At 69.5% G+C, this 57,671-nt stretch carries 50 protein-coding genes (2 of these 50 cut by a window edge); 23 read left to right on the top strand and 27 right to left on the bottom strand.

Features of this window, described 5'->3' with window-relative positions:
* From ACL02T_RS10640 to ACL02T_RS10585, 12 genes are all read right to left on the bottom strand, one after another.
* Window positions 1-1,272, bottom strand: the 5' portion of a protein-coding gene (locus ACL02T_RS10640; protein WP_412830473.1) for an FAD-dependent monooxygenase. 30 nt of this gene lie to the left of the window's left edge; only the first 1,272 of its 1,302 coding nucleotides appear in the window; the start codon lies at window positions 1,270-1,272; its stop codon lies off the left edge, out of view.
* Window positions 1,269-3,176, bottom strand: coding sequence for an ABC transporter ATP-binding protein (locus tag ACL02T_RS10635; RefSeq protein ID WP_412830472.1), 1,908 nt, complete (start codon window positions 3,174-3,176; stop codon window positions 1,269-1,271). Before ACL02T_RS10635 ends, ACL02T_RS10640 begins: the two co-directional genes overlap by 4 nt.
* Before the next feature lie 94 nt (window positions 3,177-3,270).
* Window positions 3,271-3,444 (bottom strand): hypothetical protein, encoded by a 174-nt coding sequence (locus tag ACL02T_RS10630; RefSeq protein WP_412830471.1) that lies wholly within the window; start codon window positions 3,442-3,444, stop codon window positions 3,271-3,273.
* 452 nt (window positions 3,445-3,896) lie between these two features.
* Window positions 3,897-5,042, bottom strand: coding sequence for a Nickel transporter NicT (nicT, locus tag ACL02T_RS10625; protein WP_503129086.1), 1,146 nt, complete (start codon window positions 5,040-5,042; stop codon window positions 3,897-3,899).
* 166 nt (window positions 5,043-5,208) lie between these two features.
* Window positions 5,209-6,654 (bottom strand): NADH-quinone oxidoreductase subunit N, encoded by a 1,446-nt coding sequence (locus ACL02T_RS10620; protein WP_412830469.1) that lies wholly within the window; start codon window positions 6,652-6,654, stop codon window positions 5,209-5,211.
* Between the two features lie 88 nt (window positions 6,655-6,742).
* Entirely contained in the window at window positions 6,743-8,287 is a 1,545-nt protein-coding gene (locus tag ACL02T_RS10615) for a complex I subunit 4 family protein (protein WP_412830468.1), read from the bottom strand.
* A gap of 13 nt (window positions 8,288-8,300) precedes the next feature.
* Entirely contained in the window at window positions 8,301-10,226 is a 1,926-nt protein-coding gene (locus ACL02T_RS10610) for a proton-conducting transporter transmembrane domain-containing protein (RefSeq protein WP_412830467.1), read from the bottom strand.
* A 7-nt stretch (window positions 10,227-10,233) separates the two neighbouring features.
* A complete protein-coding gene (locus ACL02T_RS10605) occupies window positions 10,234-10,539 on the bottom strand; it encodes an NADH-quinone oxidoreductase subunit NuoK (RefSeq protein WP_412830466.1) in 306 nt (101 codons plus the stop codon).
* The gene (locus tag ACL02T_RS10600) at window positions 10,536-11,093 is read right to left on the bottom strand and encodes an NADH-quinone oxidoreductase subunit J (protein ID WP_412830465.1); all 558 of its coding nucleotides are present in this window, start codon (window positions 11,091-11,093) and stop codon (window positions 10,536-10,538) included. The genes ACL02T_RS10605 and ACL02T_RS10600 overlap by 4 nt, the downstream gene beginning before the upstream one ends.
* Window positions 11,094-12,032, bottom strand: coding sequence for an NADH-quinone oxidoreductase subunit H (locus ACL02T_RS10595; RefSeq protein ID WP_412830464.1), 939 nt, complete (start codon window positions 12,030-12,032; stop codon window positions 11,094-11,096).
* A 10-nt stretch (window positions 12,033-12,042) separates the two neighbouring features.
* Window positions 12,043-13,662, bottom strand: coding sequence for a hypothetical protein (locus ACL02T_RS10590; RefSeq protein WP_412830463.1), 1,620 nt, complete (start codon window positions 13,660-13,662; stop codon window positions 12,043-12,045).
* Entirely contained in the window at window positions 13,653-14,003 is a 351-nt protein-coding gene (locus tag ACL02T_RS10585; protein ID WP_412830462.1) for an NADH-quinone oxidoreductase subunit A, read from the bottom strand. Before ACL02T_RS10585 ends, ACL02T_RS10590 begins: the two co-directional genes overlap by 10 nt.
* 389 nt (window positions 14,004-14,392) lie before the next feature.
* Here ACL02T_RS10585 and ACL02T_RS10580 point away from each other — a divergent pair, with 389 nt between their 5' ends.
* From ACL02T_RS10580 to ACL02T_RS10565, 4 genes are all read left to right on the top strand, one after another.
* On the top strand, window positions 14,393-14,674 hold the full coding sequence (locus ACL02T_RS10580; protein WP_412830461.1) for a metal-sensitive transcriptional regulator: 282 nt from the start codon (window positions 14,393-14,395) through the stop codon (window positions 14,672-14,674).
* 191 nt (window positions 14,675-14,865) lie between these two features.
* Window positions 14,866-15,075: a heavy-metal-associated domain-containing protein gene (locus ACL02T_RS10575; RefSeq protein WP_412830460.1), complete on the top strand. Its 210-nt coding sequence runs from the start codon at window positions 14,866-14,868 to the stop codon at window positions 15,073-15,075.
* Window positions 15,076-15,132: 57 nt separating this feature from the next.
* Entirely contained in the window at window positions 15,133-16,146 is a 1,014-nt protein-coding gene (locus ACL02T_RS10570; RefSeq protein WP_412830459.1) for a DUF8832 domain-containing protein, read from the top strand.
* A gap of 110 nt (window positions 16,147-16,256) precedes the next feature.
* Window positions 16,257-18,506, top strand: coding sequence for a heavy metal translocating P-type ATPase (locus ACL02T_RS10565; protein ID WP_412830558.1), 2,250 nt, complete (start codon window positions 16,257-16,259; stop codon window positions 18,504-18,506).
* A 210-nt stretch (window positions 18,507-18,716) separates the two neighbouring features.
* Here ACL02T_RS10565 and ACL02T_RS10560 read toward each other — a convergent pair whose 3' ends face one another.
* The gene (locus ACL02T_RS10560) at window positions 18,717-19,277 is read right to left on the bottom strand and encodes a DUF2269 domain-containing protein (RefSeq protein WP_412830458.1); all 561 of its coding nucleotides are present in this window, start codon (window positions 19,275-19,277) and stop codon (window positions 18,717-18,719) included.
* 48 nt (window positions 19,278-19,325) lie between these two features.
* Window positions 19,326-19,592: a hypothetical protein gene (locus tag ACL02T_RS10555; RefSeq protein ID WP_412830457.1), complete on the bottom strand. Its 267-nt coding sequence runs from the start codon at window positions 19,590-19,592 to the stop codon at window positions 19,326-19,328.
* Window positions 19,593-19,676: 84 nt separating this feature from the next.
* On the opposite strand from ACL02T_RS10555, the gene ACL02T_RS10550 reads away from it, so the two are divergent.
* From ACL02T_RS10550 to ACL02T_RS10535, 4 genes are all read left to right on the top strand, one after another.
* Window positions 19,677-20,306: a TetR/AcrR family transcriptional regulator gene (locus tag ACL02T_RS10550; protein ID WP_412830456.1), complete on the top strand. Its 630-nt coding sequence runs from the start codon at window positions 19,677-19,679 to the stop codon at window positions 20,304-20,306.
* Window positions 20,307-20,465: 159 nt separating this feature from the next.
* Window positions 20,466-20,990 carry a hypothetical protein gene (locus ACL02T_RS10545; protein WP_412830455.1) on the top strand — a complete coding sequence of 175 codons (525 nt, stop codon included), beginning with the start codon at window positions 20,466-20,468 and terminating at the stop codon, window positions 20,988-20,990.
* A gap of 181 nt (window positions 20,991-21,171) precedes the next feature.
* Window positions 21,172-22,563 carry a multicopper oxidase family protein gene (locus ACL02T_RS10540; RefSeq protein ID WP_412830454.1) on the top strand — a complete coding sequence of 464 codons (1,392 nt, stop codon included), beginning with the start codon at window positions 21,172-21,174 and terminating at the stop codon, window positions 22,561-22,563.
* A 735-nt stretch (window positions 22,564-23,298) separates the two neighbouring features.
* Window positions 23,299-23,943 (top strand): DUF305 domain-containing protein, encoded by a 645-nt coding sequence (locus ACL02T_RS10535; RefSeq protein WP_412830453.1) that lies wholly within the window; start codon window positions 23,299-23,301, stop codon window positions 23,941-23,943.
* Window positions 23,944-24,372: 429 nt separating this feature from the next.
* Here the strand turns inward: ACL02T_RS10535 and ACL02T_RS10530 are convergent, their stop codons facing one another.
* Window positions 24,373-24,948: a hypothetical protein gene (locus ACL02T_RS10530; protein WP_412830452.1), complete on the bottom strand. Its 576-nt coding sequence runs from the start codon at window positions 24,946-24,948 to the stop codon at window positions 24,373-24,375.
* 760 nt (window positions 24,949-25,708) lie between these two features.
* Here ACL02T_RS10530 and ACL02T_RS10525 point away from each other — a divergent pair.
* The 3 genes from ACL02T_RS10525 to ACL02T_RS10515 all read left to right on the top strand — a co-directional run bounded on the left by ACL02T_RS10525 (window position 25,709) and on the right by ACL02T_RS10515 (window position 29,848).
* The gene (locus ACL02T_RS10525; RefSeq protein ID WP_412830451.1) at window positions 25,709-26,818 is read left to right on the top strand and encodes a PLP-dependent cysteine synthase family protein; all 1,110 of its coding nucleotides are present in this window, start codon (window positions 25,709-25,711) and stop codon (window positions 26,816-26,818) included.
* Window positions 26,815-28,647 (top strand): MDR family MFS transporter, encoded by a 1,833-nt coding sequence (locus ACL02T_RS10520; RefSeq protein ID WP_412830450.1) that lies wholly within the window; start codon window positions 26,815-26,817, stop codon window positions 28,645-28,647. The genes ACL02T_RS10525 and ACL02T_RS10520 overlap by 4 nt, the downstream gene beginning before the upstream one ends.
* A gap of 256 nt (window positions 28,648-28,903) precedes the next feature.
* Window positions 28,904-29,848 (top strand): M56 family metallopeptidase, encoded by a 945-nt coding sequence (locus ACL02T_RS10515; RefSeq protein WP_412830449.1) that lies wholly within the window; start codon window positions 28,904-28,906, stop codon window positions 29,846-29,848.
* Between the two features lie 114 nt (window positions 29,849-29,962).
* Here ACL02T_RS10515 and ACL02T_RS10510 read toward each other — a convergent pair whose 3' ends face one another.
* Complete coding sequence (locus tag ACL02T_RS10510; RefSeq protein WP_412830448.1) at window positions 29,963-30,295, bottom strand: hypothetical protein; 333 nt, start codon at window positions 30,293-30,295, stop codon at window positions 29,963-29,965.
* Between the two features lie 142 nt (window positions 30,296-30,437).
* On the opposite strand from ACL02T_RS10510, the gene ACL02T_RS10505 reads away from it, so the two are divergent.
* Window positions 30,438-30,797: a BlaI/MecI/CopY family transcriptional regulator gene (locus ACL02T_RS10505; protein ID WP_412830447.1), complete on the top strand. Its 360-nt coding sequence runs from the start codon at window positions 30,438-30,440 to the stop codon at window positions 30,795-30,797.
* Between the two features lie 799 nt (window positions 30,798-31,596).
* Window positions 31,597-31,929: a DF family (seleno)protein gene (locus ACL02T_RS10500; protein WP_412830446.1), complete on the top strand. Its 333-nt coding sequence runs from the start codon at window positions 31,597-31,599 to the stop codon at window positions 31,927-31,929.
* A 233-nt stretch (window positions 31,930-32,162) separates the two neighbouring features.
* Here the strand turns inward: ACL02T_RS10500 and ACL02T_RS10495 are convergent, their stop codons facing one another.
* Window positions 32,163-32,891, bottom strand: coding sequence for a TlpA family protein disulfide reductase (locus ACL02T_RS10495; RefSeq protein WP_412830445.1), 729 nt, complete (start codon window positions 32,889-32,891; stop codon window positions 32,163-32,165).
* Window positions 32,892-33,140: 249 nt separating this feature from the next.
* Between ACL02T_RS10495 and ACL02T_RS10490 the strand changes: the two genes are divergently transcribed.
* Entirely contained in the window at window positions 33,141-34,238 is a 1,098-nt protein-coding gene (locus ACL02T_RS10490) for a hypothetical protein (RefSeq protein ID WP_412830444.1), read from the top strand.
* Between the two features lie 9 nt (window positions 34,239-34,247).
* On the opposite strand, the gene lnt is transcribed toward ACL02T_RS10490, so the two are convergent.
* The 6 genes from lnt to ACL02T_RS10460 form a co-directional block, all read right to left on the bottom strand.
* On the bottom strand, window positions 34,248-35,705 hold the full coding sequence (gene lnt / locus ACL02T_RS10485; RefSeq protein WP_412830443.1) for an apolipoprotein N-acyltransferase: 1,458 nt from the start codon (window positions 35,703-35,705) through the stop codon (window positions 34,248-34,250).
* 236 nt (window positions 35,706-35,941) lie between these two features.
* A complete protein-coding gene (locus ACL02T_RS10480; protein ID WP_412830442.1) occupies window positions 35,942-36,781 on the bottom strand; it encodes a glycosyltransferase family 2 protein in 840 nt (279 codons plus the stop codon).
* Between the two features lie 190 nt (window positions 36,782-36,971).
* On the bottom strand, window positions 36,972-38,240 hold the full coding sequence (locus ACL02T_RS10475; protein ID WP_412830441.1) for a prolipoprotein diacylglyceryl transferase: 1,269 nt from the start codon (window positions 38,238-38,240) through the stop codon (window positions 36,972-36,974).
* 373 nt (window positions 38,241-38,613) lie between these two features.
* On the bottom strand, window positions 38,614-39,453 hold the full coding sequence (locus tag ACL02T_RS10470) for a cytochrome c biogenesis CcdA family protein (RefSeq protein WP_412830440.1): 840 nt from the start codon (window positions 39,451-39,453) through the stop codon (window positions 38,614-38,616).
* The gene (locus ACL02T_RS10465) at window positions 39,450-40,079 is read right to left on the bottom strand and encodes a TlpA family protein disulfide reductase (protein WP_412830557.1); all 630 of its coding nucleotides are present in this window, start codon (window positions 40,077-40,079) and stop codon (window positions 39,450-39,452) included. Before ACL02T_RS10465 ends, ACL02T_RS10470 begins: the two co-directional genes overlap by 4 nt.
* 179 nt (window positions 40,080-40,258) lie before the next feature.
* Window positions 40,259-40,936 (bottom strand): chitosanase, encoded by a 678-nt coding sequence (locus ACL02T_RS10460; protein WP_412830439.1) that lies wholly within the window; start codon window positions 40,934-40,936, stop codon window positions 40,259-40,261.
* A gap of 814 nt (window positions 40,937-41,750) precedes the next feature.
* Between ACL02T_RS10460 and ACL02T_RS10455 the strand changes: the two genes are divergently transcribed.
* The 9 genes from ACL02T_RS10455 to ctaD all read left to right on the top strand — a co-directional run bounded on the left by ACL02T_RS10455 (window position 41,751) and on the right by ctaD (window position 53,479).
* Window positions 41,751-42,299 carry a L,D-transpeptidase gene (locus tag ACL02T_RS10455; protein WP_412830438.1) on the top strand — a complete coding sequence of 183 codons (549 nt, stop codon included), beginning with the start codon at window positions 41,751-41,753 and terminating at the stop codon, window positions 42,297-42,299.
* Between the two features lie 1,501 nt (window positions 42,300-43,800).
* Window positions 43,801-44,340, top strand: a complete 540-nt coding sequence (locus ACL02T_RS10450; RefSeq protein WP_412830437.1) for a L,D-transpeptidase — start codon at window positions 43,801-43,803, stop codon at window positions 44,338-44,340.
* Between the two features lie 100 nt (window positions 44,341-44,440).
* Window positions 44,441-46,108 (top strand): cytochrome c biogenesis protein ResB, encoded by a 1,668-nt coding sequence (gene resB / locus ACL02T_RS10445; RefSeq protein WP_412830436.1) that lies wholly within the window; start codon window positions 44,441-44,443, stop codon window positions 46,106-46,108.
* The gene (gene ccsB, locus ACL02T_RS10440) at window positions 46,108-47,127 is read left to right on the top strand and encodes a c-type cytochrome biogenesis protein CcsB (RefSeq protein ID WP_412830435.1); all 1,020 of its coding nucleotides are present in this window, start codon (window positions 46,108-46,110) and stop codon (window positions 47,125-47,127) included. The genes resB and ccsB overlap by 1 nt, the downstream gene beginning before the upstream one ends.
* Before the next feature lie 642 nt (window positions 47,128-47,769).
* On the top strand, window positions 47,770-47,988 hold the full coding sequence (locus ACL02T_RS10435; protein ID WP_412830434.1) for a CbtB domain-containing protein: 219 nt from the start codon (window positions 47,770-47,772) through the stop codon (window positions 47,986-47,988).
* Window positions 47,989-48,004: 16 nt separating this feature from the next.
* Complete coding sequence (locus ACL02T_RS10430; RefSeq protein ID WP_412830556.1) at window positions 48,005-48,736, top strand: CbtA family protein; 732 nt, start codon at window positions 48,005-48,007, stop codon at window positions 48,734-48,736.
* Window positions 48,737-49,061: 325 nt separating this feature from the next.
* A complete protein-coding gene (locus tag ACL02T_RS10425) occupies window positions 49,062-50,288 on the top strand; it encodes an Nramp family divalent metal transporter (RefSeq protein WP_412830555.1) in 1,227 nt (408 codons plus the stop codon).
* A gap of 263 nt (window positions 50,289-50,551) precedes the next feature.
* Window positions 50,552-51,202: a DUF305 domain-containing protein gene (locus ACL02T_RS10420; protein WP_412830433.1), complete on the top strand. Its 651-nt coding sequence runs from the start codon at window positions 50,552-50,554 to the stop codon at window positions 51,200-51,202.
* Between the two features lie 522 nt (window positions 51,203-51,724).
* Entirely contained in the window at window positions 51,725-53,479 is a 1,755-nt protein-coding gene (gene ctaD, locus ACL02T_RS10415) for an aa3-type cytochrome oxidase subunit I (protein ID WP_412830432.1), read from the top strand.
* A 17-nt stretch (window positions 53,480-53,496) separates the two neighbouring features.
* Here ctaD and ACL02T_RS10410 read toward each other — a convergent pair.
* The 4 genes from ACL02T_RS10410 to ACL02T_RS10395 all read right to left on the bottom strand — a co-directional run.
* Window positions 53,497-54,305, bottom strand: a protein-coding gene (locus ACL02T_RS10410) for an IS5 family transposase (RefSeq protein ID WP_412830431.1) whose coding sequence is annotated in 2 segments (ribosomal slippage) — window positions 53,497-53,966 and window positions 53,966-54,305 — 810 coding nt in all. Because the reading frame shifts where the segments join, the coding sequence is not laid out codon by codon here.
* A gap of 358 nt (window positions 54,306-54,663) precedes the next feature.
* Complete coding sequence (locus tag ACL02T_RS10405; protein ID WP_412830430.1) at window positions 54,664-55,746, bottom strand: VldE C-terminal domain-containing protein; 1,083 nt, start codon at window positions 55,744-55,746, stop codon at window positions 54,664-54,666.
* A 153-nt stretch (window positions 55,747-55,899) separates the two neighbouring features.
* A complete protein-coding gene (locus ACL02T_RS10400; RefSeq protein WP_412830429.1) occupies window positions 55,900-56,667 on the bottom strand; it encodes a WD40/YVTN/BNR-like repeat-containing protein in 768 nt (255 codons plus the stop codon).
* Window positions 56,668-56,831: 164 nt separating this feature from the next.
* Window positions 56,832-57,671 carry the 3' portion of an ArnT family glycosyltransferase gene (locus ACL02T_RS10395; RefSeq protein ID WP_412830428.1) on the bottom strand. The gene runs 717 nt beyond the window's last position, so the window shows 840 of its 1,557 coding nt (coding positions 718-1,557); its start codon lies off the right edge, out of view — the gene reads right to left on this strand; it ends in the stop codon at window positions 56,832-56,834.

Here is a 57,671-nt window from a genome sequence, read left to right as displayed (position 1 = left end):
CGGCAACTCCTCTGTCCGTGGGCGGGCATGAGGCCCCGTGTCGGCCGGTGCGCTCGGTGAGCGGGGAGGTGCGAAGGATGTGTACCGGAGGGCTTCGCCTCTCCTACGTGCGAGGTAGAAGCGTTCTCCGGTCTCATACCAGCGGTGTGCGACGCGAGCGGGCGCGAGTTGTTCGAGTAGGTGCAGTTGGTGGCGCCACGGGGGTAGTGAGCCCTGTCGTGCTGCCATGGCGGCAGCGAAGGCGACACTGTCCCGGTCGGTGTAGAGGTTGACGCGCTCATACCACGCCATGCTGCTACGTGCTGCGGCTTGGGTTCGGTACATGGGCTTGCGGCGCCGCTCTTCGTACATGTCGAGGGCATGTGGCAGGCTCTCGCCACGCTCGTAGAGGCTCTGGGCGAGGGCGATCGCATCGAGTATCGCAAGCCGGGTACCGGATCCGATGGTGAAGTGGGTCGTGTGGGCGGCGTCGCCGAGCAGGACGACGTTGCCGTGATACCATTTTTCGTTACGCACTTCGGTGAATCGCTGCCAGCGGGCTGGTTGGCCGCGCGACTCGCTGATCAAACGGTGGCCCTTCAGGACGTCGGAGAAGATCTCCTCCAAAGCGCTCCTGCTGTCGTCGCTGCACATGGCGCCGAGCCCGAGCCTGCTCCAGGTCTGTTCCTGGCATTCGACGATGAATGTGCTGATCCCCGAGCTCGACGGGTATGCGTGGCACCACACCCACCCGGCCGGCGTCTCTTGGAAGTCGAAGAGGAACTTGGAGAAGACCTTGTCGGTACCGAGCCAGATGTAGGGATTCAAGCCGGTCGTCAATGTCGTGCCGAAATACTCGTCCTGCTGCCGAACACGGCTGCTGGCACCGTCCGCGGCGACGATCAGGTCCGCCTCGCGGAAGTCCGAAAGGTCTTGGACGTTGTCCTGGTACCGGATGCGGACCCCGACATTTTCCGCACGTTGGCCGAGGATCTCGAGCAAGGCGGCCCGGCCCACGCTGTAGCCGTAGCCGGCGTAGAATGCGGTCTTTCCACGCAGCCGCACCTCCTGCTGCTGCCAGAGCACCGACGCCGCGCGCAGTTCACGGGCACTTTCGGAGTCGTTGCCGTAGAGGGCATCGAGAAGGTCGTCCCAGTAGACCACGCCCCAGCCGTAGGTGGCGCCGGGTGGGTCGCGTTCGATGACGGTGATGTCATGGCCAGCATCGCGCAGCTTCGCCGAGATGGCGAAGTACAACGCGCCCGGTCCGCCGCCGATGACGATGATCTTCATGAGACGATCCCCTCCGAGACTCGCTGCGGTTGTGGCGCAGTGCGCGGCCGCTGATGTGGTGTCCGTCCCTCTGTCCGCTGGTGCAGCCGGTAGAGGTGGGCGTAACGGTCGTTGTTGGCCAGCAGTTCGTTGTGCGTGCCGATCTCGGTCACCCGTCCCTGGTCGATGTAGAGGATCTGGTCCGCGTCCGCGACCGTCAGCAGGTTGTGCGAGATCACGATCGTGGTGCGTCCGGTCATGAGCCGGCGCAGGGGGGTCAGGACCCGCTCGCCCGCGGCCGCGTCCAGCCCGGTCGTCGGTTCGTCGAGCAGGAGGATAGGGGCGTTGCGGATCATGGCCCGAGCGATCGCGATACGTTGGCGCTGCCCCCCGGACAGGAGGCGTCCACGCTGGCCGACTCGTGTCCGATAGCCCTCGGGAAGGCCCTCGATGAACTCTGCCGCATCTGCGGCTCGTGCCGCTGCGAGCAGTTCAGCGCGGGTGGCCTCGGGGCGGCCCGCGAGGATGTTGTCCTCGATCGTGCCGTCGAGGAGCAGGGTCTCCTGCAGCACTATCGCGATGGTGCTGCGCAGCTGCGCGGGGTCCAGGCGGCGCAGGTCATGGCCGTCGAGAGTGAGGCGTCCGGCGGTGGGGTCGTAGAACCGCAGCAGCAGTTTGAGCAGGGTCGTCTTCCCAGCCCCGCTCGCTCCGACGACCGCGGTGATCCGTCCGGGGCGCGCGATGAAGCTGATGTCGTGCAGGACGTCGTGTGCTGTGTCGGGGTAGCGGAAGAAGACGTGCTCGAGACCGATCACCCCCGACACGCGTGGTCGGGGCGAGGGTGTCGACCGGTAGAGGCGGACGGGGTCCGCGGGTGCGTGCACGTCGGGCTTCTGGTCGAGCAGCTCGATGATGCGTTCGGCACCCGCGGCGGCGGCGAAGACGGTGTTGGAGAGCTGCCCGAGGCTCCGTACCGGTCCGTAGAGCTGTGAGATGTAGACGAGGAAGACCAGGAGGCCACCGAGAGTGATCTGACCAAGTGTCAGCTGCCATACTCCGACGCCGATGATCGACATGATGGCCACGACCTGGAAGAGGTCGGTCAGCGGCGGGAACAGGGCCGCGAGCCGGGTCGCGGCGAGCGCGGCGCGGACGCTGCCCTTGGCCTGGGCGGTGAAGCGGGCCTCCTCGGCCTGTTCCCGGCCGTAGGCCTGCACCAGGACTGCGTTCCCGAGGCTCTCCTCGGCCACCGCGTTGATCGACCCGCTGCGCTGGCGGACCTCCCGCGACGCTGCCTTGATCCTGCGGCCGAAGACGCGCGCCATCGACCAGAAGAATGGCACGGCGATCAACGCGACCAGGGCCAGTTTCCAGTTGAGGTAGAAGAGGATTCCGGTGAACAACGCAATTTTGATCAACGCGGAGATGAACTGCGCGACGCCGGCGAGCACCAGGCTCTCGATGGCGGCCACGTCTCCGGTGAGCCGGCTCAGGAGATCACCGAGCGGTCGGCGGTCGAAGAAGCTGACCGAGAGCGAGTGCAGGTGCGCGAACACGCGACTGCGCATTCGTTGCAGGAAGTTCTCGCCGATCCACGCGGCAAGGTACTGATCACAGAAGCCGACTGCACCGCCCAGAAGCGTCAGGCCCGCGTAGGCTGCGGCGACCCACCAGAATGCGCTGAAGTTTTGTGGTGTGAGCACGTCGTCGACCAGGATCTTGTACATCCAGATCTCGGCGGCTTCGAGCAAGGGGGACAACAGCACGAACACCAGGCTGAGACTGAGCCAGCCGCGGAAGGGGCGGACGTCGGGCCAGAACCTACGGAAGATCCGGCGGACGCTGACAGCCGGTGCGGCCTCGATGAGTCCGTCGGGCACTGCGGCGGGGAAGAACATCGTTCGGATTCGGGTCAGCACCGACATCGACCTCGCCTCGGCAGGGGCTGTGGCAGTGGCCTCGCCCCCGTGCCCGGAAACGAGGCCACTGTTCCTCACGCAGGTGTGGAATGGCTAGGGGTCAGTCCTTCTTGTCCCAACCTCCGTTCCAGCCGCCCCAGCCCCAGCCTCGCTTCTTGTCGTCGTCGTGGTCGTCCGACTTGTCCCAGCCGCGCCAACCACCCCAGCCCCAGCCCCACTTGTGGTGCTTGTGGTCCTTGTGGTCGTCGCGGTCGTGCCAGCCACCCCAACTCATGTGAAACCCCTCATCCTGCGGATCTCGACCGGGGAGCGCGGCTGCGCCCTCCGGGTGGTAGCCGGGCGTCCTCTGACCCCCTCGAGCCGAGGGACGTGCGATGGTCGTCGGTCACCGTCGGTCGGCCGGTGCAGACAGGGGACAGGGCCCGGCTACCACGGCGAGGTAGCCGTGTCGGCGGGCAGGATGTTGCAGTCCGGCGGCGGGACCACCCGGCTGCGAGACGAGGCACCCGAATGTTGCAAGAGGAACTACGGATCTACGTAGTACGTCCGGGTGACGTACTATCGTAGCTAGTACATCGGTGGTGGCTCTACCTCATCCGTGGGAGGCCTACGGCTCTGCCACGAATTGTGATCACTTCCGTGGGCGATCTTCATAACTACACTGCTAGTACTGGGAGAGAACGGGTTCCAGTTCCGTCGTTCTTGAGCGCCCGTTGAGCTTTCGGGTCACGCGTTGTCGCCGGATCTGGTTGTCGCCGTTGCGGGCTCGGGCGACCACCGCTGGTCAATTCGGCCGAGGTGCCACACAGCCACGGCGACACCCCACGTGGCCAGCAAAAGTCCGACGATTGCGAATCCGGCGAACTGCAGGTCGACGGAGGCGATCCAGGCCAGCGGGCCCTGCGTGATGTGGAGCTGCTCGGCGATGAGGCCGATGAGCACGATGCCGCCGACGATGAGCGCGACGATGACGGAGAGGACGGTGACCGTGAGGTTGTAGTAGACCTTGCGGGCGGGCCTGAGGAATGCCCAGTTGTATGCCCGTGTCATGAAGATGCCGTCGATGGTGTCGAAGAGGCTCATACCGGCGGCGAACAGGACGGGGAGGGTGAGCAGCGCGTACCAGGCGAGGGTGAAGGCTGCTGACCCTGCGGCCAGGACGAGGAGCGCGACCTGGGTGGCCGTGTCGAAGCCCAGACCCATGAGCAGGCCGACCGGGTAGAGGTGCCAGGGCTTGCGAACTCGACGCATGACCCGCGCGAGGAGCCGGGCGAGGACCCCGCGCCGGGCGAGCTGTCGTTCGAGTTCGTGCTCGTCGAGCCGGCCGCCGCGCATCGAGCGTGCGACACGCGCGATGCCGACGACGGCGATCAGGTTGGTCAGGCCCAACAGGATGAGGAAGGCGCCGGCGACGATCGAGCCGATCAGGCCGAGCGTCTGCAGCAGGGCGGAGTCCTCGTTCTGCACTGTGCCCGCCAGCTCGCGTACCCCGAGGGCCAGGAGCAGAGCCAGGGCGAAGACGACGCTGGAGTGTCCCAGCGAGAACCAGAAGCCACCGCTGAGCGCGGGCCTCTTCTCCCCTACCAGCTTGCGGGTCGTGTTGTCGATGACGGCGATGTGGTCGGCGTCGAAGGCGTGTCGCACGCCGAGCAGGTACGCGGTCAGGCCGAGCCCGGCGCCGAACACCCCGGTCGTCCCCAACACGAGGTGCTGTGGCACGACCAGCAGGAGAAGGACCCCCCAGCCCAGGACATGAAGCAGCACGACAAAAGCGCCCGTACCCAGGACCGATCCCCATTCCGAGCGGCTCCAGCCCGTACGTGGGCGAGTGCCCTCGTCCGACCATCGCCTGGGGGCTTCGAAGTTGCTCACCCGATGGATCCTGCGCCATCCCGCGTCAAACGCAAGTCGCTCGCAGTAGGAACTGGGAGGCAGTACTAGGCGATCGACCAGGTCGCGGCGGCGATTTCGATAAGTCTGAGCCCTCCAGGCATAGCTTGTCCGCTTGCCTCCCATGCCGACCCGGGGTCCGGACGGCTCAGGGAGCAAGAAGCAGAGGCACGACGACCCCCGCGCCGATGCCGAGGATCAGGGTCGCCACCGCGGCGGCGACCGCGGCGACGGTCGCCCAGGGCCGGGTCCGCTGCGGCGCGGTCGCGCCGGCCTCCGGGGCCGGGACGAACACCGGGGCGATCCAGCGCAGGTAGTAAAAGAGGCTGGCCACGGTGTTGACCAGGGCCAGCACGGTCAGCCAGGCCATGCCACCGTCGACCGCGGCGGTGAACACGGCGAGCTTGCCCAGGAACACCGCCGTCGGCGGGGTGCCGACCAGCCCGAGCAGGCAGACGACGAGCGCGGCGGCCAGGGCCGGGTGGCGGCGGGCGAGGCCACGGAAGTCGTCGACCGTGCGCGCCGGCCCGTCGGGGGTCGTGACCGCGGCGGCGACGGCGAAGGCGCCGAGGTTGGTGAGGGCGTAGGCGGCGAGGTAGAGCAGCAGGGCCGGACCCGCCTGCGCGGAGCGGCCGGCCACGGCGACGGCCATGAGCACGTAGCCGACCTGCGAGACCGCAGAGTACCCGAGCAGACGTTGCACGGAGGTCTGGAAGAACGCCGCGAGGTTCCCCAGGGTCATCGACACCGCGGCGAGGATCGCCACGAGCAACGGCCAGGCGACCGCCGCGGCGGGGATCGCCGCGGGCAGCAGCCGGAAGACCGCGACCAGGGCCCCGATCTTGGGGAGGGTGGTGACGATCCCGGCGACCGGGGCGGGGGCGCCGTCGCTGACGTCCGGCACCCAGAAGTGCGCGGGGGCCGCCCCGGCCTTGAACGCGAGCCCGGCGAGCACCGCGACCAGCCCGACGGCGGCCAGGGCGGGCATCGACCGCCCGCCCGCCGCGGCGGCCGTGAGGTTCTCGCGCAGCGGGCCGTAGGCGGTGGCACGGCCAGCGGCGTAGAGCAGCGTCACGCCGGTGACCATGGTGACGCCCGCGAAGGCGCCGGAGAGGTAGTACTTCATCGCCGCCTCGGTCGCCGGCGCGCTCCGGGCCCAGCCGACCAGGGCGTAGAGCGGGATGCTGGCGAGCAGGAAGGCCGCGAACAGCAGCAGCAGGTCGGTGGCCCCGGCCATCAGGACGGCACCCAGCGCGCCGAGCAGCAGCAGCACCCAATACTCGGTCTCACGACGCTGCCCTCGGACGGCCTCGACCGAGGCGCAAACGGCGAGCAAGGTCGCGACCAGCACGATCAGCCGCGTGGCGTTGGTCGTGGAGTCGATGGCGTAGGAGCCGAACACGGTCTCGGCGGGCCGGGTGTAGACCACGCCAGTGGCGATGATCCCGACCACGCAGGCCACGCCCGCGAGGGCGGCGATCAACCATTGGCGGTGACGTGGCAGCCAGGCTCCGGCGAGGAGGCCGAGCACGGCGGCGGCGAGCAGGGCGAGTTCGGGAATGAGTGCGCCTGGGTCCTCGTTCATCATCTCCATAGCGCGACCTCCGGCAATTTCGGCCGCGTCCTGCGCCTGGTCGTGGCCGCTCTGCTCCTCTGCGGGCTGATGCCTGCCGGCGGGCGGTTCACCGGGCGACCAAGGTGTTGACGGCGGCCGCGGCAGGTTCGACGAGGTCGAGCAGGAAACGGGGCGCGAGCCCGATGAGGGTGGCCAGCGCCAGCAGCGGCGCGATCGCGACGAGCTCGCTGGGACGCAGGTCCGCGAGCAGGCGGGGGGTGCCAGGGGCGTCCGGGGTGCGCAGCGGGCCCAGGAAGATCCGCTGCAGCGCGACCAGGAACAGCGCGGCGGTGACGAGGATCCCGGTGACGGCGACCGCGACCGGGACCGGGGCCGCGGGCAGGGAGCCGGTGAAGATCTGGAACTCGGCGATGAAACCGGAGAAGCCGGGCAGACCGAGGGAGGCGAACGCGGCGACCGCGAACAGCGCGGCGAAGCGGGGGGTGCGGGCGGCGAGTCCGGACCAGGCGTCGAAGTCGTAGCTGCGGCCGCGGTCGTAGAGCACTCCGGCGAGCAGGAACAGCGCTGCGGTGATCAACCCGTGGGACACCATCTGCACCAACGCCCCGGTCGTGGCCAGCGTGCGGGCCTGGACGTCGCCGGTCGCGACGAGCCCGGCGGCGCCGACCCCAACCAGGACGTAGCCCATGTGGTTGACCGAGGTGTAGGCGATCATGCGCTTGAGGTTGGTCTGGGCGAGCGCGACGAGTGCGCCGTAGACAACCGATACGACCCCCACGATGAGCACGACCAGGGCGTACTGGCGCCAGCTCGTCGGGAGCAGGGGCATCGCGATGCGAACGAAGCCATAGGTGCCCATCTTGAGCAGCACCCCGGCCAGGATCGCCGAGCCCGTGGCCGGGGCTTCGGTGTGCGCGGGCGGCAGCCAGGTGTGGAACGGCACTGTCGGGGTCTTCACAGCCAGTCCGACGCCGATCGCCAGCAGCGTGAGCGCGGCATACGCGCCGCCGGCGGCGAGCGGGTTCGCCGCGGCGAGCTCGACGATGTCGAAGGTGTGCGGCTGTGCGGCGAGGAACAGCAGGATGAACCCGAGCAGCAGGGCCAGCGAGCCGAGGAAGGTGTAGAGGAAGAACTTCAGCGCCGCCGCCCGGGCCCGCTCGGCGTGTCCCCACCCGGCGATCACGAAGTACATGAACACGATCGACAGGTCGAAGAACAGGAAGAACAGGATCAGGTCCAGCGCCGCGAACAGGCCCAGACACACCGTCTGCAGGGCCAGGAACAGCAGCACGTAGGCCTTGACCCGGCGGGTCTCGCGCAGCGCGAACACCGCACAGGCGAGGAACAGCACGCCGGTCATGGCCAGCAACGGCAGCGACAGCCCGTCCACCCCGAGGTGGTAAGAGATCCCGGCCGACGGGATCCACGGCAGCCGCTCCTCGAACCCGAAACCGCTCGCGCCTCCCGGCCCCGCTTGTCCGACGCCCGCAGCCGGTGCGGGCAGCCGCACCCAGGCAGCGATGATCAGGGCGAGGTCGGCCAGCGCGGCGGCGATCCAGGTGCCGACGAACACCCGGGCGGGTAGCCGCGCGGGCAGCGCCGCCAGCACCACCGCCACGGCGGCGGGCAGGAACACGATCAACGACAGCACCGCTGGTCCTCCTTCAGGACACGACGATGACGACGACGGCCAGCGTGGCGAGCAGCGCGAACGCCACCGAGGCCTGGGCGTAGTACTGGTGCAGCTGCCCGGTCTGCGGGCGCCGCGCCCACCGGCCCAGCACCCGGGCTCCCTCGGCGACCGCACGCACCGCGCCGTCGACCGTGTTCTCTCCGCGGCGGTCGAGCAGGCGGGCCAGCGACACCGTCGCCTGCGCGGCTGAGTCGACCCCGCGGTCTAGGACGCGGTCGTCGAACCTGGCCAGCCCCTCGGCCAGCCGACGCACGGGCCGCACCAACAGCAGGTGCGCGGCCTGCTCCAGGCCCCACCAACGCTGCAGCAGATCGGGCGCGGGTAGCCGAACGCCGGCCCGCCAGGCCAGTCCAGCTGCGGCCACCGCCACCACCGCGGACACGACCAGTTCCCACCAGTGCGGCGCGGGTTCAGGGGCGAGGATCCCGCGGCCGAGCACCGGAAGAATCCCGAGCGTGGCCGCTGCGATTCCGAGCACGACCAGCGGCGGTGCAGCCATCGCCGGCACGCGCCCGGTCGGCTCCTGCTCCAGGCCCTTCGCCTGCCCGCGATCCGTCGGGCACTCGGCCTCCATCTGGTTGATGGTGTGGCCCGGGACGGCCGCTCGTCGGCGATCGTCCGTCGAGGGGGCGTCGGAGGCGGGTTGCCAGACGAACCACAGCGCCTTGGCGCTGTACACCGCGGCCACGGCCGCTCCGGCCAGCCCGACAAGGTAGAGACCGACGGCGGCCGGGGCGGGGCCGGTCAGGGTGAGCGCGGCGGACAGGACAGTGTCCTTGGCGACCCACAACGACAGCGGCGGTATCCCCGCTAGCGACAGCGCTCCGACGGTGAACATCGCCCCGACCAGCGGGAACCGGCGGGCCGCGCCGGGCAGACGGTCGAGCTGCTTGGTGCCCAGAGAGGTCAGCCAGGCCCCGGCGGCCAGGAACAGCAGGCTCTTGGTGGCTGCGTGCGCGACCAGCTGCAGCACGCCGGCGGAGCCGCCGCCGACCCCGGCGGCGAGGATCATGTACCCGATCTGCGCGCAGGTGGAGGCGGCCAGCAGCTGCTTGAGGTCGCGCTGGGCCAACGCGGCCAGCCCGAGGCCGAGGGCGGTCAGCGCTCCGATCCACGCCACCAGCGGGCCCGCCCAACCGACCGACGCCAGCAGCGGGTTCAGCCGCACCAGCAGGTAGGCGCCGGCAGCGACCATGGTCGCGGAGTGCAGCAGCGCCGATACCGGGCTCGGGCCGCGCATCGCCCCGGAGAGCCAGAAGCTGAACGGCAGCTGCGCGGACTTACCCAGCGCCGCAACCACCACCCCGGCCACCAGCAGGTCCCGCCAGCCCGCCACCGTCGCGGGCAGCACGTCCAAGGCCAGGGATCCGCCGCCGCCGGCGAGTGCCGCCCCGGCGGCGAGGTAGAGCCCCAGGTCGGCGGTGCGGGTGGTGAGAAAGGCGGTGTGCGCGCCACGCACCGAGGCCAGGTCTCGGTAGTGGTAGCCGATCAACGCCCAGCTCGCCGCGCCCATGACCTCCCACGCCATCAACAGCGGCGCCAGGCCCGTCGCGGTCACCGTTGCGAGCATCGCCCCGGCAAAGATCAGCATCAGGCCGGTGAACCGGCCGGTGCGCAGCTCCGCCTCGCCCGCGGCGAACACCAGCACCGCGGCCAGCACCACGGCGACGGTCACGACCAGCACCGCGGAGAGCGCGTCGACGGCGAATCCGGCGCGGACCCCGGCGAACAGTGCGGCATCGGCGGCCGGGCGGGTGAGCGCAGCGGCCACGGCGAGGACCAGCACCACGACCGATGCACCTACCGCGAGGATGGGGGCGAGCGGGTCGGCCCGCCGCCCACCCAGCGCAAGTAGCGCCCCGGCCAGCATCGGGATGACGATCAACCACAGCAGCACGACGTCCTCAGCCCTTGAGGTCCGCGGCGCCGTCGGTCATGTCGACCTGGCGGGCCCGGTAGATCGCGGTGGCCACAGCGAAGCCCGCGGCCATCTCGATCGCCATCGCGGTGACCACGGCGACGATCAGGACCTGGCCCTCCGTGCCGGCGGGGGCCAGGAAATACCAGAGCGCGGCGGCGGCGAGGATGACGCCGTTGAGCATCAGCTCCAGCCCCATCATCAGCATCACGATCGACTGCTGGGACAGCGCGCCGTACAGTCCGATCGCGAACAGCCCGGCCGCGGCCAGCAGGAACGGCTCGAGCATCACCGGCCTACACCTCCCCCGAGCGGGTCGTCGGCGGTGGCCACGTCGAGCTCGTCGCCGAGCCGGTCGTAGCGCCCCCGCCCGGTCGCCAGCACCACCGTGGCGACGATGGTGGCGAACAGGGTGATCCCGAGCGTCATCATGGTGAGCATCTGCTCACCCATCAGCGACCGCCCGAGCGCGAAGGTCAGATTCGGAGCCGGGGCGCCCGCTCGCGCTGGCCAGTCCATGAGCAGAATCCCGGCGGCGAGCAGCACGAAGGTGCCCACGGAGATCGACATCGCGCCGGGCTTATTGTGGTACATCGCCATCGGCATCAGCCCGGCCGGGTTCATCATGTACATGATCATGAAGACGACCATGATGACCATCTCGATGACCATCATCAGCGCGATCACCGTCCCCAGGTAGCCCAGTCCGAGCAACAGCACCAGTCCGGCCACGGCCAGGAACGAGGCCAGCAGGGCGAAAGTCACCTGCGCCATTGAGCCGAGTCGGAACACCCCGAACCCGAACACCAGCGCCGCGGGGGCGAGCACCCAGAACAACACGGTCATCTAGAGGCCTCCCTGCATGAGCACGACCACGGACACCACGAGCGCCTGGGCCAGCGTTAACGGCACGAGCACCATCCAGGAGATCTCGGTCCAGCGGTCCATGCGGATGGTGGGGAAGCGGCGACGCGCCCACACCAGGACGACCAGGACCGCGACGGTCTTGAGCGCCACCCACAGCCACGGCGGCAGCAGCGGTCCGGCCCCCCCGCCGAGGAATAGCGGGACCGCCATCGCCGCCGCCGCAGTCAGCAGCAGCCACCGGCCCCCGACAAACAGCAGCCGGTCGACCCCTGACAGCTCTGCGGCCACCCCGCCGGCAAGGTCGCCGGCAACGGGAGCGTCGAACGGCCCCCAGAAAGCCATCGAGGCCGCTGAGACCAGGAAGACCACGAACGCCACCGGCATGATCACGACAAACCACAGATCCTGCTGTGCAGCGACGATGTCGCCGATCCGCAGGCTCTGCGCCCCCAGCGCCGCGGTGATGATCGCGAACATGTGCGGGAGCTCGTAGGCCAGCCCCTGCGCGACGAACCGGTAGCCGCCCACCAGCGACAGCACGCTGTTCGGCCCCCAGCCGGCCATCCACACCGCTGCCCACGCCAGGACCTCCATGGCGTTGAACCACACGACCCCGATCTCGAGATCGGCGACCGGACGGGTCCCGAGCGGCACCACGACCGCGGCGAGCACCGCGGCCACCGGCAACAGCGCCGGCCCGGCGCGCCACAGCACCGGATCCGCTGCGATGGTGCGGCGTCGCTGCCCGACCAGCAGCCTCGCCACCTCGTGCGCCGGAGCACCGAACCCCGCGGGCCGTCCCGCTGCGCGGGCGGTCACCGCGGCATCGATCGACGCGGCCGTCCATCCCACGACGATCAGGACCACCGGCAGCAGCAGCGCCCACCACACCGGCAGCGCCTCAGTCGGTGGCGGCATCGGAACCGACTCATCCATGTCTGTGCCCCCTACTGTGTCCCCCGCCCTGCTGTCGGCCGCTCTGCCTGATCTCCTCGCTCCGGCCTGCAGCGCCTCCGGCGCCGGTCACCGCGTCCACGACCGTGTCGCAGGCACTGCCTCCGGTGCTGCTGCCGGTGGTGCCGTCGGTGTCGCCGTCGGTGTCGCGGTCAGTGCAGGGGTCGGCGGCCGCGACGAGCAGGCGTGCCGCAGCGAGGTCGCTCCCAATCAGCAGTCGCTCCAACTCGCCCAACCCCGGTCGCAGTCGACCGCGTTCCGGCGCGTGGCCGGGTCCCGAGCTCGAGGCGGAGGTCTCGGCCGAGCCCGCTTCGGTGGCGGGCTCGCACAGCGCTGTGGCGGCGTTCTCGAGGGCGTCGAGGCGGAGGGCCAACAGCGTGGGCACGTGCGGGAGACCGCGCAGCATCCGCCGCAGCGTTCGCGAGCGGCGCACCTGCCGTAACAGCGCTCCAACCGAGGCGCGAATGGGCTCGAGCGGCTCGCCGCCGAGAAGCCCATCGCGCAGCCGGCGAGACCGCGTCGCGGGCGCCGGCCAGCCCGCAACGGCAAGGAAGCGCGCAACAGCGTCGAGCTCCCTGGCCGCGGCTCGCCGCCTCAGATCCCCGACATCGCCACGACCAGTGCCCGTCGTCGGCGTCTGCGTCGTCCAGAACGGCTCGCCGAGCGGGTCATCCACAAGTCGCGCGTGCGCTTGCTGCACGATGTCGCCCTGCAACATCAGGTCGAGCACCAGCCCGGCCTGCCAGTCCGGCAAGACCGGCCCCATCGCCACCTGCAGCTGGTCGAGCATCAACCCGTCGCGGTCCTCGTCGAGGTCGGCCATGGGTAGACCGCCGGGCATCTCCATCTCGCCGTGCCCGCTGTGCCCGCTGTGCCCGCTGTGTCCGCCGTGTCCGCCGTGTCCGCCGTGGCCGCCGTGTCCGCCGTGTCCACCGTGGCCGCCGTGTCCACCGTGCCCACCGTGCCCGCCGTGCCCGCCGTGCCCACCGTGCCCGCCGTGCCCGCCGTGCTGGTCGGCGCCCCCCGCATGCTGCTCTGAGTCCTGGTGCTCTCTGGCCTCCTCGTGCTGGTTCGCGGCATCGGCGGCGTTGTGGTCAGCTGGGTCGCCCTGGTTCCCCCTCGGCTCAGATCCGTCGTGCCCGTTTTCCTCGCTGTTGGGGCCGCGGTGCTCGTGCTGGCTCTTCTGCTCGCGCGCGGTGTGGTCTGCCTCGTTTGCGCGCCCGTCCTCGACCGGTGCGCCAGCATGCGTGGTCTGGCTGGAGGTCGGGCTGGCCGCCGACGAGCCCCCCGCAGCGAGGTCGGCGGCGGCCCGGTCCAGCACGGCGTCGAGGTCATGAATGGTGGTGAGAGTGATTTGGGTGCGGGGCTGCGGGATCGCCGCCCAGACGGTCGCGATCACCGCGCCCAGCTCGTGCCCAGGAGTCCCTGCCACGAGCAGCACGTCCGCATCGGCCGGTGCCGTCGCGAGAGGCCAGCCGCGACGGAAGAGTTCGGCCTCTGCAGCCAGGCGGAGGGCAGTTCCGTTGCGGGCAGCAACGAGCAGGATGTGCGGGCGTTTGGCTGCGTAGCGCAGCATCCACCTGTTCAGCTCCATCGCAGAGCGCCTTCCCGCCAGGCATAGACGACTCCGGCGAGCAGGATCCCGAGGAAGAGAAACATCTCTATCACCGCAGACGGCCCGACCCGGGACACGACCAGCGTCCACGGGTACATGAAGATCATCTCCATGTCGAAGGCCAGGAACACCATCGTCACCGGGTACCAGCGCACGTGGAATCGTGAGTAGGCGTGCTGGGCGGGCGGTAGCCCGCCTGCGAACGGGACGACGTCCAGTGCTGCCCGTTCGGTGGCGGTGGCCGCCGTGACCGCGTAGAGCGCGGCGACGAGGGCGAGCACCATCCCGAGGGCGATAAGCACCGGTACGAACTCGCGCATCGTCACCTCCGGCAGTCACGCCCGTGAATACCCATACCCAGGATGGGCATCCTGGGGCACCCGGCGGCGCCTGTCTAGCCGGACCACCCGAGCGGGCATCGGAGGCGTCCGGCGCTGCTCCCGTGCCAACACTTCCCGATCTGGCCCGAAGAAACCATCTCGGCAACCTCGTCATGGGGTAGAGCGCGACAGGTGCGGAAGCACAGATGAGGCGGGGGAGTGGGCCACGCGACTGACGACCCTGTCGACACCTCGCTCGGGCTCGCGCATCATCGATCGCGCCCACTCCCAACATCGTGTCGGATGCTCGGCAGGACTACGGCAATCCATGACTTGAGTACGGTACCCCCCCAGGGTATGGTGGTCGTGTTGCGAGCGGAGGAGGCGTCGTGAACGGCTACACGGACACCAAGGATTCCCACCTCAAGCGGATGCGTCGGATCGAGGGCCAGGTCCGCGGCATCACCAAGATGATCGAGTCGGACAAGTACTGCATCGACGTGCTCACCCAGGTCGCCGCGGTGAACAAGGCCCTGGAGGCCGTCGCACTGAATCTGCTCGACGAGCACCTCAAGCACTGCGTCACCGACGCCGTCGCCGAGGGCGGGGCGGTGGCCGATCAGAAGGTGGCTGAGGCGAGCGCGGCGATCGCTCGTCTCGTCAAGTCCTGACCACGGCGGGGGGCTTCCACCTGGATCGCACGGGGCGATCCCACCCCAGAGGGGCGCGCGGATCCCGTGAAGGCAGCGACGAGTCGTCGGCTGCTCGATCCCTGTTGTGCACGGCCCAGGACCTACCCGAAACCCAAGGAACTGGCCGCTCTGGAGTAGTCGTCGCGGCCTGTCAAGGAAGGACCAGCAGGATGAGCACCAGCACCTACACCGTCATCGGAATGACCTGCGGACACTGCGTCGCTTCGGTCACGGAGGAGATCAGCGAGTTGCACGGCGTGCGCTCGGTCAAGGTCGACCTGCCCACCGGCGCGGTCACCGTTGACAGCGACAACCCGCTCAACCTGGCCGATGTGCGCGCCGCGGTCGAGGAGGCCGGCTACCAGCTCGCGGCGTCCTAGCCGCATCACCCGGTACCCGCCTCATCGAAGGCCGGGTCCACAGCAAGGGACCAGACCATGAACACTCTTGCGAAGCTCTCCGCCTACGGCGCGGCGCTCGCCCTGCTCGCAGTCGGGGCATATGCGACCGGATCCGCTGTCGGTCCCCTCGACGGCACCGCGACGGCCACGGCCGCGTCCGCGGGCCCGCCCGGCGGTGAGGTCGCCGGGCACGGGGACACCCACGGCGGCGCCGTCCCGGAGACCGCGAACCAGCCGGACCAGCCCGCCGGGCTGGCGTCGAGCAGGGGCGGCTACACCCTCACGCCCACCGCCGCGACGCTGACGGCCGGCACCACAGGCGAGCTCGCCTTCCGCATCACCGGGCCGGACGGGGCCCCGGTGACCGCGTTCGACGAGGAGCACACCAAGCGGCTGCACCTGATCGTGGTGCGTCGCGACACCGCCGGCTACCAGCACCTGCACCCGACCATGGACCCCGACGGCACCTGGCGCGCCCGCGTCGACGTCCCCGCCGGCGGCGTCTACCGGGCCTTCGCCGACTTCACCCCGACCAGCGGCCCGGCGACCACGCTCGGGATGGACCTGTCCGCAGCGGGCACATACGACCCCGTCGAGCCTCCCACCAGTAGGACCGCCCGGGTCGACGGCTACGAGGTCCGGCTCGACGGCGACCTCGCCGCCGGGCAGGCCTCCAGGCTCACGCTCACCGTGACGAGGGACGGCCGGCCGGTCACTGACCTGCAGCCCTACCTCGGCGCCTACGGCCACCTCGTCGCCCTGCGCGCGACCGATCTCGCCTACCTGCACGTGCACCCCGAGGGAAGCCCCGGGGACGGGCGCACCCCCGCGGGCCCGCAGATCCGGTTCGTCGCCGAGGTGCCCTCCACCGGGACCTACCGACTGTTCCTCGACTTCCAGCACGCCGGCACCGTCCGCACCGCGGAGTTCACCGTCCCCAGCGGACCGGCCGGCGCGGTGAACGCCGCACAGCCGACGTCCGGCGAGAACGGCGCAACTGCAGCGCAGCACGGCGACACGCACATCGACACCGCCGCAGGGGGGCACTGATGTCCACGACCAGCGACCGCCACACCTCGGCCGACGCGCCGAGGTCGGCGCCGGTAGGCACCGGCGCCGGAGCCGACCCTATAACCGAGGTCGAGCTCCTCATCAGCGGGATGACGTGCGCCTCGTGCGCGAACCGGATTGAGCGCAAGCTCAACAAGCTCGACGGCGTGACCGCCACGGTCAACTACGCCACCGAGAAGGCCAAGGTCAGCGCCCCGGAGGGATTCTCGCCAGACGACCTCGTCGCCACGGTCGAGGCCGCGGGCTACCACGCGCGGCTCCCCGAGCCGCCCGCCGCACCGGAGTCCACCCGCGGGGACATCGTCGACAGCACCGATAAGGCCGGCGACGAGCCGGACGAGCTCATCGCTGCCCGGCAACGGCTGCTGGTGTCGGCCGTGCTGTCGGTGCCGGTCGTCGCGCTGGCGATGGTCCCGGCGTGGCAGTTCACCTCCTGGCAGTGGATCTCGCTGACCCTGGCGGCGCCGGTGATCGTGTGGGGGGCGTGGCCCTTCCACCGGGCGGCGTGGGCGAACCTGCGCCACGGCGCCGCGACCATGGACACCCTGATCTCGCTGGGCACCCTGGCGGCGTTCGGGTGGTCGCTGTACGCGCTGCTGTTCGGCACCGCCGGGATGCCCGGCATGACCCACCCGTTCGAGCTGACGATCAGCCCGTCGGACGGTGCCGGGAACATCTACCTCGAGGTCGCCGCCGGGGTGACCACGTTCATCCTGGCCGGGCGGTATTTCGAGGCCCGCTCCAAGCGCCGCGCCGGCGCGGCCCTGCGCGCGCTGCTCGAGCTCGGTGCCAAGGACGTCGCCATCCTGCGCGAGCGCAACGGCACCACCGTCGAGGAGCGGGCTCCCGTCGCGCAGCTCGCGGTTGGCGATCGGTTCGTGGTCCGGCCCGGCGAGAAGATTGCCACCGACGGTACCGTGGTCGAGGGCAGCTCCGCGGTCGACGCGTCCATGCTCACCGGAGAATCCGTCCCGGTCGAGGTCGGTGTCGGCGATCACGTGGTCGGCGCGACTGTGAACGCCGGCGGCCGGCTGGTCGTGCAGGCCGGGCGGGTCGGCTCCGACACCCAACTCGCCCAGATGGCCAAACTGGTCGAGGACGCCCAGACCGGCAAGGCGCAGGTCCAGCGGCTCGCCGACCGGATCTCCGGGGTGTTCGTGCCGATCGTGATCGCCCTCGCCGCGGTCACCCTCGGATTCTGGCTGGGCACCGGAGCCGGGGCCGCTGCCGCCTTCACCGCCGCCGTGGCTGTGCTAATCATCGCCTGCCCTTGTGCCCTCGGACTCGCGACTCCCACCGCGCTCCTGGTCGGCACCGGCCGCGGCGCCCAGCTGGGTATCCTTATCAAGGGTCCGGAGGTGCTCGAGTCGACCCGGCGGGTCGACACGGTGGTCCTGGACAAGACCGGCACCGTCACCACCGGCCGGATGACCCTCCTCGGCGTGCACACCACCGAGGACGTCGATGAGCAGGAGGTGCTGCGGCTGGCCGGGGCACTGGAAAACGCCTCGGAACACCCGATCGCCCAGGCAGTCACACGCGCTGCCCAGGATCGGGTCGGTGCGCTGCCGGTGGTCGCGGAGTTCACCAATCACGAGGGCCTGGGCGTGCAGGGTGTGGTCGACGGGCACGCCGTGCTCGTCGGGCGCCCGCGGCTGCTGCAGGACTGGAGCCAGCCCCTGACCGACGGCCTCGCCGAGACCGTCCGGACCGAGGCCGCCCGGGGCCGGACCGCGATCGCGGTGGCCTGGGACGGCCAACCGCGGGCGGTGCTGGTGGTGGCCGACGCGGTCAAGGACACCTCGGCCGAGGCGATCGCGCAGCTCACGGGGCTGGGGCTCACCCCGGTCCTGCTGACCGGTGACAACCGCGCCGCGGCCGAGGCCGTCGCCCGCGAGGTCGGCATCGACCCCGGCCCCGACAGCGTGATCGCCGAGGTGCTGCCGGCCGACAAGCTCGCCGTGATCGAGGACCTGCAGGCCCGCGGCCGGGTCGTGGCCATGGTCGGCGACGGGGTCAACGACGCCGCCGCCCTCGCCCGGGCCGACCTCGGCCTGGCCATGGGCACCGGCACCGACGTCGCCATCGAGGCCGCCGACATCACCCTGGTGCGCGGCGACCTGCGCACCGCGGCCGAGGCGATCCGGCTGTCCCGACGCACCCTAGGCACGATCAAGGGCAACCTGTTCTGGGCCTTCGCCTACAACGTCGCCGCCCTACCCCTGGCCGCCGCGGGCCTGCTCAACCCGATGCTGGCCGGCGCCGCGATGGCGTTCAGCTCGGTGTTCGTCGTGGGCAACAGCCTGCGGCTGAGGAAGTTCAAGCCTAGCGCGGGGTGAGCCGGGTCTTCCCCGAGTCGATCTCCGATCGACCGGTGCCTCGTGGCCGGCACATCGACACGGTCGACGTGCCGGCCACGGGCATACGGGCAACCCACGACTCGACGAGCGCGCCCGGTATCACGACGCCGCCAGCCTGGCCGCCGGCTCGGCGCAGAACGCGGAGTCGGCTGGGCCACACCTGCAGAATGGCCGGGCCCCGATTCGGCGTCACCTGGCGGTCTGCGTGGAGCGGCTGGGGCGGTGGGGTCGGATCTGCCCGCGCGGCTTCCACAGGCCAAGGATGGTGATGACGACCAACACCACGAGACCACCGCCGGCATGTACCAGTAGCGAGGGCAACGTCGAGACCGTCGCGGTGGGTGAGGGCCCCGGTGCCTGATCGAGGACGGGCTGCGCGCCCAGCTCGAGAATCGGACGCAGCTGTAGGAGCAGCACGACCGTTGCCACGACCGTCAGCGCGAGCTTGGCAAGCACCCAGTAGTGCCGCACCAGCCCCCACGGGCTCAGCAGCGAAGACAGCACCCCGCTCACCGTCGAGGCCAACGCCAGAGGAACGATCACAGCTTGCGTCACCACCACCGCCGCCACCAACAGCGCCGCCCGTCTCGCACCGATCGTGGTCGAGGCGACGACGACCAGGGACAGGAACGCGCCCACCGCACCGACCCAGCCCACCGAACACAGCACATGCGCAGTCAGCGCTGTCTTGCGTGCGACGCGACGCAACGGCCGAGATGGCGCCACTCCGGTCGTTCCGACGTCGGTCATCTCACCGCGCCGACAGGGCAGGCCCCTGCGCCCAGGTGACATCGGTACTCAGCTGATCGGGCGGAGCCCCGAGGTGTCGCCCGGGCCCATGTGGCCGCCGAGTCCCGTCATGAACACGACCAGCAGCAGGATCACTAATACCGCGGCGACCAGGACGAACACCTTCACCCAGCGGGGGACCGCCCGGCCGGGTCCGGCAACCTCGAGCGGCTCGGTGTACCCCTCCGAGCCGGCCTGCCGACCCTCGGGCAGGTCCGCGGCCGCCCGGCCCAAATGCCGGCCCGCCGGGCCACCGGGCCGCCGACGGAACTTCATCCGACTACCTCCGTAATTTTCCGAGACAGTATGTCTCACTATGGTCGCTATGTCTAGGGCGTGTGGTGGCTGTAGATTTCGGGCGTGCCGAGGCTGTGGACGGAGACGATCGATGGGCACAAGCAGGCCGTACGCACCGCAGTCCTCGACTCGGTTGCCGACCTTGCCGCGACACAGGGCCTAACCGGGGTCACGATGTCGGGCGTCGCGGCGCGCAGCGGGATCGGGCGCGCCACCCTCTACAAGTACTTCCCGGACGTTCGGGCACTCCTGCTCGCCTGGCATGAGCGGCTGATCGACGAGCATCTCGCCCACGTCGAGCAGGCACTCACTCCATCGGCCCGACACGGGGCGCCGGGTGAGCAGGACGTGCTTGGCCGACTCCGCGCAGGCCTGCGGGCCTATGGCACGCGCCTTCGACACAGTCCACCTGGACTCGGCACCCAACCCGATCATGCTGACGCTGGCCTGCACGGCGAGACGCATGTCTATCGCGCTGAGCGGCGCCTGGCCGAGCTCCTCGCCCGGCACCTCAGTGAGGCGCAGACCCAACGGGCGGCGCGCGACGACGTTCCCGCGTCCGAGCTGGCCGCGTTCTGCCTGAGCGCGATGAGCGCCGCCCAGTCGCTCGGCGAACCCGCGCAGCCGGCCCTGGAGCGACTACTCGACCTGGTGATCGAGGCGCTGCGGGCTCCGGCCCAGCCAACGCAGTAGTGATACCAAGGACGACCGGGACGGCTGCGGGGAGCTGAACCGGCCGGTCACGCCCGCCGCCATCTCCCGCGGGTGTATCGCAGGTGCTCGTTCGACCTCGCCCGATCCAGGACGCGGGGCTTCGACCCCCGACTGCCGCGGTTGACTATCGTAGGGCTCATGGCAGACCACACAAGATCGGCGCAGCGGGCTCCGCTGCTGCTGATCTTTGGTCTGCTGGTGATGCACGCGCTCGTCGCGTTCGCCCACGCACCCGTCCACAACGGGCAGCCCCTGCATTCCGCGATGTCCGCGGCTGTCTCGTTCGCGGAGGGGACCGACCCCCTTGACCTCGCGAGCCCTTGGGCGGACGCCGCCCAGCGCGACGGCGTGCCGGCGTCAGGCATGACGACCTCGCATAGCTCGATGGGCCGTGTCCACCTCGAGGCGCCGAAGGGGTCTGTCAGCCCAGTCGACTCGGCAACGGCTGTCGATCGGACGTCCACCGACCCGATGACCGATCTCGGACACGCTTGCCTGGCGGTGCTCGCGACCGTCGCCATCGTGCTGACAGCGTTGCTGGTGTGGTCGGGCGGGTCGAGCACGGGCGGCTCCGCGCGCTTGGGCGGAGCTGTCGTCGGGCTGCTTCCACGCCCGCCGCCCACCTCGGTTCGCCTCGCCCAGCTCTGCGTGCTGCGGAACTGATCGATCCGGTCCTCCCGGTTCGATCTCATCCGCAAGCCCAAGGAGCAGCCCTTCCATGTCTTCTCGCATCTCCCGCCGCCGGTTCCTGGCTCTCGCCGGCGCAGCCGGGACAGGCGCACTGATCAGTGCCTGCACGACAAGCAGTCCGTCGCCGGCTCCCGTTCGCGCCGGATCGCCCCGTGTGCTCGATCTGGAGCGAGCCAGGCAGTCCGCCGATCAGAAGATCGTTCCGGTCGCGCTGGAAGCTCGGCCCGGTCCGGTCGATCTCGGCGGTGTCACGGTCAACACCTGGAGCTACGGCGACGCCGTCCCGGGGCCGCAGATCCGCCTCCGCGCCGGCGACCTGCTTCGCGCCGACCTACGAAACTCGTTGCCGCAGCCGACGACCATCCACTGGCACGGCATCGCCCTACGCAACGACATGGACGGCGTTCCGGTGCTCACCCAGGACCCCGTCGCCCCCGGCATGACCTTCCGCTACGAGTTCACCACCCCTGACCCCGGCACCTACATCTTTCATCCGCACGTGGGCACCCAGCTCGACCGGGGCCTGTACGGGACCCTGATCGTCGAGGACCCGGCCGAGCCCGGCGACTACGACGATGAGCTCGTCGTCGTGTTCGACGACTGGGTCGACGGAACCGGCCGTGATCCCGACCAGGTCCTCGCCGGTCTCAAGGCCAACGGCATGGGCGGCATGGGCGGCATGGGCGGTGACATGCAAGGTATGGGAGAGATGGAGGGCATGCAGATGCCCCAATCCGAGGCGCTCGGCGGGGACGCCGGCGATGTCTCCTACCCCTACTACGTGGCCAACGGCAGGGTGAGCGCCGCGGCCCAGACGTTCGGGGGCAAGCCGGGCCAGCGAATCCGCCTGCGCATGATCAACATTGGCGGCGACACCGCGTTCCGGGTCGGAGTCCCCGGGGTCCCGATGACCGTCACCCACACCGACGGTTTCCCGGTGCGCCCCGTTTCGGCTCCCACCGTCCTACTTGGGATGGGCGAACGCGTCGACGCAGTCATCACCCTTTCTGACCAGAGCCTCCCGCTCGTGGGGATTGCAGAGGGCAAGGGCGGCGCGGCTCACGTCACGTTGAACGTCGGCCCGAGGTCCACCACGACCGTGGAGGCGGCCGTCGCCGATCTTGTTTCCCGGCCGACGGTTGCCGCCGCGGGGTTGGTGGCGGCCGAACAGGTCGTCCTGGCCGACCGGACACCGGATGTCGTCCATGACCTGGAAATCGCCGGCCCGGCGAATCGCTACACGTGGACGATCAACGGTCAGACCTACGACCCGTCTCGCGGCCTGCCGGTCTCGGAGGGGCAGCGGGTCCGACTGCGCTTCGTCAACACGACCTCGATGTTCCATCCCATGCACCTGCACGGCCACACCTTCCAGGTGCGTAACGCTGCCGTCCCGGGCCCGCGCAAGGACACCGTCAATGTGCTGCCGAAGACCACCATCGAGGTTGACTTCGACGCCGACAACCCCGGCCAGTGGCTGACGCACTGCCACAACATCTATCACGGTGAGGCGGGCATGATGACCGTCGTCTCCTACGTCGGGTGATCCGGATGGAAGCCCAGCTGCTGCGCACCGTGCACGTGCCCTCCTCCGACAACCCGGCCCGCGCCCGCGCCGCTGTCGGCGGTTGTCGCAGGTGAGGGTCGGCGCGCTGCCGGACGAAGGGGTCGGTAGGGTCGTGGCTGTGCAGACGGGAGGACGTGCGCAGTGGCGCTGGCTGTTCCTGCCGCTGCTCGTCGCCCTCGGCGTGATCGCGATGCATTCTGTCTCGGCCTGCGGTCACGGGCAGTCCTCCCACGCCGGCGGGTTTGCACATTCGGGGATGCCGATGCCCGGTGCCAGCCCGACAGCACAGGCGTACCACCCGGACGGCGCGTCGGACAGCGTCGGGGCGGCAGCTGGCCTCGCCCGGTCATCGGTCGATGAGGCGGCGCCCGACGCGGACGCGGCCGACTCGGGTTCTGGGCGAACCGCAGATGGCCCCGCCACGGCGCAGGACTCCGATCCCCTCGCGGCACTTCACGCCCTGCTGCACCTGTGTCTGGCGGTCCTGATCGGCGGCTTGATGATTGCGGCGGCGTTCGTGGCCGTGGCCGGGCGCGCGTCCCTTCGAACTGCTCGCCCACGCGGTGTTCATCTCGGCGTGGTGTGTGCGCGGGGACCTCCGCTAGGAACACCGGAACGCTTGTCTCGGCTCTGCGTGATGCGGAACTGATCGGCCTCCAGCGCGGAAGAGCGCTGGCCACCGACTTCATCCGCATCGTTCAAGGAGTCCTCCTGATGTACCGCAAGCCCCTCCTCGGAATCGCCACAGCCGCCGCTGCTGCCGCACTACTCGCCGGCTGCGGCGGCACTCAGCCTGCGTCTACCGCCGCGCCGAGCACCACGGCGGCGGCGCCGTCCTCGGCCGCGGTAAGCGCCGAGCACAACGATGCCGACGTGTCCTTCGCGCAGGGGATGATCGTTCATCACACGCAGGCAATCGACATGGCCAAGCTCGCGACCGACCGGGCCAACAACGAGCAGGTCAAGCAGCTGGCCACCAAGATTGAACAGGCCCAGGGGCCGGAGATCGACCAGATGCGCGGCTTCCTCGCTGCGTGGGGAGAGCCCGAGACCGGAGACGCCGGCATGTCCGGCTCGATGCCAGGCATGAATCACGGCGGCTCGGCCATGCCGAGCATGCCCAACATGTCGGGCGGTATGACGGACGCGCAGATGCAGCAGCTCGGACAGGCTTCGGGCACCGACTTCGATCGGCTGTTCCTGCAGATGATGACCGAGCACCACAACGGCGCGATCCAGATGGCCCAGACCGAACTGACCAGTGGGCAGAACACTGAAGCGAAGGCGCTCGCCCAGAAGATCATCACTGACCAGCAGGCCGAGATCGGCGAGATGCAGAATCTCTTGTCGTCGCTGTAACGGCTGGTTCAGTCGCCGAGGCGGCGGCCGCGGCTCTCACACGAAGCCCGTCGGCTGCCGCCGCCGGTGACCCCAGGTCGGCCCCGGTCGCCACGAGTGTTGCCGTGGCGACCGGAGCTCGGTGAGCTCGGGTCGGAGGTGTCGGCTCACAAGGGCCATGCCTCTGCAGCAGAAGTGCTGATGCTGCCGAGTTGACCTGCACCGGGTCACCGATAGACGAGGTCAAGCGTTCGCTGTCGGGGCGGGCAGCTCGGACACCACTACCTCGCCGCTCGGCGCCGGCTGCTCGCGTCCGAGATCGGCATCCGAGCGACTGCTCCAGGCCGGGCCGAGGCTCGTCCTCCTGTCCGGTTGCGCCCGGCCTCACTGCCGCGCAGTTCCGAATCGAGCTGCCCCAGCGGTCACCGCACACCCTGGTCAGGCTCGACCTTAGAGTCCGAGTCGACCAGTAGTCCTCGCCTCGCTTCGCGATTCCCAGGAAGGCGTCGATCTTCCGATGAGGACGACTGCAGCGACGACAAGCGTGGCCGAGCCCAGGACCGGCTGGAGCGTGCCCCAGGTCGACAGCGCACCGGCATCCCCCAGGAGGGCCACGGCGACCTTGTTGCAGGAGGGGCATCCCACTGCAAGCAGGGTGACCCCGGCGATGAGAACCGACCAGCGGACCGCCTGTCGGCGGCGCGCGTCACTCGCGGTGCCGGACCAGAGCGCGCCGAGCAGCACGGCGGCGCTGATCAGCGCGTAGTCCCACCAGCGTACGGGCGTCATCCGCGCGAAGATCGGATTCGGGACGACATCACTGGGCAAGCCCGCACCCGCCGTGATGAGTAGGCCGGTCGTCACAGCACGGCCGAGCCTGAAGAACTGGACGAGATGCCCCTGCGCTTCGGGGATGCCGCCGGCGATTCGACCTTCGGCAACGGATCGGCCGGCCGTGTCTTGCTCGCCAGGGTCGGCACGCACACGAAGCTGGGAGCCGGCGCGATCGGTCGCCGCAAGGGTCACGCTATCCCTCCGGGTTGCATGGCTGGAGCCTCCTCGGTCGCACGATAGAGCGTATCTACGGACTTGAATAGTAGGCCATGCGGCCTTGCTGTTCACTGGCTGATACGGTCCGGTCACTGTGAGCACCCGTCGACCCGGACCCGGGCCAGCGGGGGGAGGTCGCCGGGTCCCCCGCCCCCAGGCGATCCTGCTGCTGGCCCTGCTGGCGCTCGTGCTGCCCGCGCCAGCCTGCAGCGGCTCTGGTGCCGGTTCGATCGACGACGGGTTTGACTCGTCCACCTCACAGCCCGCGACGGCGTTGGCCGTGCCACCGGCGGAACACCCGCACGCCTCCTTTGTCCTGACGCTAGGTGCGATCACGCCGTTCGCGGAGGCCGGCGCGGCCTCGAGCCAGGCTCGCGACGTGGACGGGGACGGGGAGAGGTCCACAGGGACGAGTGGTGATCATGGCAGCGTCCCTCGTTGCCACGATTGGCCCGAGCATCAAACAGCGGCCACACCGGCGCGGATCGCTGAGCGGACGGCGACAGACACGGGGCCGGCTGCACCGATGGGGCCGCCACCTGGCCTGTCGCTTGACGAGGGGCGATCGACAACTGCCTCCCACATGGCCCAGCCCGTCGCCGGGCGGGCGCTGCTGCAGCTCGTGGAGGTCTCGCGGACCTAGAGACGGGTCCGCGACGGCCAGTCTCGTCGCCTTTCGGCCGACACCGCTCCCCGCGGCGCACTGGCGCCGCCCTGTCTCCCGAGGTTCCGTCTGATGATTACTGACATTGCTGCTGCGTCCACAGTCCGCCCAGCTGCGCCGCATCACCGCTCACCCAGGCTCTGCGACGCCGTCGGCAACACCCCGGTGGTGTGGATCGACGCACCGTTCACCGGCGGCGGTCGCGGTTTCTGGGCCAAGCTCGAGGGCGCCAATCCGGGGGGCATCAAGGATCGACCGGCACTGCACATGGTGCGATGCGCTCGCGAGCGCGGAGAGCTCCGCCCCGGGTGTCGCATCGTCGAATCCACCAGCGGCACCCTCGGGCTCGGTCTGGCCTTGGCCGGTATCGCGCACGGGCATCCGGTCACGTTGGTCAGCGACCCGGGTATGGAGCCGTTGATGTATCGGCTGCTACGCGCCTACGGAGCGGACGTCGTCACCGTGGATCGTCCCGCTGAAGTAGGCGGCTGGCAGCAAGCTCGGCGCGACAAGGTTCAAGCTCTGCTCGCTGCCGAGCCTGGCGCCTGGTGCCCGGACCAGTACAGCAATCCCGACAACGTGGAGGCCTATCGGCCGATGGCGCACGAGCTGCGCCATCAGCTCGGCGAGATCGACACCCTGGTGTGTTCGGTCGGCACTGGCGGGCACTCGGCGGGTATCGCTCGGACGCTGCGCCAGTTCACTCCGAGTTTGCGGGTGGTCGGCGTCGACACGGTGGGGTCGACGATCTTCGGGCAGCCTGCGGGGACGCGCCTGATGCGGGGGCTGGGCTCGAGCATTCATCCGCGCAACGTCGACTATGAGGCGTTCGACGAGGTCCACTGGGTTGCTCCCGCCGAGGCCGTGTGGTCGTGCCGGGCCATGGCGTCGGCCAGCTACGCGAGCGGGGGGTGGAGCGTGGGCGCCGTCGGCTTGGTCGCCGGGTGGCTGGCTCGCTCCTCAGCCCCGGACAGCCGGATCGCCGCGGTGTTTCCCGACGGTCCTCAGCGCTACTTCGACACTGTCTACAACGACGAGTACTGCCGGAGTCATGGGCTCCTCGCCCAGGAGCCGGCCCTCGAACCGGATGAGCTGGCCCACCCGCACGAGCGGGTGGTGGACCGGTGGACCCGGTGCTCGACCGTGATCGACCCACGCACCGCAGGCAGGACCCCCTCGTGATCAGGACCTTGAGCCAGTACCGGTCGTTTCCGCGCTCGGTCCAGCTGCTGCTGCTGAACCAGCTGACGATCAACGTCGGGTTCTACATGCTCATCCCGTACCTAGCCGATCATCTCTCGCAAGGTCTCGGGTTGGCGACGTGGCTGGTCGGGCTGATCCTGGGCGTGCGCAACTTCTCCCAGCAGGGCATGTTCCTCATCGGTGGCAGCCTGGCCGATCGGTACGGCTACAAGCCGCTGATCGTGGCCGGGTGCGCATTGCGCACAGCAGGGTTCGCGCTGCTCGGCCTGGTGGACAACGTGCCCGCGCTGATCGCGGCGTCGGCGGCCACAGGCTTTGCTGGGGCACTGTTCAACCCGGCTGTGCGTGCCTATCTGGCGCAGGACTCAGGCGAACGCCGGGTCGAGGCGTTCGCGTTGTTCAGCGTCTTCTACCAGACCGGGATCCTGATCGGGCCCCTCGTCGGGCTGGCGCTGACCGGATTGGCGTTCTCGATCACCTGTTTGGTCGCTGCGGGCGTGTTCGCCCTGCTCACGATGCTACAGCTCCGGGCTCTACCGGCACGACGCGGCGACGATCCGCAGCAGGGCGAGGACTCGACGGGCGGATCGTCCGCCGTCCTCCGCCAATGGGCCCAGGTCGCGTCGAGCCGAGGCTTCCTCCTGTTCTCCTTGGCCATGATCGGCTCGTACGTGCTGTCCTTCCAGGTGTATCTCGCCCTGCCCCTGCAGGCCCGGGCCATCGCACTCGCGGCGGTGGACCCCACGGTCGTGGTCGCGGCCGTGTTCGCGGTGTCCGGGGGGGTCACGATCGCAGCCCAGATGGGTGTCACGGCGTGGTGCCGGGCCCACTGGGGGCCGGGTCGGGCGCTCAGCCGGGGGCTGCTCGTGCTTGCGCTTGCCTTCGTGCCGATCCTGCTGGGCGAACTCCTCCTGGGGGTGCTGCCGTCCCTCGCCCGCAGTACCGCCGGGCCAATCCTCGCCGCGGTGTGCCTGCTGCTGGCGGCGGCCATCTTGGCTCTGGGAACGGCGGTGGTCTTCCCCTTCGAGATGGACACCATCGTGACGTTGTCCCACGGGCGTCTGGTGGCCACGCACTACGGCCTTTACAACACCGTCTGCGGCGTCGGCATCCTTCTGGGCAACCTCGGCACAGGCTGGGCGCTCGACCTTGCCAGGAGCGCAGGAGCGGCACCCGCGCCCTGGGCGGTCCTGATCATCATCGGGGTGTTCTCGGCGGCGGCGTTGGCGATGTTGCAACGGCGGGGGCTACTGACAGCGCAGCCTCTACCGGCCGAGCCCTGCGACGCGCAACACAGCAACAACGATATGGACCGCCCAGAGCCGCTTTCTGACGCCGGCGACGTCACCAATTGCACCGCGCCCCTCGCACCCGCTGCTCGCTACCTCGACGCATCGACCCCCTCTCGCTACGGCGGCCCGTGGTTCCCGGAGGGCCTCACGCAACCCCTGCCCATTCGTTATGTCTCCGTCTCACCGCAGCCTGCTCAGCGCCTGTCCGTCCCCAGACCAGCACGTCCTAAAGTCCCGCCCCGTGCTCATCCGGTGCTTCGAGCGCAGCCTCAGGGGTCATCGGCTGCGGGACGACCGGCCGGCTCGGCTCCCGCACGTTCGAGCTTCTCGGCGGAGCCGCTCAGTCGACAGGACGAGCCCAGGCCGGTGATCGCCGAGGGGGGTGGCCCAGCCAGTGACACCGATTTCGGGGGAGGCGCCCCCGGGTTTGAGGAAGACCGACGGCCGGCAGCCTTGTTCGACCCGACCTACCAGTTGCTCGCCGAGGAGGCGTCGGGGAGGGCGCGCCTGCTGTGAGGAGCCGCTCGCCTGGGTGGCCGACCGTCCCTGCTCGGATTCGCCGGGCCCAGGCCCGCCCCGCAGGCGTGTCCTAACCGGCTCAACCTGGCGCATGTGTCGCGCACGACCGGTGCGGGTCGGTGTCATCGACAGTCGGGCCGGTCGCGTCGCGGGAGTGGTACACCGGGCACGGTAGGCTCAGCGGGGCGGTGACCGTCGGCCAGGTCTGTCGTCGTGGCGCGCGGCGTGCCGGAGCAGGAAGGATCCAGCCCGAATGATCCTTGCGACTGTTCTGGTGCTGGGCGCGGTGTTGACCGCCTTCCTGGCTCCGCGCCTACTCAGCGGGTTGGAACGCACTCCCGCCAGTCCCGCCGGGCTGCTTTACGTCTGGTGGTCGCTTCTGGCGGGCGTTGCCTCCAGTGTCGTGGTCGCGCTCGGTGTCGTGCTGGTACCCGGCCACGGCGAGAAGCTCGCGCCGTTGGTCCGGTTTCTGGCCAGCTGCTGGACTGCACTGACCTCGAGCAGGATGCACGCTGATGCCGTCGTCGGGGGGCTGATAGGCACCATGATCGCCGTCGGTCTGATCCGAGTGATCAGGCGTGTGGTGCGCAGCCGGCGTGCGGTCCGGGAGAAGGCCGAGACCACGATGTGGATGCTGGAACCGGCTGGCCACTGGGAACACGGGGTTCTCTGGCTCGAGCACAAGCAACCTCTCGCCTTCAGCATCGGAGGACGCACGAAGGCGATCGTGGCCAGCACCGGGCTACGCGAGCACCTCAGTCCTGCCGAAACCAACGCGGTGCTCGCCCACGAGCGCGCTCACCTGTCCGGACGTCACCACCTGCAGGTGTTGCTCGCCGACACTCTGGCCGCGGCGTTCCCGGTGCTTCCGCTGTTCCGGCAGGCACCGGCCGCGGTCAGACGGCTGATTGAGCTGGCCGCCGACGATAAGGCTGCCCGCCATGTCGGGGCTCCCGTCGTGCGCCAGGCCCTGGTTCGCGTGGCCAGCGGCGGCCGGTACGGACTTCCGCCTGCGGCCCTAGGTGCCGCGACCTCCGCCATCGAGCTCCGGCTTGCCCGGCTCAGCCATGCTGGGCGGACAGCCGCCTGGTCCGCTCGTCTCGGCGAGAAGGTGTGCTTCGTCGCGGTCGGCGCATTGGCTCCGGCTCTGACCGGGGCGGGCAGCCTTGCCGTACTCGCGGTCGTGTCGTGTATGTGAGACGGACGCGCGGTACCGCGGAAGCTTGACCAACGCTCGACATCTCGGTGGCTGCGAAACCGCCGCCGTAGCGCACCAGAAGCCTGCCGGATCGCGACCGCCCGCGCGCTCACGTCATCGACGTGTGGCTATGACCATCCCGAGCATTACGAGGAAGGCGCCCATCGGGTACCCGATGAGGAGGTCCTGGCCTTTGATCAGTTCCAGGTCCGCAAGGTGAGCGACGACGTGCACGACCACCATGGCCACGCCGGCCACGATGATGACCCAGCCCAGGGCCCGACGAAGAACCCAACGCCGGTACTGGGCTCGGAACGACAATGCGGCGTCGGTCGGCGTTGCGGCCGGGCGGGCGAGGAAACCGGCCGCGCGCGTCGGCTCAGGTGATGGCGCGGCTCGACCTGGACGTCCCCCGGGCCGGCTCCTTCTGACCTTCTTCTTCGGCATGTCCGCCTCACCCGGTGCACCACTACTACTATCTACGGACTAGGATAGTAGCCGAGTGTGCGGGCAGCATGTGCGCTGTCGCTATTCTGATGGGGTAAGCCATGACCTGCCGACTCGTCGGCCATAGTGAACCGGGGGACTGGTGCGACAGCTCGGGGTTCTCGAGGGCGTGGTCATGAACGAGCTGTGGTCCGTCGGCGGCTCGGGCACGGTCCGGGAGATGGTGGATCGACTTCGCACGCAGCGCGATCTGGCCTACACGACGATCCTGTCCACCATGGGAAACCTGGTCGATAAGGGTTACCTGAGGAGAACCTCCGAAGGTCGGGCGCACCGCTATCACGCGGTGATGAGTCGGGCCGAGTACGCAGCGCAGCTGATGCGCGATGCGATGATGCGCGGCGGTGACGCAGACTCGGTCCTCCTGCAGTTCGCCGGAGGTCTCACGCTGGACCAGCAGGATCGCCTCAAGAAGGCCCTTGAGCATCCGACCGGAGACTGACCCTCCCTTTCGAGCGGGATCCTCTCCGGCTGCTGGGCGCCGGACCACCGCGAGCGGCACATGTCGAACCGGCGGGCTGTGGCTGTCGATGACCCGAATCCCGCAGCTACACGCAGTGCCGGTGTAGGCGCTCTCAGTGACCCCGGTGTCACGCCAGGATGGACCTGCGGCTACTATCTACGTACCTTAATAGTAGAGGTGCTCCTGCGCACCTCTTGGGAGCGAACGTGGGAACGCCGCGGCGGCTGCAGTAGGGCTAGTCAGCGCTGGAGCTTGCCGCCGGTGGCGAGTTCGACGCCAAGCTCATCCTGCAAGATGAGCGACTCCGGAGGAGTGAGATGGCTCTACCGTCCGTGGAACTTGGCTTCTTCCAGCTGTTCTGGGCGCGGCTGCTCAGTGCGTCCGAGGGCTTGCTGGTGCGTAGCCGAATAGCCCGGCCCCCTGCCGGTGCGCCGGCGGCCTCCCCTCGATCGTGAAGTAGTGCGGGCCCGGTTTGGCCCGCTCAAGGTTGGCCCTGCCGATGCCTGCATCTCTTTGCCCCGCAGAGCGCGTAATCCCCGAGGATCGCTCGACCTCCGGGAACCCCTCCCCGGGAGGCCGCTGGGGCGGACGCCCGACACTGGCATCCGCCCCAGCGCGACTCAAGGCCGGATCGAGATCGTCCTGTCTTGTCGGCCAAGTGGTGAAGTCGCCTTTGACGGACACCTCGGAGCCACTTGGGACGGCTCCCCGGCGCCCGTCACGCTGCAGGTGGGCGGCGCGCGCCAGGAGCCGTCGATTGCGCTGATCGGAGACCTCGATGACCATCGAGATGCTGCACACCAAGGCATGCCCCCACGCCGCGGAGTACCTACCGCGACTGCTGCGGCTCGTAGCGGAGGCGGGAAGCAGCGAGCCGCTGCGGGTGCGGCTGATCGCCGACCCCGACCAGGCTCAGCGCGAGCGGTTTCTGGGATCGCCGAGCATCCGCGTCAACGGCCGCGACGTGGACCCCACCGCCGAGCACCGGCGCGAGTACGGTCTGAGTTGCCGCCTCTACTCCGCCCCAGGCGGGCTGCGCGGCACCCCTCCCGACGATTGGGTACTGGAAGCACTTCGACGGCATGCGGCGAGCAGCGGTCAGGGTGGCTGATGAAGCGGTAGCAGCACTGAAGCGGTAGCAGCACAGGAGGCAATGCCGTCGGCCACGCTGCGCCACGACCGCGCGCGACCGATCGGGGCGCGCAAGTTAGAGTTCGAGATCTGTTCCGCGCGGCGTGCTCCTCTTCCACCCGCGACGCGTGATGCGTCGCGAAGGACGGTCGTGAGCAGGGACGGCCGTCACCGTCTGCGCCGGGACGCCCTTCGATATGAGCCGAACCGGCCTCACGACGCTTTCAGGTGGCGCTGGACAGTGACGCGAATCTGATCCGCGTCGCGGAAGGGGATCAGGGGCTCGACGCGATCGAACGTCCCGTCGGCCTGCAGAACGTAGCTGACCGGTATCGCAGAGGGTACCTGCAAGGTGCTCCAGAGCCGGTTCTCCTGGTCAACGACCGAGGGGTAGTTCGCGCCCAGTTCGGCCATCAAACTCAGCGCAGCGGACGGGTCATCCTTGACGTTGATTCCGATCACCGGCAACGCGCCGGGTTGGATCGAGTACGCCTGCAACGCGGGGATCTCCTCGCGACACGGCGGACACCACGAAGCCCAGACGTTGAGCAAGGCCGGGCGACCCGCCAGAGCGGCCCCGAGGTCTGTTGTTCCGGGGCTGCCGAGGCAGGGGACCGTGAGACCCGCGAGGGGACTCGGCGAGGCGTCGGTCTCGGACGGCTTAGGGCAGTCCTTGAGTCGAGCGGCGGCTCGGGGGCCGGCCAACTGGTCATCGGACGGCAATCTCGTTGGCTCGCCGAGCTCGGAATCGCCCAGTCGATAGACCTCGCCGGGCGCCGTCTGGATCCGTGAGGGCTCGGAGGGTGTGGCGCGAGGTTGCGTGTCCTTCGGCCAGAGGGCTGCGATGCCGACCGCTGCGAGGGCGATTACCACAGCTGTCCACCAGACTTCGCGCGGGATCGAGCCGCGCCATGGCGGCCGCTCTTCACTGTTGGGTTTCACCTCGACACCACTCCGTCGACATTTCTACGGAGTTGGATAGTAGACCGGTTCGCCAGTCAGCTTCGCGGAGGCCACCGAACGCAGGCAGGCGGCGTTGCGACAGGCCCGACCAGGACCGCATACCCCCAACAGCCACAGGTCCCGGGATCTCGTGTTGACGTCCCCCCCGCAACTGGTGTACGGATACCCCCTATGGGTACGGATGTCCGCGGGGAGAAGCGGCGCCGGAGCTCGGCGGGCGAGGACCTCGTGACCGCCGCGTTCGGTGCCTGGATGATCGTTGGCCTATTCGCCGACGGGTGGGCGCACTTCAACGTGCCCGGCCTGGAGTCGTTCTTCACGCCGTGGCACGGACTGCTCTACAGCGGGTTCGCCGCGGGCGCCGGGTGGCTCGGCGTGCTGGCCTGCCGCCATCGAGATGGGCGAGTCTGGTTCCGGTCGCTGCCTGCCGGCTACGGCTTGGGAGCGGTGGGCGTCGGGGTGTTCGGTTTCGGTGGATTGGCCGACATGGGCTGGCACGGGCTGTTCGGAGTAGAGGCAGGCCTTGATGCGTTGGTGAGCCCGACTCACCTGGTGCTGTTGTTCGGGGGCATGCTGCTCCTGACCACGCCGCTGCGGGCGGGCTGGGCACGGCCGTGGCCGAGTTCGGTGGGCGCCGCCCGGCTCAGGTTGCTGATCGAGCACCTCCCGCCAATCCTGTCGTTGGCGCTCGCTACTGCCCTGGCGGCGTTCTTCCTGCTCTACACCTCGGTGTTCTCCCGGCCTGTCGCAGCCGAGGCCTTGACCACCATCCCCGAAGGGATGCCCGGCCACGAGCAGGCCGAGCTTCCGGCCGGTGCGGGGCTCAGCGCCTATCTGATCACCACCGTGCTTGTCGTGGTGCCGCTGCTGCTGGCGCAGCGCCTCGACCGACGTCCACCTGGCTCGACGTTACTGGTGGTTGCGGTGGTCGCGTGGCTTTCGGCAGCGGTCGCGCCCACGGCCTATGGACTTGTCTCGGCAGCCGCGGTGACCGTCGCGGCAGGCTTGGTGGACATGGTCGTCGTCGGGCTTGACCGGCTGAACGCCTCAGCGATGACCCGGCTGGTGTTGTCCGCGGCTGCTGCTCCGGTGCTGTTGTGGCCGGCCCAGCTTGGTGCAGCGGCGGCCGTAGGGGATCTGGGTTGGCCGGTCGAGCTGTGGTCCGGGGTGGTCGTGCTCAGCGGCCTGCTGGCGGCTGCCCTCGCGGTCGCCTCCAGCTGGGGGGCTCAAAGCCCCCGCCTCGACAGCATCCGTGATGTGGCGCCCACCAAGGACACCGAGAACACGACGGGCATGCGAGAGGCGACAGCTGCAGAGGTCGTCTGATCGAGGAGATCAGATGCCGGGTCCAGATGCATCGGCCAGGGCTCGGGTACGCCGTGTCCGCACGAGCCGCCAGGCTGGAGCGGACAGCAGGAGTAGCCCGCTGAGAACGAGTACGGGGGTATCCGCGGCGCGGGCGTAGATCGTCTGTCCGGTGCGCAGCGACACCTGTTCGCGAAGGAGCGCCGGCGCGCCGAGCTGGCTGCGGACCCGCACCCCACCGTCCGGCTCGACGACTGCCGAGTAGCCGGTCGGCGCGGCCTGAACGACGGTCCGGCCGAACTCGATCGCCCGCATGCGGGCCGCGGCCAGCTCGATGGCGGGCACCTCGTCCGTGACGTAGGAGGCGGCGTTCGTGGGAACCAGGACGATCTGCCCGCCGCCGGCGGCGCCCTCTCGCACTCGATCGGCGAAGAGCACCTCGTAGGAGATGGCGATTCCCAGCGGTGCGGCCGATGAGTCGATGCGGGCCAGGCCCGATCCCGGTATCGCGTCCTTGGGGACCAGCTGGGTCAGCTCGGTGAGCTGGGCGAGTATGCCGCGGGCGGGGATGTACTCGCCGAAGGGCACGCGGTGCTCCTTCTCGTACCGGCCGCTGATGTCGCCCGCTCGGTCCCACAGGACCGCGAGGTTGCGGAAGCCGTCGTCGTAGCGCTCGACCACGCCCGCCAGCACTGGCGCGGCGAGCTGACGCGCCAGGTCGGCTGTTCGTTGATCTTCGGCCGTGCCGCTGATCGGGCCCTCGACGGTGATCACGTTCTCCGGCAGGAGGACCAGATCCGGAGATCGCTCGATGCCTTCGGCTACGGCGAACTGACGGTCGGTCGTGTCGTGGGGATCGGTGAACACTGCACGCAGCCCTCGGGGCCCTCCGCCTTGCACCGCCGCGATATCGAGGGTTCCGGCCGGATCGGTTTGGGCTATCCGGGCGAGGCCAAGCAGACCAGCGACAACGGCGACAGCGGCGGCTGCGGACAGAATGGTGTGCCTTCGGGCACGCCGTACCGAGCAGGCGGCCACCAGCGCCACCCCGGCCGCGGCGGCGACTCCGGTGACAAGCAGCGAACCGCCGAACGCGGCGACCGGAGCAAAGGGGCCACCAGGCTGGCTCAGGGACAGCGACGGCAGCGGAAATCCTCCGAAGGGGAACCGCGCCTGAACGGCTTCGACCACCACGAGGGCGAGCGGCGTCGTCCACCAGCCTCCGGCCCATCGGCCGCTGTTGGCAGCGGGTACCAGGGCCACCGCCAGGGCCAACATCATCGACTCGAGCAGTGCCACAGCGGCGTACCCGACCGGAGTGAAGTCGCTCAGCCAAGTCAGCGTGGCGGTGTAGAAGATCGCGCCGGTGAGGGCGCCCAGCGCCAGGCGAGCGCGGAAGCCGCGGGACCGAAGGGCGGCAGTCAACGCCGCAGCACCGAGAGGCAACATCGGCCACCAGCCGCGGGGCGGAGCACCCAGGGCCCACATGGCGCCGCCGGCCGCGGCGAACAGCGCCGCGGCGAGTGGAGACGACGGCCAGGTGAGCCGACCTGCTGCAGAGGACCGGCGAGGACGGCGTCCCGGGCGCTGCTCACGCCACACCCTTCGCTTGGTCTGACGCCGCAGCACCGGGACCAGCTGTGCAGCCGATCGACCGCGGGGCCGCGGCTCACCCTCGGGCGCCGGCAATGGCGAACCCGCAGACGACTGTCGGCACGCCTCGTTCACCTCATCGACCCAGTCGTGGTCGGCCTGTCCGCGCGTGTGTCGAGCGAGCTGCTCGTTGGTCCCGCCGTCCCGGGGCCCGCATGCACCGATCGCTGCCGGGTAGCGCGCCGTCGCTCCGCGGCCAGCGTGCGCAGGACGCGCAGGCCGTCGGCGAAGGTCCGCAGGTTGGTGACGCCGAAGTAGCGCTGCCGCTCGTAGGAGGGCACCTCGGTGACCCGCAGCCCCGCTGCCGCGACCCGACAGGCCAGCACGGTCTCGATCTCGAAGCCGTCGCCCCACAGCAGCAGCCCGTTATCTGTGGCCGGGGTCTCGATCGGCGGAAGCTGCAGCTGCGGCAGCAGGTCGATCCAGAAGGCGTTGTAGCCGTAGCAGAGGTCCGAGTGCCGGGTGCCGAACAGCGCGTTGGCCACGCCGTTGAGCCCCGCGTTGCCCGTCCGCCGCAGCAGGGTGATGTCGGCGCTGCCGCCGCCGCGCGCGAAACGGCTGCCCTTCGCGAAGTCAGCCCCCGCCTTCAGCGCCGCCACGAACGCCGGGATCTCGGCCGGATCGGCCGAGCCGTCGGCGTCGAACATCACGATGATGTCGCCGGTGGCGGCGGCGAACCCGCACGCCAACGCGTTCCCCTTGCCCTTGCGTGTCTGCTCGACGATCCGCACCCACGGCAGCACCTGCCGCGCGGTCTCCACCGTGCCGTCGACCGAGTTGCCGTCGACCACGATCACCTCGTGCACCGCGGGACGAATCGAGGCAATTGTGGGCAGAACGGCCTGCAGGTTGCGGGCCTCGTTGCGGGTGGGGATCACGACGGACACGCTCGGGTCATCGGACCGTCTCATCTGTGGTCTCCTCATGGGTGTGCGGTGGACGCAGCCGTCGCTGCGTCGCGGGCTGTGGCATGGGCGCTCGGTCGGACCCCGGAACGGGTCGGACGAGGCCGGCAGTCTGGGCGGGAGTAGCCAGCCGGCGGGAGTGGGCGACGGAGTGGCCCAGTGGGTGGCCAGCGGGGTGGGGGAGGGCTCAGGCCGCTCACCCGCCCGCTCCGCCGAGGACGCCCACGAGCACGGCACCGATAACGACGAGGACGGAGACGACGAGGACGACACTGCGGCCGTGCGCAGTGTGGCGAGGCAGGTCGCGCAGCGGGAAGAGGAGCTGACGAGCGGTGAGGTAGGCCGCCAACCCACCGACGAACAGCGCCCCACCGATCGATCGGTGTATGGCAGCGAGGACGAGCGAGACCGCCGTGGCGAGCAGCAGGGCCGCTGCGGACTCGTAGAGTTGGGTGGGCACCCTTCGGCGGCCGAGCTTACGGTCCGACGACCACAGACCCCATCGCGACGCGGTGGGACGCCCGGCACAGCATCCGCCGAAGAAGCAGCCCAGCCTGCCGATTCCCATGCCGAACAGGAGCGCGGGGGTCGTCGCATCGAGCAGGGTCGTGACCGGCAGCCCGACCAGCACCGAGCCGACGAGTAGCACGGCGACGGCCGTCAGGACGAACCCTTGGATGCACATCCCGCTGGTCATGCTCATCCAACCGCGCGCGCGGGCAGGATGCTCGATCATGTAGTAGACGCGCGCGCCCACCAGTCCGAGCAGACAGGCGATGAGCGACAGCGCCAGGACGGGTAGTGCCGGCAGGCCCAGGCGAACGGCGAACAGATTCTGGACGGTGAGGGCAACCGCGGCGCCGATGGCCACCAGGGCGGGCCATGCGCCTGGTCGCACGCCCGGTGCGCGGACTCTCACCACGGGCAGGAAACCGGTCTGTCCGACCGTGGCGGCGGCAGCCGGCGAGGGATGGCTCGGGGTACTGTTGGTGGCGGCGCTTGTTCGTGGCCGGGCGGTGATCTCCCAGTCTCCTGCCGGAATGTTCTCGATCCGTGTGGTGAGCGAAACCCGTCCACTGCCGGGCAGGACGTCACCGATGGTTTCGGTGGCTTCGAACGTGTCCGCTGTGCCAGGCTCCCGACCCGCCCCCCGCCGCCGCCCGGTGAAGGTCACCGAGAGGGGGTAGGGAGCGTCGGTGCTGGCGGGATCGGCGGCGGTGAAGGTGTAGGTGATCCCTAGCGCCTGCGGCTCGGCGTCGTTGAGTGCCGAGCACGTGACCCGGGTAGCTGACAGCGAGGAGGCAGTCAGCCTGATCGCGCCGAAGCTGCGGGCCGTGGTCGTGGAGTTTGCGCCGTCGATCGTGTCGACGGAGCGCTGCGCCGGCACCGGTGCCGGCTGCTGGGTACCGCGCTGTGGCGGCGGTGGTGTCGGCGCAGCTGGTGTCGATACGACCGGTGTCGCCACAGCCGGTCCTCGATCGGGTACGGCGTCGGCGTTCGTCGGCGCGGCGGTCGAGCTCGGGCTCCCGTCCTGTCGCTGTGGTTTTTGTCGGCCGCCGCCGGCTTGGTTGCTCGCTCCGTGAGCCTTCTGGGCGGGCTTGCGGCGCGCGGCCCGCTGAGCTCGACGGCGCTCCTGGCGGTTCATCGTTGGCTCCTGACTGGCGTGGGCGTCTGTGGTTGCTGCGTCATCGGTGGCGCATCGTTGAACGGCATCGCGACTGGGGGGGCGCTGCTCGAGTGCGCTTGAGTCCGCACCTTTTTGAATGGGCCTGGGGTGGCAGGCGACCCGAGGCGCCCCGGGGTGCCTGCAGCGCATGTGGCCGCTTCGGAGGGCAGTCTCAGAGGGGCAGGGTGTAGCCGGCGATCGGGCTGCGAAGCCACGCGATGAAGGCGCCCCACACACCGGTGACCAGCAGCGTGCCGAGCACGAGGAGCATGGCTCCTCCGACGAGCTGCAGGGCGCGGATATGTCGGCGCAGCCAACCGGTCGTGCGCACCGCCCAGCCGGTCCCGAGGGCGATCAGGACGAACGGGACGCCGAGTCCGGCGCAGTAGGCCAGAATCAGTAGCAGCCCGCGCACGGTTGACGACCCGAGCTCGGTGCCTGCGGCGAGGGCGATGACGCCAGTCAGGGTCGGGCCGAGACAGGGGGTCCAGCCCAGGCCGTAGACAGCGCCCAGGATCGGCGCACCGGCCCATCCGCGACGTGGCAGGCGGTGAATACGCACGTCGCGTTGCAGAGCGGGGATCCAGCCCAGGAACACCAGACCCATCAGGATGGTCAGCCCGCCGCCGATGCGCTGCAGCAGCAGCTCGTTGGTGATCAACCAGTCCGACACGCCGACGACGAGAAGTGCGCCGGTGGTGAACACGACGGTGAATCCGGCGACGAACAGCGCTGCGGCCCCGGCCAGACGCCAGCGCCCCGGGGCGCGCAGGCGGAGCGCGTTCGCGCTGCCGCTGCCGTTGCTTGCGGTGGCAGCTGCGGAATCGGTGCCGGCGTGGGGCCGATCCTCTGGCGGTGTCTGTACCCCGGCCAGACCCGCGAGGTACCCGATGTAGCCCGGTACCAGGGGGAGGCAGCAGGGAGAGGCGAAGGAGATCGCGCCGGCTGCGAGAGCCAGCCCGATGGCGAGAAGCAGGGGCCCGGAGATGGCGAGTTGGGTCAGCTCGCTCATGTTCCCGTCCGTCCCTGCTGCGTGGTCGCGGGCATGTCACCGGAGCTGCGCGGCTCAGCGGCCACCCGTTGGACAACGGGAAGCAGTTCTGCGACCCGTACGGCGGTCAGGAACACCGCCGCTACTCGGTGGTCACGGTCGAGCACGATCGTCGAGGGCACCGTGTTGCGCGGGAACCCGTTCAGAGCGACGAGGGACCGCCCGGGATTGTCGTACAACGACGGGTATGTCACGCCGCGGTCGAGGAGGAAGTCTCGGGCTGCCTGTCGATCGTCGCGGACGTCGATGCCCAGCAGAGTGACGCCGGATGACTGCGTCTGCTCGTGGACTTGCTGAAGTCCGGGCATCTCCTCCCGACAGGGGCCGCACCAGGAGCCCCACACGTTCAAGACGACGACCTGTCCGGTGAACTGGGACAGGCTGATCGTCTGTCCGGGCTGGGTCAGGTTCTCGCCCGACATTTCCCTCACGTAACCACGATCACCGGGCGGGTCGTAGAGGATACGTGTCTGCCCACCTGGGGCGGTGAAGGTGAACTCCTTGATCGTGCTGGGCGCAGAGCCATTGGGCTTGGCGAATGAGCAGGCCGTCAGAGTAAGGCTGGCCGCCAGCAAAACGGTCACGATCCGACCCACGCCGCGACGATGATCTCCGCTTCCAGGGCTCGACGAGGACGCCAGGGACCGCGCCGGCGGAGCAGCCAGCGGGCTTCGCGGCCTCGCCCGCCCCACGGGTCGGCGGCGCGCCGAAAGGAGCGCGGTGAACCCGGACCGACGGCTGCCTGTGGCTGTGGCGGGCTGCGTGCTCACCGGATCTCCACCGGCGTGCCGAACGGGTTGACCTTCAGGGGCAGGTCGAGGTTGAGGTTGCTCTCGTCGAGCAGCGCGTGCAGAGCGTCGACCCGGCCCACGGAGGCCGCCCAGGCCTCCTGCGTGTCCGGATTGCTGGGTTGCTCAAGGGTGGCTCGCCGGCGGTTGAGGAAGGCTTCCAGCCAGAGGGTTTCCTGGGTACCGGCGGTGGGGAGGCCGCCCGCTTCCTGGGTAGCGCGGTCGGCGATCGCGGCGAGACTGTCCGGCCCCACGTTGACGCCGTGCTGGACGGCGGTGTCGTAGAGCGCGAGGCGCGCGAGGGGACTCTCCAGACCGAGCTGTTGGGCGAGGTCGAGGGCCGGGCGATAGTAGTTCGTGTCGACGACGGCGTCTTGCGCCGCCCGGAACTGCGGATCGGCCGAAGCTTGCACCCATGCCTGCGGCAGGCCTTCCAGGCTGGCACGGCTGTCCGAACCTTCAGAGGCCAGCTGCATCAGGGTGGGCAGGAAGGAGGCCAACGGGTTGATCGGTGCAGCTTCGGTATAGCGGCGCACGACCTCGGCCATGTCGCCGCACGCGGAGCAGAACCCGGCCCGGCCGGCCGTGTAGCCGCGGCCGTCCTGGAGGTCCTCGATATAGCCGTACTGAATGTCGGGGACGCCGTTCTCGAACACGCTGATGATCTGGTCTGCGGTCCGCCGCTCGGGCCCGGAGTCCGTGAGAGTCGGCGGAGCCGCGTCGTGTGACGGGGGCCTTCCGGCAGTGGACAGGACAATCCCTACGCCGACCGCCCCGGCCAGCAACAGCGCAGCTCCCACAGCCAGGAAGACCGCGGCGCCACGGTAAGACCGACCTGCGGGTCGCGGGGTTCGCGGATCATCGGTGTCGAAGCGTGCGTAGGGCGTCGCAGCGTGTGGCGCTTCTGACGCGGTTGGTTGTCCGCGTTCTGGTCGAGACATCAGGGAGCTCCTGTTGCGGGGGTTCGGGCTGAGCGGCGGCTGCAGACAGTCGGCGGTGAACAGCAGGAGGGCGGACGGCTCACACCCGGGGGCGAGGCCCCGTAGGCGCGGTCATCCTTCGGGTTGATCTTGAGCGCGACCACCTTCTGCAGCCGCTGTGAGGTGGCGAGCGGGACGGCACCCGGCGGCTCCGATGCCTCCGACGTGCTTGCGCAGGTCCTGGCCGAGGTCCTCCTCGCGAGACCGGTGCAGGACACCGTCAGTGAGCAGCACGGGGGCCTCCTCGCCCCGAAGGAGGCGCTGGGCGTCGGCACCCTCCGAGAGCGAAAAGCGTCGCGCCCTCGCCAAGGGCGGGGTGCCATGGCGTTGAGCTGCCTCTTCATCGCGCGCTGCTTCCATCATGGCAAGGGCTGGGCCACACCCGCTGCGATCGGGACGGGAACACGCAGCAACCGGTTGCGTCACTTTCGTGACCGTGTCTCGTTACAGCCCGTGCATACAATCGTTCCAGGTCAACGGGAGACCGACCATGATCGAACGTCGTCACCGCTTCGACGTCCCGCCCAGGCGGGGACGGGTCACAGGCCTTCGGGTGGCGGCGGTGGCGGCCCCCCTGGCCGTCGCCACCCTCGTGCTGGGAATCATTACCGGTGTAGCCACCGCCGACGTACCGGCGGCGGCGGTTCCCTACACGCCAACATCGGGAGCCGACCGTCAAGGGCTGGTACCCGGCACGCCGTGTTCCAGCACGGCCCGCGCCTGTGTGGATCTCGCCTCGCACAATGCGTGGCTGATCCGCGACGGGAAGATCAGCCGGGGACCGGTTCGCTTCGTCGACGGCGACTCCGCCGACCCGACCCCCCCGGGGACCTTCAAGGTCGAATGGAAGGCTCGCGAATACACCAGCCGCGAGTACGGCACCCCGATGCCGTACTCGGTCTTCTTCGCCCCAGGCGGGATCGCCTTCCATCAGGGAGGGCAGACCACGCCCTCGGCTGGATGCGTCAAACTCGAGACCGCAGACGCCCGCGCCTTCTTCGACGATCTCCAGGTCGGCGCCGAGGTCCAGGTCAAGTAGGACCACCTCCGTCTCCCTTCCTGTAGATCGCGCTCCCCATACCAGGCTCTACTATCTCTGTACGTAGATAGTAGAGCCTGGCACCTAGTGCACCTGACGGAGGGGAGGTGCTGGCTGGCTTCGCGGCGCCTCTGGTGCGCGCTGCCACACGACCCGCTCCTAGGGAGGGCGCTCGTGGAGGCCGGCGCGTCGAACCGCCTCGCGCATCGTCAACGCATCCATTGTGGGACTCCTGGTCGAGACTATTCCTAGCTGGCACTTTCCCGCGAGTCCCGGTGGCACGCAGCCCGACTGCCTGCGCTAGTGGTGTCGTCAGCGGGTCAGCGCTGTAACCGTCGCCTGGCTAGCCAGCGGAAGAAGATGAAGAGCTCCTTGAGCTCGGCCCGCAACCCAGCAGACAGCGTTGGATGCTCCTTTCCGCGGGCATCGACGAAGGGCTGCCGAGTTTGATTCTTGTCCATCACGTACTCCTAGACCTGAGATGACTAATGAAAACCGCGGACACGAGTGACTCAAAGCGTGCGGCCGCCAAGGACGTCAAGCCGATAGTCCGCTCTCTATAAAGAATCAGACGAAATCGCGAGTCTTCCCTGTGTCCTCAATTCCGCATAACGCAAAACCGGTAGATCTGCTCCTCCGCGGCGAGATGAGTGGGACGAGGCGCGACGGCGGGCAGGTCGCAAGCCGGGGTCAGCGCCCGTGCTTGGCTCGTCGGTCCAAGAGCGAGCTCAAGGCTGGGCTGGTTTCCCGTCGGCAGCGCGGACGGCGAGCTCAACTGGCAGGAACCCAACGCTTGGCCGCCGGAGTGGCTCGTGCCCTCAAGCGGAGCCGCAGAGTTCCGCGTCGCCGGCGAGGAAGCGAGTGCTGCAGATGACACCGAAGTGCTCGACGTCGCGCTGCTCGCGGTGGTCGCAGCTGCCGCGGGCGACGCCGCCGCTTCTGCGGACGGGCAGTGGTACGACAGGAGTGCGGTGACTGCGAGGACGACCGCCGCGCTCAGCAGCAGCAGCCCGAGGCCTTGATACGTGGCTGCCGAGATCGCCAGAGCAGCACGGCTAACCGCAGACCTTCCGACCACGGGTGGCAACGTACGGAACGGTCCCTGTGTCGACGCTGAGCCTCGACCGCTCCCTGCAGACGGCCCTTCGGTGCGGATGATGTCGCGAATCACGCGGCGTTCCGGGTGCCACCGCCGAGACTGCAGGCCTGCCTGCCGGTCTTCCTGCTCGGCCAGGATCTGCGATCCAGCACCTCAATGCCGCCGTTGCCGCGCAGCGATGAGCGGGGGAGGACGTGTGGTACGCACGCCTCCCCACCTGCGGGCCGGTGAAACACCCGGGCTCTTCTCCGACCTTGCTGACACTTCGCCCGCGTGCTCCTCTACAGTCTACGTACCTCGATAGTAGGTGCTAGCCGGTGAACCGCCGCGAACAACCAGCTCGCACGAAACCGCTCGCCGACTGTCCCCGACAGTCGGGAGCTCACAGCACGCGGGAGAGCGATGCTCCGCAAGCGGAAAACACTGTTGATCACAGGTCTGGCGCTGATGGTCCTCTCGAGTGTCGGCCTGGCGGGCCAGGCCGCCGCCGGGACGTCCGCGGCCGACGCAGCGCACGCTCAACCACTGACACCTGGCACACCATGCTCGATCACGGCACGATCCTGCGTGGACCTCGAAACCCAGCAGGCCTGGCTCATCCGAGAAGGCCAAGTGACGCGGGGCCCCGTCCGGATTGCGTCGGGCGGGAACGGGCAGGAGACACCCATTGGTCATTCCCTGCGGGTCTACCGCAAGGACAAGGACCACAAGAGCCAGGAGTTCCGCCTTCCGAACGGGGATCCCGCCCCCATGCCCTGGGCGGTCTTCTTCGAAGACGGAGGGATTGCCTTCCACAGCGGCGACCCCGCACGGTCCTCGGCGGGCTGCATCCGGCTTGAGCCCGCCGACGCGGAAGCCTGGTTCAACGATCTCCAGATCGGTGATCAGGTCCAGGTGGTCAAGGGCTCTCAAGAGCGCGCTGAGCGTGGCCTGACGGCCTGACTACGATGTTGATCACGCATCCCAGAGGACAGGTCGCTGGCACGAGTCCTCGGCCCGGCACTCCCGCCGCCCTGGAAGCCGCCGACGTGAGTGACCGCCGATGAGCAGCCCGCCCACCGCGCCCCCCGCCCCGCCCGAGGCCCCGCCGCAGCCACCCCGCCGGCCCGGCGGCGGGCGCGCCGTCCTCGCCCTGCTGCGCAACGCCTGGCGCGGCCTCACCAGCATGCGCACCGCCCTGGTGCTGCTGTTCCTGCTGGCCCTGGCCTCGCTGCCGGGCGCGCTGCTGCCGCAGCGGTCGCTCAACCAGCAGCTCGTCGACCAGTACTTCGCCGACTACCCGCGGCTGGCCCCGCTGCTCGACAAGGTCGGCGCCTTCGAGATCTTCGCGACGCCCTGGTTCGCCGCGATCTACCTGCTGCTGATAATCTCGCTTGTCGGCTGCCTCACCCCGCGGTCGCTGGAGTACCTGCGCGCGATGCGGCAGAAACCCGTCGCCACCCCGCGGAACCTCGCCCGCATGCCGCACCACGCCGAGGGCGTCGTCGACGGCACGCCCGACGAGGTCCTCGGGCGGGTCCGCACCGTGCTGAAGGGCTGGCGGCGGACCGAGCGGGACGAGAGCGGCGCCCGGAGCGTCTCGGCCGAGCGCGGCTTCCTGCGCGAGACCGGCAACCTCGTCTTCCACGTCAGCCTGGTCGGGCTGCTCGTCGGGATCGCCGTCGGCAAGCTGTTCGGGTACGAGGGCCAGGTCATCGTGCTGGCGAACGGCGGCCAGTTCTGCAACACCTCGATCCTCGGCTACGACTCCTTCCGCGCCGGCCTGCGCGTCGACGGCACCGAGCTCGACCCGTTCTGCATCAAGGTCGACTCGTTCACCGCCGAGTACCTGCCCAACGGCCAGCCCGAGCAGTACACCGCGCAGCTCGGCTACCAGACCGGCGACGACGTCCGCTCCGGCAGCGGTGCCTGGCGGAGTTACCGGCTGCAGGTCAACGATCCGTTGCGCCTGGCGGGTGAGCGGCTCTATCTGCTTGGTCACGGCTACGCGCCGCGGTTCACGGTGACCTGGCCGGACGGGCAGCAGCGCACCGGCGAGATCCAGTGGCAGCCCGTGCAATTGCAGACGTTGTTGTCGCAGGGGGCGACCAAGTTCGAGCGGCCGGGGATCGCCGACGACGCCACCCGGCAGAAGAGCTCGATCGCGATCACCGGCCTGTTCGCGCCGACGAGCTCGGGCGGCCAGGTCGTCACCTCGACCTTCCCGGACCTGCTCGCCCCCGAGGCGGCGGTCGACGTCATGCGCGGCGACCTCGGTCTCGACGACGGCCGCGGCCAGTCGATCTTCTCGGTCGACCAGGCGAAGGTGGACTCCGGCGAGCTGGTCCGGGTCGCGCGGGAGAACATGGTTCCGGGCCAGGAGATCACGCTCGACGACGGCACCAGGGTCCGGTTCGACGGCGTCACCCAGTGGGTGGCGCTGCAGGTCAGCCACGACCCGGGCCAGGTCACGGTGCTGGTGTTCGCGATCCTGGTCCTGCTCGGGCTGGGGCTGTCGCTGTCGGTCAAGCGGCGGCGGTTCTGGGTGCGGGTGGTGCCGGCCGACGACGGCCCCGACGGCCGGGCGCGCAGCCGGGTCGAGCTGGGCGGACTGGCCCGGACGGACCGGGCGGGGTACGGCGAGGAGTTCGACCGCCTGCGGGCGGACCTGCTGGAGCCGACGGCTGCGGCCGCGGCGGCGCCGGCGACGACGAGGAACGGTGGAGACTGATGCCGGTCGATCCGATGCTCTCCGAGTACAGCGACCTGCTGTTCAAGGGAGCGCTCACGGTCTACGTGCTCGCGATGGTGTTCCACGCCGTCGAGTACGTCTCGAGCCGGGCGCGGGTGCGTACGGCGGTCGCCGAGGCCGAGGCGGCGCACGAGCCCGCCGCCGTGGGCGCCCGCGGCACGGGCAGCGCCGACCTCGGGGCGATCAGCGAGGAGAACGCGGACGTCCCGCCGCCCCCGGCGAAGGCGCCGAAGCCCGCCCGGTCCCGGGCGGACCGCTTCGGCCGGATGGGCGTCTCGCTCACCATCCTCGCCGTCCTGCTGCACCTCGGGTCGATCGTGCTGCGCGGGCTCGCGACCACGCGCTGGCCGCTCGGCAACATGTACGAGTTCACCTCCGCGGTCTGCCTCGCGGCGATGGTGGCGTGGCTGGTCGTGCTGCAGCGGACCGCGAAGCGCACCCGCGGGCTGCGCAAGCTCGGGGTGTTCGTGCTGGCCCCGGTGCTGATCCTGATGTTCCTGGCCGGCACGGTGCTCTACGCGCAGGCCGCGCCCGTCGTCCCGGCGCTGCGGTCGTACTGGCTGGCCGTGCACGTCACCACGGTCACGCTGGCCTCGGGGCTGTTCTTCGTGCCGGGCGTGGCGAGCATCCTGTACCTGATGAGGCGGTCCGGGAAGCCGGCCGGGTTCACGGCGAAGCTTCCCGAGGCCGACGTGCTGGACCGGCTCGCGTACCGGGTGACCGTCGTCGCGTTCCCGATGTATACGTTCGCGGTGATCGCCGGGGCGATCTGGGCCGAGGCGGCCTGGGGCCGGTTCTGGGGCTGGGACCCGAAGGAGACGGTCGCGTTCGTGGCCTGGGTGATCTACGCGGCCTACCTGCACGCCCGGGCCACAGCGGGCTGGCGGCACGTCGGCGCGGCGTGGATCAACATCCTCGGCCTGTCCGCGATCATCTTCAACCTGTTCTTCATCAACATGGTGGTGGCGGGCCTGCACTCGTACGCGGGCCTGACCTAAACGGACCGCGATGTATGCGATGGAAGCGGGGCTTTTGCTCTCGCTGCAGGCAGACTGCGCCCTCGGGCGGGCCAGCATCGGGCGCTCCGAGAGGACGCAGAACGGCCCTCCGGGATGGCCATTGCAGCCCACCGGTGGGTCTGGACCCGGAGCAGCAGCCGGCCGCTGCGTCCGCCGCACTCGGGGACACACCGGTTTCCGCGGCAGCCGAAAAATCACCGGCGCCGATGACCTGGCTGATCGTCGAGCTAAACGCCTTCGCCGATCTTCAACTGTCTGACCGTGGGCGTCTGGTGTCAACGTCACTACGACGACCGATGATCACGCCCCCACGACGACTGATCGCCTGTCCACACCTCCGACATGCTCGGGGTCGGTCGACATGCTGCTTTCAGTCGCTCTCGACGTGTCATGGGAGATCGAGAGGACCGAGTACCTGGCCGAAGTGCAGGATCCGGAGCTGGCGAACCGGCGCGGCATACCAGAACGTGCGCACTGCGCCGGGCCTCGGACACACCGCGCCCCGCCCCGCCCCGCGGCTCCTGCTGATGAACAAGGGCCCACCAACCGATGCTCTTGACTGCCGGCCCCGGGTGACACACCCTACAGTTGAGCGGTTACTCAACTGTACAGGAGCTTGCGATGTCCCAAGGCGCTTCTCTTCCGGGCCGCCCCGTCGTGGCCGTGCAGGCCGTTCCGCTGCGCGAGCTCGTGCCATGGGCGGTACTCGCGGGTGTGGCTCTGCTGGCGCTGCTGTATCTCGTCGGCGTGGACCAGGGGGCGACCTCCGTGTTCCCGGGGCAGATGCTGCACGAACTCATGCATGACGGCCGGCATCTGCTCGGCTTCCCCTGCCACTAGGAGCGTGACCACAGTGATGGGTCCGCTGCTCGTCCGCGGCATGCTCACCGGCGCCGTAGCGGCCCTTGCGGCCTCGGTCTTCGCCTACCTGATCGGTGAAGGTCCGCTCGAGGGTGGTATCGCGTACGAGAACGGCCTCGCCGGGACCGTCGGAGAGGATGGCGGTGCGGAACTTGTCACCCGCGGTGTCCAGAGCACGCTAGGGCTCGGTGTCGCTCTGCTGGTCTACGGCGTGGTGCTCGGGGGCATCTTCGCGCTGGTCTACGCCGCCGTGCACGGCCGTCTCGGCCGCACGAATCCACGGGCGACGGCTGGCGTTCTGGCCGGCGCGGGATACGTCGTGATTGTCCTCGTACCGTTCCTCAAGTACCCATCGAACCCGCCAGCATCAAGCGTGGATGCGACCATCGGGGCACGTACCACCGGGTTCGTTCTGATGCTCGCGCTCTCCGCGGCCGTCGCCGTCGGCGCGGTGGTTCTCGGGCGCGGGCTGGCGAGGCGAATCGGCGCGTGGAACGGGGTACCGCTGGCGGCGCTCGTCTACGTCGTGGTCGTGGGCGTGGGCGGAGCCCTGCTGCCCTCCGTAGCGGAGACGCCGGAGAACTTCCCGCCCTCCGTCCTCTACGACTTCCGGGTCGCCACCCTCGGCATCCACCTGGTGCTGTGGACGGTCGTCGGGCTGTTGTTCGGTGCGCTGGTCGACCACGACCATGCCGTTCCTTCCGTTCCCTCCGTCGCGGAGCGTTGATCCTCGGGCTCGCACGGGGGTCTGCCCCGAGGGCCACGGGCGGCTCGTCGGCTCCGACGTGCGCAGCGCGGGTTCTTCGCCGCCGCCGGGGCAGGTCATCTCAAGTTGGAGCAGTGGCTACCAGAGGCTGTTAGAGTCCTCTACTGTCGTTGACGTGGATCCAGCCCGCTCGAGGCGCTATAGCTCCACCGAGCAGGCAGACCAGCCAGAGGGACTCCGGCTCGGGGCCGGCTCGACGGAGGCACCAGCTGCGCACAACTCGTCTCACGGGCATCTAGCTCAGGCGGAACCTCGACCCGCCAGCGCGTTTGCCGAAGAGCCACGACTGCACCAGCTCAATCGGCTTCGAGCCGGTATGCGGGTGGCAGGCCCCGCGTTCGTGGCCGCGATCGCCTATATCGACCCCGGGAACTTCGCCACGAACTTCGCCGCGGGCTCGCGGTTCGGCTACCTGCTGTTGTGGGTCATCGTCGCGGCGAACCTGCTCGCGATGCTGATCCAGACTTTGTCGGCGAAGCTCGGCCTGGCCACTGGCCGCAACCTGGCAGAGCAGTGCCGCGTGCATTTCCCCCGCCCGGTGAGCTGGGGGATGTGGGTACAGGCGGAGATCGTCGCGGTCGCCACGGATTTGGCTGAGGTGTTGGGTGGGGCGATCGCTCTGCAGTTGCTGTTCGGCATACCGCTTTTCACCGGTGGGCTGATCACCGGAATCGTGGCCTTCGGGCTGCTTGCGCTGCAGAGCCGCGGCCATCGCCCGTTCGAGCGGGCAGTGATCGGACTGTTTCTGGTGGTCCTGGTTGGGCTGCTCGCCACGCTCTGGCAGGTTGACCTCTCTCCTGGAGACGCCGTGGCCGGGCTGGTGCCCGGGTTCGAGGGCGCTGACAGCCTGCTGCTGGCGACCGGGATCCTCGGGGCGACCGTGATGCCGCACGTGATCTACTTACACTCAGCGTTGACCCAGCGCCGGCTGCGTCCGGCCGGGCCGCAGGAGCAGGCGTTCATCGCGCGGGCCACCCGCCTCGACGTCCTGGTCGGCATGGGCACGGCAGGCGTGGTGAACGCCTCGATGTTGCTGATCGCCGCGGCCGTGTTCGCTGGATCGGCCCTTCCGAACACCGACACACTCGACGGCGTGTTCATGGGTCTCGGGGTGGCGGTCGGCCCGTGGGCCGCTCTGGGCTTCGCGATCGCCCTGCTGGCCTCCGGGTTCGCCTCGTCCGGTGTGGGCACCTACGCGGGCCAGGTCGTAATGCAGGGCTTCATCCACCGCCGCATCCCGCTGCTGGTCCGCCGGGGACTGACCCTGGCGCCGGCGCTGGTCGTCCTCGGCCTGGGGGTAGAACCGACCGAGGCGCTGGTCTGGTCCCAAGTCGTGCTGTCCTTCGGCATCCCCTTCGCCCTGGTGCCGCTGGTCATCTTCACCCGACGTCGCGACATCATGGGCCCTCTGGTCAACCACCGGCTGACCACCGCCGCCGCGGTCATGGTCGCGGTCCTGATCATCGGCCTCAATGTCTTCCTCCTCGGCGAGCTGTTGCTCCTCGGAAGCTGAGGACGAGCGCAGCGAAGTCCTTCACCACGGGTCGCACCCGAGCCGGCACGCACACCCCGCTCAAAGCAAGGAGCGTGCCCTGAAGGACACGCCGCCCTGCCGGCAGCAACGTGCTCATCAGCTCGAAGGCCGAGTAGACGCAGTCCGCCGAAGAAGAGCGATCTACGGACCTGCGTAGTAGGTCGCGGACGGGGTACGCGCCTCCCACGCCCGGGTGATCCGGGCCGACCTCTGATGAGGAACAGTCGAGGAGGAACGACTTCATGACGACAGGAACTAGGTTGGCTGGAATCACATTGGTTGCAGCCGTCGGCTTCTTGGGCATCAGCGGGACGGCACTCGCAGAGGAGCAGGGCACCCAACCCCGTCCTGCTGCCGTCCAGAGCCCTGTTACGGAATCCACCGGAGGCGGCGCGACTCGGAGTACCGAGCGCGATGAGCGGACCCAAGGCGAACAAGACAGAAAGGTATCCGCCACCGACGCTCGGTGGGCCGCGATGATGGTTCCTCACCATCGCACCGGCATCGAATTGGCCGACCTCGCGCGACGGAAGGCCACCACCTCCGGGGTGAAGAAGGTCGCGCAGCAGTCCAAGGCCGATCAGCAACGCCAGATCGCTCAGCTCCAATCTGTCGCCAAGACTGGCGGCCGCTCGATTGAACCCCCCGAAGCTCCTCTCGAGCAGTTCAACCAGCAGCAGATGGCGAAGCTGAAGTCAATGTCCGGTGAGGCATTCGACCGCTACTGGCTCGACGTGTTCCGTAGCCACCACATGGCCGCGATCATGATGACCAAGATCGCTCTTGCAGGAACCGCAGGTGGAACGGCCGCCAAGCTCGAAAGAGAGATTCGCGATGGCCAACTGCGACAGGTCGCCACGATGAACAAGCTGCGCAAGCAGCTCGCAACGTGATCTCCTCCAGGCCGTGACCTGGGGCGGTGGTCTGTTCGTCCCTGTGAACGGCCACCGCCCGGTAGATCGGAGCACTCGATCGCCATCGGGCTGCGGGCGTGGCGCTCGGGGGGCGTGAGACCCGGTTCGATCTCGGGCGACCGCGCCCTCGCAGTCTGCCGTGCTAGGCCTCGGGATCCTCGGCGGACTTCGAGATCCGAGCGCGAGCCAAGGCGGCCCAGTCGATCTCCGGGCAGCTCTCGCCGGACCGCGACAGCCACCCGTCCTCATCCACGGGGAGCCGCCGCCCCTCGCCAACCGCCCGCTCCAGATCTTCGCGGCGACGCCGACGCTTTGACTCCTCCGGCAACGGCCTGCTCAACCACATCCTGGCCTCCACGAGGTGGTGTCTGCCGATCGCCGCTGGGCGCTTGATCCGCCCGCCTGGCTGGGTGCAGTAGCTGCACGACGCGCCAGACCAACTACTATCGTCGATAGTAGCAGGATCGCCGACCGGCGGCGGTGCTGCTCAGGGGAGGCACAGTGACAGCCGTCGCGCCCAAGCCGATCACGACGCGCCCGTACCCGGCGCGTCGGACGGGTAAGGGTTCCACGTTCCTGAAGATGCTCCGGACGACGGACCCCAAGGACATCTCGATCCTGTACATGGTCACGTCGTTCGCCTTCTTCATGGTCGGCGGGGCGATGGCGCTGCTGATCCGCGGTGAGCTCGCGCGTCCCGGGCAGCAGTTCCTGTCGAGCGAGCAGTACAACCAGCTGTTCACCATGCACGGCACGATCATGCTGCTGCTCTACGCCACGCCGATCCTGTTCGGGTTCGCGAACTACATCGTGCCGCTGCAGATCGGCGCCCCGGACGTGGCGTTCCCGCGGCTGAACGCCTTCTCCTACTGGCTGTTCCTGTTCGGCGGGCTCACGGTCCTCTCGGGCTTCCTGACCCCGGGCGGCGCCGCGGACTTCGGCTGGTTCGCCTACACCCCGCTGTCCGACGCGATCCGCTCGCCGGGCGCAGGGGCGGACCTGTGGATCATGGGCCTCGCGGTCGGTGGTCTGGGTACGATCCTCGGTGGCGTCAACTTCGTGACCACGATCGTCTGCATGCGCGCCCCGGGCATGACGATGTTCCGGATGCCGATCTTCACCTGGAACATCTTCATCACGTCGCTGCTGATCCTGATCGCGTTCCCGGTGCTCACGGCGGCCCTGTTCGGCCTCGCGGCGGACCGCCACCTCGGCGCCCACGTGTTCGACCCGGCCAACGGCGGCGTGATCCTGTGGCAGCACCTGTTCTGGTTCTTCGGCCATCCCGAGGTCTACATCGTCGCGCTGCCCTTCTTCGGCATCGTGTCCGAGATCTTCCCGGTGTTCAGCCGCAAGCCGATCTTCGGCTACAAGACGCTGGTGTTCGCGACGATCGCGATCGCGGCCCTGTCCGTCGCCGTGTGGGCGCACCACATGTACGCGACCGGCGCGGTGCTGCTGGCCTTCTTCTCCTTCACCACGTTCCTCATCGCGATCCCGACGGGCATCAAGTTCGTCAACTGGATCGGCACCATGTGGAAGGGCAAGCTCACGTTCGAGACGCCGATGCTCTTCTCGGTCGGCTTCCTCGCCACGTTCCTCTTCGGCGGCCTCACCGGCGTCCTGCTGGCCTCGCCGCCGATCGACTTCCACGTGTCCGACACGTACTTCGTGGTGGCGCACTTCCACTACGTGCTCTTCGGCACGATCGTGTTCGCCACCTACGCGGGCATCTACTTCTGGTTCCCGAAGATGACCGGTCGGATGCTCGACGAGACCCTGGGCAAGTTCCACTTCTGGGCCACGTTCATCGGCTTCCACCTGACCTTCCTGGTCCAGCACTGGCTGGGCAACGAGGGCATGCCGCGCCGGTACGTCGACTACCTGGCGACGGACGGGTTCACCACGTTGAACACGATCTCGTCGATCGGCGCGTTCGTGCTGGGCGCCTCGACCCTGCCGTTCATCTGGAACGTGTTCCGCAGCTACCGCTACGGCCGCGTCGTGACCGTCGACGACCCGTGGGGCTTCGGGAACTCGCTGGAGTGGGCGACCTCCTGCCCGCCGCCGCGGCACAACTTCACCGAGCTGCCCCGGATCCGCTCCGAGCGCCCGGCGTTCGAGCTGCACTACCCGCACCTGGTGGAACGGGCCCGCGCCGAGGCGCACGTCGGCGGGCACCCCGCCCCGTCCGAGGTGGCCGCCCAGGGCGTCTCGCAGGAGACCCAGCCCGACGACGACCCGCGATCACGTTGACGCACTTAGAGGTCATTTCAGAATGACTTTGCCAGCTGTCGATGGCAGATCAGGGTGCAGGCGAGTTGGAGCAGGCCGAGGTGGATGTCGGCGCGGCGTTCGTAGCGGGTGCGGAGGCGTTTGAACGCGTGCAGCCAGGCGATGCCGCGCTCGACGACCCAGCGGATCTTGCCCAGCCCCGAGCCGTGCCCGGCACCGCGGCGGGCAATCCGCGGGGTAATCCCGCGCTCGCGCAGCAGCCGCCGGTACTTGTCGAAGTCGTAGCCGCGATCGGCATAGAGCTCGCGGGGCTTGCGCCGGGGTCGCCCGCGTGTGCCGCGGATCGGCGGGATCGCGTCGAGCAGGGGCAGTAGCTGGGTGACGTCGTGACGGTTGCCGCCGGTCAGGGTGACCGCGAGCGGCAGGCCGTGCCCGTCGACGATCAGGTGGTGCTTGGAGCCGGGGTGGCCACGGTTGACCGGGGACGGCCCGACATGGTCCCCCCTGTGAGCGCGTGCACGTGCGAGGCGTCGACCGCCATCCGGTCCAGGTCGAGCAGCCCCGCGGCGCGCAGCTCGGCGAGCAGCAGCTCGTGCAGGGCCGGCCACACCCCGGCCTCGGTCCAGTCCCGCACCCGCCGCCAGCAGGTCACCCCGGAGCAGCCGATGGAGGCAGCGGGCAGCTGGTTCCAGGTGATCCCGGTCCGCAGCACATAGACGATCCCGGCCAGCGCGACCCGGTCGTCCACCGGCAGCCGCCCGGGGAACCGGCGCCGCCGCGGCGCCCGCGCGGGCAGCAGCGGCGCGACCCGCTCCCACAACGAGTCCGGAACAAGATCCTCCACCACGGCCGACAGCGTGGCTGAGGTCAGCTTTCGTCTACAGCAGACACGCCGGGATCATTCTGAAACGAGCTCTTACACGGGTGTCGACCAGCTGCCTGCTTCAGCGCCGGAGTTCAGGGTCGGCGGCCTGGAGCGACATCGGGTCAACAAGACTCCGGACCGAGAAATCGTCGGGCGGCGAGACTCGCCTCCTCGATCGGTGAGGCTCTGCCGTCAGTATCAGCGCCCAGGGAGCCCCGTCCGCTGGCTTCTTGATAACGCCGTCCGAACAAGGCCGAGACGGGTCGAGACGTGGCGTTGTGTGAGGCCAGGCCTGGCGCGCCCCGCCCTGCCGCGGGCGGAAGAGACTGTCGCTGCCGCATCATCGTGCGAAACTGACGTGCAGGTGGTCGTAGTGCCCACCAACGGGGTCGCTGGGATCGTAGACGCCGCCCCCGCTGTAGCGGCGGCCCCAACCGCCCTCGTCCGCAACACCCGGGGTCCAGATCCGCCCCTGCCAGATGACGTAGGCGACCTCGAGGGCGTCGGCGTTGGTGCGGAACCAGTCGGCGGCCCGCCATCCGTTGGCCAGCTCAACCCCTTGGGCGCCCAGCCCAGGCATACCGGGAAAGAAATCGCATCCCTTGCCCAGGGGGTGGTCGCTGGTGGGGTTGGCTGGCCGTGCGGCGTGGCAGCCCGCGGAGCGGACGATCTCGCCGCGCCGCAGCCCGCCGAAGGCTCGCTCGGCCTGCTCGAGCGCATAACGGGTCACACGGGTGACGCATCCGTTCGTCGTCGGGTCGTCCTCCGTGCAGCCGTTGCTGTTGCCGGCGAACGGAGCGGCAGGATCGATGTCGTCCGGTTCACCCCGGCAGGGACCGGGCAAGCGCGGCGTCGACCCCGTGCTGCTCGGTCCCGCCGCCGGAGAGCGAGGCAGTGCGGCGGGGCTGTCCGAGACCTCGGCGAGAGCGTCGGCGGCGGTCTGCTCCCATTTGGCGTAGGCGAGCGGGAAGGCTGAACGTTGTACCGTCTGCGCCGCCTGCCACAGTGGCATCTCCGTCCAACCCGGAACGGCGAGCAGGCGCTCGAAGAACTGGCCGGCCGCGTAGGACGGCTCCCGTACCTGGGTCGATGTGCCCCAGCCTTGCGAGGGCCGCTGCTGGAACAAGCCCAGGGAGTCGCGGTCACCGTAATCCAAGTTGCGCAGCCCGGACTCCTGCAGCGCAGTGGCGAGTCCGACCCACAGTCCACGCTCCGGCACCCCCAAGGAGCGACCGGTCGAGACGATCGCCGCTGCGTTCGTCAACTGCTCGGTGGTCAGCCCGCTCGCTCCTGACGCCTGGATGGGCATCCGCTCCGGATTGGGCTCGCAGCTGCCGACTCGCGCCGGGACGGTCATCAGCCAAGACACCCCGACGAAGGCGAAGAGCCCCCCGACACCCACCAGGACGAGCACGACCAGCATCGCCAGCAGCCGCCGCCCCAGTCGACGAGCCGCGAGCACGGCGTGCTCTCGCCCGGTCAACACGCGCGCGACCGCCTTGGGCGCGACGCGACGCTGTGGGCACCTTGCCGACCGCTGCGCTGGCGTCGCATCAGTAGACGACGAGTGACGACGTCATCGGCTGACGGGCGCCAGAGGAGTCCAGGTCCTACCGGCGTCCTCCGAGGAGACCACCGCTGTGGTCGTGGCGGCCAGGTAACGGTCGGGGCCTGTCGCAGACCACGCGGTCGGGGGGCTTCCCAGCTTCCCGGTGGCCCGCCAGCCGTCACGGAAACGGCCCCATACCCCGCCGATGGCGTCGACACCCACGAGGTCGGGCTCCTGGTCACCGTGCAAGGCCGGCACGGCATCCAGGAAGACGAGGGGTGGTTCCGTGGCGGCATCGGACGTCGTGAGCTGGAAGGACTGCCCGCCGTCGAGACTCTCCGCCAGGCCTTGCGGAGTGGCGGCCCACACTCGTCGCGGATTCTTCGTGTCCACGGCAAGATCGGTCAGGTCCCCCTGGGCGCCCGGCTGCCACGTCGCTCCGGCGTCCTCGCTGCGCAGCACTCTCGCCGTTGCGGAGTCCCAGCCGTACACCACGGGGCCTGCTGCCGCGATGGCATGCAGGTCCGCGGCGCCGTCGAGCGACACCGCAGACCAACTTCCGCCGGAGTCATGGCTGCGCACTAGCCCCATGGATCCGGTCGACGAAGCCGCCGGTGTTACGGGGTTCTCCGGGTCCGGGTGGCCGGAGGCGAGGAACTCGCCCGGCCCAGTGACGGCGAAGCCCATGAGATCGTGATGAGCCGAGCTCACCCGGACCGCCCCGGAGGCCTCAATCCGGAACAGCCCGCCGTGCGTGGCGACATACACCAGCCCGTCGCCGGGGTTGACGGCCACACCGTGGACGTGCCCGGCCAACGCGGCGGCCTCCGGCGCAGCCTCATCCGAGGCCGGACCCGAGCACGCCGCGCCGGCCCCAGCGGCCATGGTCGCAAGCACTGCCGCCGCGACGATGCGGCGGCCGGTCCGGCCGGGCGCCGGCCGGTCGGCTGCCCCGACGATCACGAAGCGCCCCTCTCGCCTCCGGCGCCACCAGGAGCGGGCGAGGGGACGGCAGGCTGCTGTGTCAGGTCCCAGATGGCGCAGCCGTCCTGTTCGGTGCTGCGCAGCTGGCGAGTGTTGTCGGCCAGCCAGCCGGCCAGCGGGCTGCCCGGCGGCACGAGCTCCGGGTCGCCCACCACGAGGAACCGTGCGCCGGCCGCACGCAGGATATCCACGTTGTCCGGGGTGTGGTTGTCGGCGGCCAGGCTCCAGCCCTTGCGGTCGGCTAGGAAGAACACGACCGGCTCCTGGTAGTTGTTGGTCACGCCGTCCTCGACCGTGCGGCTGGTCGTGCTGACCACGACCAGGTCGTCGGGCGCGGAGACGGCGTCGAGCTCGGTGGCGCAGGTACCGAACACGCCGGCCTGGTCCGGGAGCGACTGCACGAACACGTTGACTGACTGGGCGCCGAGCAGCACGGCCGTCAAGGCTCCGGCCACCGTAGTGATCGCCGGCGCGATCCGTGCCTGCGCCCAGCGGAGGCACGCAGCGACACCCGCGCCGACGGCGAGGGCGGCGTAGGGCAACGAGTAGACGTGGTACTGGATGCCCAGGTCGCTGCTCGTGTAGCGACCGGCGGCGAAGTAGTAGATCGTCAACGCCACTGCGGCCGCCCCCAACAGCGGCAGCGGAGCAGTTCTTGCCGGGGAAACCAGGGAACGGTGCCGCCACAGCCACACCACCCCCAGCACCGCGAGCGGGAGGCCGACGAGGCCGTAGACGAAAATCGTCTCAGTGCGCAGGTTACCGAGGTAGAAGGCCGGGCTCAGCCACAACGACAGGCTGCCCCACTTGCTGTC

This window comes from Pseudonocardia oceanicola, assembly GCF_047200735.1.
Taxonomy (GTDB): domain Bacteria; phylum Actinomycetota; class Actinomycetes; order Mycobacteriales; family Pseudonocardiaceae; genus Pseudonocardia.
This window is presented reverse-complemented; position numbering and strand designations above follow the sequence as displayed.

Bases quoted from the DNA above. Each gene is read 5' to 3' on its own strand.
- ACL02T_RS10635 (WP_412830472.1), bottom strand. From the start codon at position 3,176: ATGTCGGTGCTGACCCGAATCCGAACGATGTTCTTCCCCGCCGCAGTG.
- ACL02T_RS10630 (WP_412830471.1), bottom strand. From the start codon at position 3,444: ATGAGTTGGGGTGGCTGGCACGACCGCGACGACCACAAGGACCACAAG.
- ACL02T_RS10620 (WP_412830469.1), bottom strand. From the start codon at position 6,654: ATGGAGATGATGAACGAGGACCCAGGCGCACTCATTCCCGAACTCGCC.
- ACL02T_RS10600 (WP_412830465.1), bottom strand. From the start codon at position 11,093: ATGACCGTGTTGTTCTGGGTGCTCGCCCCCGCGGCGCTGGTGTTCGGG.
- ACL02T_RS10595 (WP_412830464.1), bottom strand. From the start codon at position 12,032: ATGCCGCCACCGACTGAGGCGCTGCCGGTGTGGTGGGCGCTGCTGCTG.
- ACL02T_RS10590 (WP_412830463.1), bottom strand. From the start codon at position 13,662: ATGGAGCTGAACAGGTGGATGCTGCGCTACGCAGCCAAACGCCCGCAC.
- ACL02T_RS10585 (WP_412830462.1), bottom strand. From the start codon at position 14,003: ATGCGCGAGTTCGTACCGGTGCTTATCGCCCTCGGGATGGTGCTCGCC.
- ACL02T_RS10575 (WP_412830460.1), top strand. From the start codon at position 14,866: ATGAGCACCAGCACCTACACCGTCATCGGAATGACCTGCGGACACTGC.
- ACL02T_RS10570 (WP_412830459.1), top strand. From the start codon at position 15,133: ATGAACACTCTTGCGAAGCTCTCCGCCTACGGCGCGGCGCTCGCCCTG.
- ACL02T_RS10565 (WP_412830558.1), top strand. From the start codon at position 16,257: ATGACGTGCGCCTCGTGCGCGAACCGGATTGAGCGCAAGCTCAACAAG.
- ACL02T_RS10560 (WP_412830458.1), bottom strand. From the start codon at position 19,277: ATGACCGACGTCGGAACGACCGGAGTGGCGCCATCTCGGCCGTTGCGT.
- ACL02T_RS10555 (WP_412830457.1), bottom strand. From the start codon at position 19,592: ATGAAGTTCCGTCGGCGGCCCGGTGGCCCGGCGGGCCGGCATTTGGGC.
- ACL02T_RS10545 (WP_412830455.1), top strand. From the start codon at position 20,466: ATGGCAGACCACACAAGATCGGCGCAGCGGGCTCCGCTGCTGCTGATC.
- ACL02T_RS10535 (WP_412830453.1), top strand. From the start codon at position 23,299: ATGTACCGCAAGCCCCTCCTCGGAATCGCCACAGCCGCCGCTGCTGCC.
- ACL02T_RS10525 (WP_412830451.1), top strand. From the start codon at position 25,709: ATGATTACTGACATTGCTGCTGCGTCCACAGTCCGCCCAGCTGCGCCG.
- ACL02T_RS10515 (WP_412830449.1), top strand. From the start codon at position 28,904: ATGATCCTTGCGACTGTTCTGGTGCTGGGCGCGGTGTTGACCGCCTTC.
- ACL02T_RS10510 (WP_412830448.1), bottom strand. From the start codon at position 30,295: ATGCCGAAGAAGAAGGTCAGAAGGAGCCGGCCCGGGGGACGTCCAGGT.
- ACL02T_RS10500 (WP_412830446.1), top strand. From the start codon at position 31,597: ATGACCATCGAGATGCTGCACACCAAGGCATGCCCCCACGCCGCGGAG.
- lnt (WP_412830443.1), bottom strand. From the start codon at position 35,705: ATGTGGGCCCTGGGTGCTCCGCCCCGCGGCTGGTGGCCGATGTTGCCT.
- ACL02T_RS10480 (WP_412830442.1), bottom strand. From the start codon at position 36,781: ATGAGACGGTCCGATGACCCGAGCGTGTCCGTCGTGATCCCCACCCGC.
- ACL02T_RS10470 (WP_412830440.1), bottom strand. From the start codon at position 39,453: ATGAGCGAGCTGACCCAACTCGCCATCTCCGGGCCCCTGCTTCTCGCC.
- ACL02T_RS10455 (WP_412830438.1), top strand. From the start codon at position 41,751: ATGATCGAACGTCGTCACCGCTTCGACGTCCCGCCCAGGCGGGGACGG.
- ACL02T_RS10450 (WP_412830437.1), top strand. From the start codon at position 43,801: ATGCTCCGCAAGCGGAAAACACTGTTGATCACAGGTCTGGCGCTGATG.
- resB (WP_412830436.1), top strand. From the start codon at position 44,441: ATGAGCAGCCCGCCCACCGCGCCCCCCGCCCCGCCCGAGGCCCCGCCG.
- ccsB (WP_412830435.1), top strand. From the start codon at position 46,108: ATGCCGGTCGATCCGATGCTCTCCGAGTACAGCGACCTGCTGTTCAAG.
- ACL02T_RS10435 (WP_412830434.1), top strand. From the start codon at position 47,770: ATGTCCCAAGGCGCTTCTCTTCCGGGCCGCCCCGTCGTGGCCGTGCAG.
- ACL02T_RS10430 (WP_412830556.1), top strand. From the start codon at position 48,005: ATGGGTCCGCTGCTCGTCCGCGGCATGCTCACCGGCGCCGTAGCGGCC.
- ACL02T_RS10420 (WP_412830433.1), top strand. From the start codon at position 50,552: ATGACGACAGGAACTAGGTTGGCTGGAATCACATTGGTTGCAGCCGTC.
- ACL02T_RS10405 (WP_412830430.1), bottom strand. From the start codon at position 55,746: ATGCTGGTCGTGCTCGTCCTGGTGGGTGTCGGGGGGCTCTTCGCCTTC.